Origin of the sequence: Desulfohalovibrio reitneri, assembly GCF_000711295.1 — a bacterium.
GTDB classification, from domain to species: domain Bacteria; phylum Desulfobacterota; class Desulfovibrionia; order Desulfovibrionales; family Desulfovibrionaceae; genus Desulfohalovibrio; species Desulfohalovibrio reitneri.
Genome location: NZ_JOMJ01000004.1, coordinates 563,227 through 618,938 on the forward strand (window position 1 = coordinate 563,227; position 55,712 = coordinate 618,938).

Here is a 55,712-nt window from a genome sequence, read left to right on the forward strand (position 1 = left end):
TGCAGGGCGTCGGTCAGGGCTGTGTTGCCGCCGCCCACCACCAGCGCCTTGCGGCCCTGGTACAGGTAGGCGTCGCAGGCCGCGCAGTGGGACACCCCGCGCCCGTAGAACTTCTGCTCGCCAGGAACGCCCAAAAAGCGCCAGGTGGCCCCGGTGGCCAGCAGCACCGCCCGGCAGCGGTACACCGTGCCCGGCGTGACCACTTCGATGTCCCGGCCCACCTTGATTTCCCCGACCTCCACGCCCTCCAGCACGTCCACGTATTGCCGGGCGTGCTGGGCCAGCACCTCCACCAGCTTGGAGCCGGGGGTGCTCAAAAAGCCGGGGTAGTTCTCCACCACCGGGGTCACGGCCACCTGACCGCCCACGTTCTTGCGTTCCAGGACCACGGTGCGCAGCCCGGCCCGCACGGCGTAGATGGCACCGGCCAGTCCGCCCGGGCCGCCGCCCACGATGACCAGGTCGCGGTCCACCACCTGGGGGCCGTGGTCGTGGTGGTGTTCGTGGTCATGGTCGTGTCCGCCGTACTTCTCGGCCAGCTCCTCGGCGGTCATCAGAAAGACCATTTCGGCGACGAACCGCTCCTGCTGCTCCATGCCCAGCAGGTCCAGTTGTTCGTTGATGGTGGTGTGCGGCACGCTGCCCACGTTGAAGCGCCGGGCCAATTCCTGGTTCTCGGCGATCTCCACAACCTGCACGGAGACAAGCTCCGGCTTGGCCATGTGGGCGGCCAGGGCGTTGGCCACCTGGCCGGGGCAGTAGGGGCAGGTGGGGGAGACGAAAACCCGCACCCGCCGCTCGTCGCGCAACTCGTCCAGCACGTGCCGGGAGGTATCGGAGAGGTCGTCCCGGCCTTGGCTCATGGCCGCAATGGCGTCCACGATTACACGCGCCTCCTCGCCCGCCGGAGTGCCGGTATAGGCCAACTTGTACGGCTCGCGGGAGAGGAGCAGGGTGGGCGACTCGGCGATGCCGGACTCCTTGCCGGCTTCGGAATCCAGGTCGATTTCCTCCAACCGTACCTTCTCCCCCAGCCGTGCCAGGTCGCGGCAGAATTTGCGGCAGAAATCGGCGTACTGCTGGTTGCCATCGGCGCGCAGGTACAATCGCAGATCGACCGGCTCCTCCATTTTCTCGAACAGCCCGGCCACGTAGTCGCGGCTGTCTTCTGGCAGCAGCCAGCCGTTGTCCTGGCCGCCGTCGTTCTTCTTCTTGCCGCTCAGCTTGTCCAGAATGCCCATGTCCGGCTCCTAGCGGGCCTGCGGCAGCCAGAGATGGTGGAAGCCGGTTTGCAGGTTCCGCGCCGCCTCGGCCGGGCCCAGGTCCAGAATGCGGGGGTCGCGGCCGCCGGGGCCGCTGGTCACGGGGTTGTAGGCGGTGTCGTCGGCGTAGACCGTGCGGCGGTAGGCCACCACCCGGGCGTCGTCCGGCAGTCCGGCCAGCGTCCTGGCTCCGTCCAGGGCGTCCTCAAGAAAGCCGATCTCGTCCACCAGCCCGATGGATTGGGCCTGCCGGGCGGTGAAGATGCGGGCGTCCGCCACCCTGGTCAGGTCATCCTTCTTCACCGGCCTGGAGGCGGCCACCAACTCCAGGAAGCGGCCGCTGTACTCGTCGATGAGGTCCTGGAAGATGCGTTGTTCCTCGGGAGAGGGGTGTCGGAAGGGGGAGCCCATGTCCTTGTGCTCGCCCGAGGTGTAGGCCCGGACCTCCACCCCCAGCTTGTCCAGCAGCCCGGCCACCTGCGGCTGGATGAAGATGGTGCCCACGCTGCCGGTGACGGTGGTGGGGTGGGCGTAGATGCGGTCCGCGGGCAGGGAGACGTAGTAGCCGCCGGACGCGGCCACGTCGAGCATGCAGACCACCAGCTTCTTGCCCGTTTCTTCCTTGAAGCGGGTGAGCTGGTGGTGAATGACGTCCGAGGCCGTGACCCCGCCGCCGGGCGAGTTGACGGTGAGCACCACGGCTTTGATTTCCGGGTCCTTGCGGGCTTTCTTGAGGTGGGCGGCCACCTCCTGAACCGTGCCGGGGCGGGTGGTGAACACGCCCCGGTCCGGCTCGTGGGTGATGACGCCCCGGATGGGCAGGAGCAGCACCTTCTCGTCCGCATCGCCCCGCAACACCACTTCCCGCAGGGGATCGGTGTAGTCGTCGAAGACCTTGACCTTTGTGGAGCAGGAGGCGGCCAGAAGGGACAGGGCCAGGACCAGCAGCAGAGGGAGGGGAGGACGGCGTTTCATGCTCCGCTTTCTATCACATCTTCGTCGCAAAGCCAGGGGGCTGGTGCTGGTTTCCAGGGCCGTTTTGCGGTAGTCGGGAAGAATGGAACAGCCAGACGTGACGCGGGCGGCCCTGGCCGCGCGCATCGACCACACCCTGCTGGACGAGGCCACCCCGGAAGAGGCCATCCGGCGGCTCTGCGAGGAAGCCGCGGATTTCGGCTGCGCCGGGGTCTGCGTCTACTCGGCCCAGGTGGGCCTGGCGGCGCGGCTCCTGGAGGGAACCGAAGTCATTCCGGTGGCCGTGGCCGGGTTTCCCTCCGGCCTGGACGAGACGCGCGGCAAGGCCGCCGAGGCCAGGCGAGCGGTGGCCATGGGCGCGCGGGAGGTGGACATGGTGGTCAACCGCGACCTGCTGGCCGCCCGCCGCCACCACGACTTCCTGGCGGACGTGGCCGCCGTGGTGCAGGCGGCCGCTCCCTGGCCGGTGAAGGCCATTCTGGAGACCGCCGCCCTGGACGCGGAGGACAAGGCCGCTGCCTCCGCACTGGCCCTGGCGGCCGGGGCGGCCTTCCTCAAGACCTCCACCGGATTCGGCCCGGGCGGAGCCACGGTGGAGGACGTGGCCCTTTTGCGGCGCATGGCCGGGGGCCGGGCGCGGGTCAAGGCCTCCGGGGGCATCAAGACCTTCGAACAGGCCGTGGCCATGGTCCGCGCCGGAGCGGACCGACTGGGCTGTTCGGCCACCGGAGATATACTCGCGGGGGCGGACTAGGCTTCTTCGCCGCCAACCCCTTGCAATTCGCGCTGTTTCGGGCATAGTTGGCAGCATGGAAAAGACCTCGTTCCGCGTTTGCGCTCTCGCTGCCCTTTTGTTTCTGCTCGCCGCCCTGCTGGTCTGGGCTCCCCCCGCGCACGCCCGGCAGGGGAACACGGACGACGCGCGGGGCGGGAACGGGAAGGCCGAATCCCCGCCGCCCGACACCCGGGCCGTCACCCGGCACGAAATCGAGATCGACGGCCGGGTCTACAGCTACAACGCCACCGCCGGGCTGACCACGGTCAGCCTGCCGGGCGATGACGGCCCCAAGGGCCGCATGTTCCACGTGGCCTATCAACTTGAAGCCGCGGAACCGGGAGAGCGGCCCGTGACCTTCGCCTTCAACGGCGGCCCGGGGTCCTCGTCCATCTGGCTGCACCTGGGGCTCATGGGCCCCAGGCGGGTAGTGCTCAACGAGGACGGCACCGCGCCGGCGCCGCCCGCCAGGCTGACGGACAACCCCTCCTCCTGGCTGCCCTTCACCGACCTTGTGTTCATTGACCCCGTGGGCACGGGCTTCTCCCGCGCCCAGCCGGACAAGACCGAAGCGGCCAGAAAGTTCTGGGGCGTGGAGAAGGACATCGACTCGGTGGCGGAGTTCGTGCGGCTGTGGCTCACTCGCAACGACCGCTGGACCTCGCCCAAGTTCGCCGCTGGCGAGTCCTACGGTACCCTGCGGGCGGCCGGGCTGGCGGACAAGCTGTACGACGCCTACGGGGCGCGCTTGAACGGGCTGGTGCTCATCTCGCCGGTGCTGGACTATGCCACCATTTTCTACACGCAGGGGCACGATCTGGCCTACGCCCTGGCCCTGCCCACCTACGCCGCCACCGCCCACCACCACGGCCGTCTGCAGGGCGAGCTCAAGGACGTGCTTGCCCGGGTCGAGGAATTCGCCTCCAGGGACTACCTGCGGGGGCTGTTCAAGGGGCAGGCCTTGGGCGGCGCCGAGCGGAAGGAGTTGGTGCGGCGCACGGCGGAACTTACCGGACTTTCCGAGGAGTACGTGGAGCGCATGGACCTGCGGGTGGACGCCGGTGCGTTCACCACCCGCTTCCTGCGCGGCGAGAACAAGGTGGTGGGCCGCATGGACACCACCGTGACCGCGCCAAACCCCCGCCCGGACGAGGCCCGCGCCTGGTTCGACCCGTCACTTGAGCCGCTGTTCGGCCCCTTCTCCGAGGCCATCAACCACTACCTGCGGGAAGAACTGCGGGTGAAGAACGACGAGGCGTACGAGCCGCTTTCATCCGAGGTCAACAGGTCATGGGATTTCGAGAGCGCCCTGGAGGGCGGTCAGGGATTCGCCGACACGGCCCGCGCGCTGCGCCAGGCCATGTTCGACAACCCCGGCCTGCGGGTATTCTGGGCCTGCGGGCGTTATGACTTGGCCACCCCGTACTTCGGCGCCAAGTACACCGTGAACCACCTTTTCCTGCCCGAAGGGCTGCGCGGGAACATCGACATGGCCTTCTTCCGGGGAGGCCACATGATGTACACCCGGCCGGCTCCGAGGGAGCGGCTGACGGGCGAGGCGGCCGCCTTCTACCGGCGGAGCCTCGACGCGGGGGAGGACTAGAGGGGTATGAGGCCCGAGATCCCGTCCATGCGTTGGTACACTTCGATGACGTCGTCGGCGCAGGCCATGCGGCCGACGGCGGTCACGCTGATGTACTTGCCGGTGCGGGATTCGCGGGTGGAAATGGAGAAACCCTCTTCCAGGGGGGAGAGCACCTGGTCCACGTTCTGGCAGGGAACGATGAACTTGAAGGTGTACTCGCAGGGCCAGTCTTCACATTGTTCCAGCGTGTCCCGAAGGCGGGACAGGGAGTCATCGGCCATACATTTCGTTCCTTCGGTTTTCGAGCGAATTGAAGGGACAAGCTAACGACGCGCTCCGCCACGTCAAGAGGAGGCTGCATGAGCAAGGATTTCATCGTTTCATTCATCAAGGAGCAGGCCGACCTGCCGACCCTGAAAAAGGCCGAGGACGCCTACGAGGCCATTCTGGACACCATGACCAGGTCCCTGGGCGAAGGGGAGGAAGTGCGCCTGCGCGGTTTCGGCACCTTCCACGTCAAGCACCGCGCGGCCCGCACCGGCCGCAACCCCTCCACAGGGCAGCCCATGACCATCCCGGCCCACGATACGGTGGTCTTTTCCACCGGCAAGGAGCTGGAGACCCTGGCCAAGAAAGCGCAGACCGGCGAAGCCCACGGCTGGCTGGAGAACAAGCAGTTCATGCGCCGGGCCCAGGAGCAGCTGGACCACTTCAGCCAGCGGCTGACCACCGCCCGCAAGAGCTGGGACGATGGCGTGGACAATCTGGGCGAGGCGTACGAGACCGCCCGCTACAAGCTGGACCTGCTGCGCCGGGGCGGCTCGGAGGCCTGGGGCGATGTGCGCAAGGGGCTGGAAAACGCCCTGGGCGAACTGCGCCGCGCCTTCGGCAAGGCTTCCGACAGGTTCTAAGGGGCTGTATGGACCCCGAGGAGATCAGCCGGCTTCCCGAGAGGGTGTTGGACGGCAAGGTTGCGGAGGCTTTCTTCTCCAGCCGCGTCGTCTGGACTGACGGGGACGAGCCTGTCCGCGTGGACAAGGACCTGGAAACGGGCATGGACATGCGGGTGGAGGTGTCTCCCTACTCCGTGAGCATCGACCATGCCTGGCGCATCGTGGACCTGGCCCGGGCCAAGGGCTGGACCGTGTCCATCCATCTGCGGCCCGAGGACGTGGAGGTTGTCATGACCAGCGGCGAGGACGCGGAGATGGGCCGGGCCACGGCCGCCTACACCCCGCGCGCCCTGGCCGAGGCGGCCCTGCAGGCCGGGCTGCGCGGCATGCGGTAGCCGTCAGCCCGCCAGGGCGAAGAGCAGGGATTGGAAGATGCCGATGGCCAGCCCCAGCAGGCCGCCCACCAGCTCAATGAAGCGGAACTCCCGCTTCATGATGGCGAAGAGGATGTCTTCCAGCTTCTCGATGCTGAAGGACTCCACCTTGTCCCGAACCACCTGGGAGACGTCGTAGCAGGTGGTCAGCTCCTGTCCGGCGCGGTCCAGCAGGTCGGGGATCATCTTCTCCATCTCGGGGACCAGCACGGCCTTGATGCGGTCCACCGTGGAGTCGCCCAGGAACATGGCCGCCATGGGCACGGCCTGGGTCAGCTTTTCCCGCAAAAGCCGGTCCACGTATTCGTCCAGGGTATCCCGCAGCCGGGGACCAAGGTCGGCGTCCTTGAGCGCCTCCACCATGTCCGAGGTGCTGACCAGCTCCCGGTCGATCATCTCTCCCAGCCTGGCGGCCAAGTCGCGCTGGCGCTTGGGAAAGACGCCCTGTACCGTCACCGGGCCCACCTTCACCGGTCGGCGGGGGTGGAAGAGCATCTTTACGGCCAGGTGGTTGGTGAACCAGCCGATGAGCGCCCCGGCCACCGGGGCGAGCAAATATTTCCAGAAATCCGGCGGCAGCCATTCCATGTCGCGCGTAACTCCCTGAATGAATTCGGTTGTCCGGGAGGCGGTCCCGGCAGGCGGGCACCATGGCCCAAATCGCGGACGGGGGCAAGGGCTACCAGCGGCGGCCCAGGCGGAGGAGCCAGTCCGGGTGAACCAGTCCGGTGTAAGGCTTACCCACTTGGGAAAGCTCCATGTCCCGGCCGTCCAGTTCAATGCCCTCGGCCCGCATGAGACGCAGGGGATAGCCGTCCGTCTCCGGGGCGAAGCGGTTGGCGGGCGTCAGGCGGACCCGTCCGCGCGGCCCGGCTTCGGCCGTCAGGGCGGCGGGGAAGAAGGCCGCTCCGCGCGTTTCGTCGGCCAGAGCCTGAAGGAGGGCGGCTGAGATGGCGGTGAAATCCTCCTTCCACAGCCGACGCCCCTGGCTGGGCAGGGTCTCGTTGCAGACGAAGGCGATGCGCCGCCCGGCCATGCCAGCGAATGTCTCCGGCAGCTTGGCGTCTCCTGCGACAATGCGTCCAAGCCCGAGGGAGCGGGTCAGGCGGTCGCCCCGCTCCCGAACGGCGGGGTCGCGTTCGATGCCAAGGCACTCGGGGTGCTCGAACCCGTTGCGCCGAGCCGCGCCGTGCATGGCCGCCATGAGGATGCCGCTGCCCGCGCCGATGTCCAGGCCCAGAAAGGGGGCGGGGCCGGAGACTGGCGTGTTCAGCACCTCCCGCAGCACGTGCGCCGTGCGGGGCAGATCCAGCAGCATGCACAGGGCGAAGCCGGAGTGCAGCAGGTCGCGCCGCAGTCCTTCTTTTCCGCGCAAACTCTCCGCCCCGCGTCTGCGGTTGGCGAAACGGTCCAGAAAGAGCGTCAGATCATCGTCGTCCACGGAGTCGAACTGGGAGCCGTGCGCGTAAGCGTGGCCGTATTTTGCCGCCAGGCGCAGCAGGAAGGGGCCATCCGGCTTGAAGTCGGGGGCGGCCAAGCGGTCCAGATCGTCCGTCAGCGAGGATGGCGGCGCGGCCGGTGCGCTCAGCAGGGGAACTCGCAGCCTGGGGCGTTCCAAAAGGCGGAGGGCCTGTTCCGTCAGCCGGGACAGGTCCGGGGACTGATGTTCCATGACGCCGGGTACCTAGCAGTTTTTATGCCAGAGGGGTTAAGTAAACGGGTCATGCCGCCGAAAGGAAACATACGAACCTGATATCCCATGGATTGGGAAAGGAGGTGCACCATGGATGTGAACCAAATCGGAGCGGGTCCCATGATGGATCTCGCGGTGCGCGCCCAGGAAAAGGATGTCCAAGCCCAGAAGGGTGAGTCCAACTCGGAGATGATGAAGGACATCCGCAAGGCCAGGTTGAACCGGCAGGTCCTCGCGGACCCGTCCCTGGCGGGTGAACTGGTGGCCACCGAGGCCTCCGCCACCTACAACGCCAGTGGCGAGGTCATCCAGGCCGTGTCCACGGACCTGGGCGACGTCTAGGCCACCTTCCGCCGAGAGAAGGTTCCGCGTGATGCGGATGAGAGGCCGCCCCCCGGCGTGGGGGGCGGCTTTTCATTTGGCGCGGGGGATGCCATGGAACGGACATGGACCTGACCGCCCGCCTGAACGAACTCCAACAGCTTCGCCACCGCCTGCTGCGTATCTCGGAGGAAGCCCCGCCGTCCGCCTGGCGGGGTGAGGGCGGCTGGCGGTTGGGCCAACTGCTGGAGCATCTTACCCTGGCCGAGCGCGACATGCTGGGCAGATTGCCTACCGTCCAGGAACTGCGGCGAAGGCCCAACCCGCCGCGCGGGCCGGTGAGTTGGCTGCGCCGCAAGGCCAGCCTGGCCGTACTGGAGTGGCCGCTTCCCATGCCCGTGACCGCGCCCCGGCTCCATCCCGGTGAAGGAATAGGGCTTGAAGAGGCGCACGCGGCCTGGGCGGAGGCCATGGGCTGGCTGCGGCGAATCGTGGATGGACTGGGGCCGGATGCGCACCGGCTGGCGGTGCTGCGCCACGTTTCCGCCGGGCGGATAACCTTGGCCGAAGCGGTGCGCATCGACATGGGGCACTTCCGCTTCCACGCCGGGCGCATCGAGCGGCTAGCCCTGGGGAGCGGCTAGGAAACGTCTTCCCGGTCCGAGGGAATCAGGCCTTCCCCTTCCAGGGCACCAGCTTCCGTTCCGCCACCCGCAGCAAAAGGTCCGTGGCGAAGGCTATCAGCCCGATGATCAGGATGCCCAGCACGACGACGTCCGTCACGAGGAATTCCGCGGCGTTGAGTATCATGAAGCCCAGCCCCTGGGATGCGGCCACCATTTCCGCGGCCACCAGGGTGGTCCAGGCGAAGCCCAGGCCGATGCGCATGCCGGTCAGGATTTCCGGCGTGGCCGCCTTGACGATGACGTGCCACAGCACCTGGGTGCGGGTGGCGCCCAGGCTGTAGGCGGCGTGGATCTGCTCCATGGTGGCCGAGCGCACCCCGGCGCGGGTGGAGATGACCATGGGCGCGAAGCAGGCCAGGTAGATGAGGATGACCTTGGAAACCTCGCCGATGCCGAACCAGATGATCATCAGCGGCAGGTAGGCCAGCGGGGGAATGGGGCGGTAGAACTCGATGGGCGGATCGGCCAGTCCCCGGGCCACGCGGGAGACGCCCATGGCCAGCCCCACGGGCACGGCCGTGAGGATGCACAGCAAGAACGCCCCGCCCACCCTGGAGATGGAGGCCAGCAGGTGGGTTGTCAGGGTCGCTCCGGCGAATCCGTCGGAGGAGGTCTCCTTGAAGCACTGCCAGACCTCGCCGGGGCTGGGCAGAAAGAGCGGCTCCACCAGCCCGGAGGCGGTGACCGTCCACCAAGCCAAAAGCAGCAGCGCGGCGGAGATGAAGCTGAGGGCCAGGCTGCGCCCCTGGCCGGGCATCCCGTAGACCTGGCTGGTGCGGCCGGGGCCGAAAAGGGCGCGCACCGGAAGCATCAGGCCGCTCCCGCCGTGAATGCGGCGGCGGACGCGCCGTTGGAGCCGAAGCCGCGCACCAGGGAGAGCACCTCCTCGCGGCGTTCGATGAAGTCCGGGCGGGACTTGATGGAGCGGGCGTCGCCCGTGCGCAGGTATTCGCTGCAGAAGGGCAGTTCCAGGGAGTGGACCACCCGCCCCGGCCTCGGCGAGAGCACCAGCAGCCGCGTGGCCAGGAAGAGGGCCTCCTCCACCGAGTGGGTGATGAAGAAGGCCATGGTCTCCTTCTCCGCCCAGATTTGCAGGATGAGCTCCTGCATGGACTCTCGGGTGAAGGCGTCCAGCGCGCCGAAGGGCTCGTCCATGAGCAGGATGCGCGGGTTGGCGGTCAGGGCGCGGGCCAGCCCGAGGCGCTGCTGCATGCCACCGGAGAGATGGTAAATCTGCTTGTGGGCGGCCTCGGCCAGCCCCAGCCGCTGGAGGTTGCGCATGGCCGCGGCCCGGCGCTCCTTTTTGCCCACGCCCTGCAGGCGCAGGCCGAAGGCGGCGTTGCCCAGCACGTTTTCCCAGGGCAGCAGGGCGTGCTGCTGAAAGACCACGCCGCGTTCGCGGCCCGGCCCGGTGATGGGCTCGCCGTCCAGGGTCAGGCGGCCGTGGGTGGGGCGGAGGAACCCGGCCATGAGGTTGAGCAGGGTGGTCTTGCCGCAGCCGGAAGGCCCAAGCGCCACAACGAACTCCCCGTCCCGGATGGTCAGGTCCACCTCGTCCAGGGCCAGGGTCTCTCCCTGGCCGTCCGGGTCGGAGTAGGCCAGGGAGACTTCCTCCAGAACCAGCTCGCTCATTTGGCGGCTACCGCTCCTGAAGGGCGCGCTCGGCCCACTCCGGGTTGACGAATTTGGCGTAGCTCTCGGCCACCTGGGGAATCTTTTTCTGGCTCTTGAGGAACTTGGCCGTGGCGGTCAGGGCGCGGGCCGCTCCGCCGTCCTCGCCGCAGCCAAGCCACTGGCAGGACACCTGCTCCTCAAGGCTGGGGAAGCCGTAGCGGGAAAGCACGGTGGGCACGTCCCCCGCGTTGCCGCCCACCATGGAAACGATGGCCTTGACCTCTTTGGAGTCCGGGGTGAAGGCCTCGGGATTATCGCGGTACAGGGCGCTGGTCCGGGCCAGAACCTTGACGAACTCCACCATGAACTCCGGGTTCTCGCGCGAGAAATCGGTGCGGGCCATGAGGCCGTCGAAGGTGGGCTTGCCCCAGTCGCCGAGCTGGCCGGAGGTGATGAGAACCTTGCCGTTTTCCATGATGCGGTCCAGGGCCGGGCTCCAGACGAAGGCGGCGTCGATGTCGCCGCGCTTCCAGGCCGCGGTGATGGCGTTGGGCTGCAGGTTCAGCAGCCTGACCTCGGACTCCGGGATGCCGAACTGTTCCAGGGCGAACAGGGTGTGGAAATGGGTGGTGGAGACGAAGGGCACGCCGATGGTCTTGCCGCGCAGATCCTGCGGGGCGACGATGCCGGAGCCGTCGCGCACCACCAGGGCCTCGGCCCCCTCAATGGCCTCGTTGATCCAGAACAGCTCCACGGGCAGGCCGGAGGACGTGGCCGTGGCCACCGGGGTGGAGCCGCCCAGAGCGATGTCCACGTCGCCTGAGGCCAGGGCGGGCAGCACCTTGCTGCCGGAGTCGAACTGGCGGAAGTCCAGCTCCCAGCCGGTTGCCTCCTCGAACCATCCCTCGGCCATGGCGATCTTCCAGGGATTGAAGATGAGCTGGTAGCCGATGGTGGCGGATTTCTCGGCGGCCGCGGCGGGCGCGGCCACAAGCAGTAAAAGCGCGCAGAGTACCAAGAGGCGGCGCATGGATAGCATCTCCCGAACTGGTGGTTAGAAGCGGTGCGAACCGAATCCGATGCTCTCTCTCCTGCCATGTTTTCCGCCTGATTTCCACCGGCGGAAAGGGGGAACATGGTGATTCCGCCTCAGGCTTCCTGGAAATGCGAACGACCCTTGCCGTGGCTACCTCCTCGGAATTTGACCTTCCACTCCTCTTGGCGCATATCTTGAACATGGATATTTCCGCTACAGCAAGCAGGCAAGGGGCGGCATGAGCGCGGTGTTCAGCGGGAAAGGGAGGATTTCCGGCCGATGGAAGTCCCTGCGACGGGAATGGAAGATAGCGGGCGTGCTCCTGGCCCTGTTCCTGGCCTACGCGGCCTTCGGCTTTCTGGTCGCGCCCTCCATCATCCGCTCCAACCTTGACTCCTCCCTGGAAAAGGCGCTCGGCCGCCAAGTGGAAGTGGGGGCGGTTTCCTTCAACCCCCTCACCCTGGAACTCGGTGCGGACGGTGTCAGCGTCTTGCAAAAGGAGGGCGACGGGGCGCTCTTGTCCCTGGACGGCCTGCGCATTGACCTGGACTCTTTTTCGCTCATCGAGTGGGCCGTGGTCATCGGCGAGTTGCGTTTGGTCCGGCCCGTTGTCCATTTTGTTTATTACGAGGACGGCAGCCACAACCTTTCTGATCTGATAGCCGAAGAGAGCGGAGACGATCGGGATGCGGGCGGCGGTGATGGCGGAATCTTCCCCGTGGTTCTGCGTCGCTTCGCCATCGAGGGCGGCGACATCACCGTGGAGGACCGCGCCCTGGGCAAGACGCATCGCGTGGAGAGGCTCAACCTCACCATCCCCTTCGCCTCCACCCTGGCTGAGCACGTGCAGCGGGAAATCCAGCCAACTCTGGACGCCGTGGTCAACGGCACGCCGGTCTCGCTGACGGGCCGTGCTCTGCCATTGGCCGACCCCCTGCGCGCCGAGTTCGACATCAAGATTAAAGGCTCCGACCTGACCCACTATTGGGCCTACTCTCCGCTGCCCGACACGGTGAACCTTGAAACAGGAACCCTCTCCTGCGATGCCAAGCTGATCTTCGAGCAGGGCGGGGACATCCTGCCCAGCCTGCTGGTGGGCGGCGACTACACCCTGCGCGACGTGGCCCTCACCGGCCTGGAAGGCGAGCGGATTCTGGCCTTCGATCGTCTTGCCCTGCGGCTCAAGGAGATCGGCGTGTTCGACCGGATAATCCGGGCCAGCAGCCTGGAACTCAGCGCTCCGTACCTCTCCGTGACGCGCCTGGAGGACGGCGGGCTGGACTGGAGCCGCTACCTGCCGGTTGTCCCGCCGGACACGGAAGCGGAGGAAATCGCGGAGGAGGCGGTGGACACGGTGGAAGAGGAAACCGAAGCCGCCATCCATTTGGAGACGGATCGGCTGACCGTCAGCGACGGGCGCGTGCGTTTCCGGGACAGGGTGGTGCCCGGCGGCTACGAGTACACCCTGGCCCCGCTGTCGGTGACGGCCGAGGGCGTGAACACCGGCGACGAGGAGCCCGCCCGCCTGTCCGTTTCCATGGGAGCGGCGGAGGGAGGCCTCGTATCCGTCAACGCCACCTTCGGCGTGCTGCCGCTGCAAGCCCGTGGCACTGTGGGGCTGCGGGGAATACGGCCCACGGATTTCAAGGCCTACTTCCGCGACGCCCTGCCTCTGGAGCTGCGCTCCAGTATGCTGGACGGAAGCCTCGATTTCCTGGTGCCCAAGGGCCGGGCCGGGGAGTTCCGCGTCGAGTCCTTCGACCTGACGCTTGGCGGGGTGGCCCTGGCGACGAAGGGGGCGGAACAGCCGCAGGTTGAAGTCCCCGAACTGCGGTTGACGGGGGGGACCGTGGACCCCACGGACCGCGTCGTGGAGGTGGATTCCGTCTCCCTGGAGAAAGCCAGGGTTGCCATGACCAGGGAAAAGAACGGGTCCATCGATCTGCTGGCCCCCTTCACCGGAGAGGGGAGTGAGGAGCGGGATGAAACCAAGGTTGCTTCCGAAGGCGACGGGGGGGTGTGGAAGGTCTCGGTCAAGAAGGCCGCCATCTCGGAGGCCGCAGTGAGCCTGGACGACCGCGCCGCTCCCCGGCCCGGCGAGATCAAGCTGGAAAACATCGAGGCCGGGTTTTCTGACTTCCGCCTGGGTGAAAACGGTCCCATGCCCCTGCGGCTGGCGGCGCGGCTGGCCAAGGGCGGGGACATCTCCTTCCAGGGCAATGCCAATGCCGGGGGAGAGATCTCGGGCCGACTGGACCTGAATGGAATCGCCGTGAAGCAGGCGTCGATGTATCTGCCGCCCGAGTCCCCGTTGACCATTGCGGGAGGCGCGCTGAACGCCTCGGGCGATCTGCGTACCGGGAGCGGCGAAACGGCGGTGCGCTACACCGGCGGCCTGCGCTTGGCCGATCTGCTGCTGACCGAGGGAGAGGGCGGCGGGGAACTGCTCTCGCTCCCAAGCCTGGACGTCTCGGGTGTGGAGGTTGAAGGCGCGCCCTTCAACGTGCGCGTTCAGAACGTGGATTTTTCCGGGCTTGACGCGCTCTACGCCGTGGGACCGGACGGACGGACCAACGTGGACCGCGTGCTGGCCGGTTTCGGCGGGGACGGCGAAGAGGTGGATAAGGAGGGCGAAAGCGCCCTTGCCTCCCTGTCCATCGAAAGAATCTTATTGGCCGACGGTCGCGTGCGGTTCACCGACCGCAGCGTTGACCCGGCCTTCGATACGGAACTGGCCGACCTTCGCGCCAGCCTGACCGGTTTGGCCCTTTCGCCGGAGCAGCGGTCGCGCGTGGAGGTGGCGGGGATTGTGGGCGGAAGCGCGCCCTTGGCGGTGGAAGGCACGCTGAATCTCATGCGCGCGGGCGCGGAGACCGATTTCCTGGCCAAGCTGGAAAACCTGGCCCTGCCTCCCCTCACGCCGTACAGCGTGAAGTACATCGCCTACCCCCTGACCAAGGGCAAGCTCTACGCGGACATGGATTTCACGGTGCGCGACCTGGTCATAACCGGGCAGAACCGCTTCCGCTTCGAGCAGCTCGAGGTTGGCGACAAGGTGGAGTCGGAAACGGCCGCGGACGTGCCCATCAAGACGGCCATGTCCCTGCTCACGGACAGTTCGGGCACCCTGGCCCTGAACGTGCCGGTGGAAGGCCGCCTGGACGACCCCCAGTTCCGGCTTGGCAAGATCATCTTCCGGGCCGTGGGCAGCATGTTCGGCAAGATCGTCACCTCGCCGTTCGCTTTCCTGGGAGCCATCTTCGGCGGCGATGGCGCGCCGGATAACATGGGTATACTGGAGTTCGACCCCGGAACGGTGGAGATGGACGATACCGACCGCCGCAAGCTGGACATCGTGGCCCAGGCCATGGACGACCGCCCCAATATCCACGTGGAACTGGCCGCCTACGTCGATCCCGAGGAGGACACGCGGGCGCTCAAGGACAGGGTGGTGGACAGGCTGGTCCGGAAGGCGAAGATGGAGGACATGGGGCTGCTCGCGCCAAGAGACCCGTCCAGAGTGGCGGTTACACAGCACGAGTACCCCGAATACCTGGCCGACGCCTACGAAAAGGCCACCGGAGACAAGGCCCGGGGCCGTCCGCCGGAAGTGCTTCGCGAGCTTATCCGGCAGCACATCACCCTGGAGCCGGGCGAACTGACCGACCTGGCCAAGTCCAGAAGCGCCGCCGCCCGCGATTACCTGACCAAGACCAAGGGTATCGACCCAGGCCGCGTCTTCGTCCGCGAGGAAAACCACCTCGCCGAACCCGAAGAGGACGGCGTGTCCAAGCCCCGGGTGGAATTGGGGGTGACGCGATAGCGGAGATGAGAAAATTGGACCGAATTACTGGTAAACAAGAGTTGGCATTGGATTTGGCTAGCACACACCTAACTAGTTGGTACAATTAACACAGCCACACTGAGCAGGCCGCAACATGGCCTGACCTGTCAGGATGTCTTGATCTCTATTTTTCCCTGGGCTGTCGACCCTGGCCGTTGCTCCTTCCTGGCACGGACAACTTGCCCTTGATAAGGGAGTTGTTTAATCAGTCGGTCCTGAAAAAGGCCTTTCAGATTGAATCAGGCGTACTTTAGTCTGCCCCGACTCCAGGTTCCGAAGCAGAGCCAAGGGGCGAAAAGAGACAAAAAGTGCTTCAGTCCCCGCATCCACTTCTTGAAGTTGAACGCGGCTGCGGCCATCAGCAGGTTGATCGCATCACCGAGGGCCCCTTTCAGGAAGTTTTTGGCCATGCGGAAGTCGTGTTTGAGATGTCCGATCACCGGCTCGATGCCAGCGCGTCTGCGAAAACGTTGCCTGGCCTTTCGTCTCTGGTAGGGCGTGTCGCTTTTCTTCGGCCGGCCCGGAATCAGAATGCTCGTGTCACCGACTTTTTTGCGCCCCCTGTAACCCCGGTCACAGATGGCCGCCTCGGGGCAGGATTCCGTGATTTGCGAAACTTGCTCCAGAACATCCGGCAGGGTGTGACCGTCGAAAACGTTCTCCTTGAAGGACATGGCTCCTACGATCACACCGGTGGTCTTGGTCCAGGCGATGGAGGCCTTGCGTCCGAACTCGTACTTTTTGTGCTCTTTGCCCTTGCCGATGCAAAGCACGTCCGGTTCGTGCAGGCTGTAGATCTTGTTCTTGTCGGTACGTTTCTGGTCATGGACCCGGCGGAAGAGCTGCATAGCTTCCCTGTGCCTGGCCAACGAATCCCTGGGCAGTTTGCGCTCAAGTTCGCGGATCAGGACGCCAGCCATGGTCCGAATGCGTTTGATGATCTTGCGACTCTTGAATCGCTGGCGCAGGAGGCCTGGCAATTCACGGCGGAAACTGCGGCGCAAGCTGATTCCTTCGAACTCGGCGATGGCCCTGCATCGCTTGATGACCTTGGTCAGAAGCTTCACGTCAGTGGGGAAGGTGATGTTCTTCTCCTGGACCGTGGTGTCCACGGCGATCTCCCGCTCCATGGCGTCGTCGCCGTGCAGACCCACCGAGACCTCGAAGATCAAACGCGCCCCACCCTCGCCGATGCGTTTGCGGAAATAAACCAAGTCCGTGGGGTCACAAGGAAGCCTCCACCGGAAATGCGTCTCACCGCAGAAGGCCTGATAGTAGGGGTTCCGGACCCAAGCCTCAATGACACGCTCGTCGCTCAGATTTTCAAGCTGCTTGAGGATCATGAGCCCGACCATGAGTCTGATGGGCTTTGCTGGACGACCATACTCACTATAGAGGCTAGAAAACTCCTGCTCGAACCTTTCCCAGGGGATGTTCGCTGCAAGCTTGAGCAGCGGGTCCTTGGGATTGAGCTGATCGATGAGGTCCTCGTAGAGGAAATTGCCCTGATCGCTTTTGGCTGGCTTGGCCTTCATCATCACTCCCGAACCGGTGACGGCGCGACCGGTTTCTTGCAGAATCACTACAGTTCCTGGTCGAGAATGATACATTGAATGCTACACTTTGTTAATTCTTTTCAGTGTCATAGATGTTTTTCAGGGCCGACTAATCAAATCTATGTTCCCATCACCACGCCTCTTCCGCTGCGGCGGCATTCGCCCCTGTAACAACGCGGAAGTCTCTTGGTGGGAACGAATCTCTCCTGGGAGCCCCTCCTTTAGAAAAGGCGGACAAGACCAGGAGGATTACTAAGACGGACTTGGTGTCCGTCCACTTGGAATGTGAAGCCGGCTTCATCACGTTTTTTCAGAGAGAATCGATGCTTGTTATTCTGGTCAGTTTCGCTTTCGGGTTCGGTCTTGCTTTGGCGCGAATCGGGTTGCCTCCCATGGTGGGCTTCTTGATCGCCGGTTTCGCCTACAATATGGCCGGGCTTGCGCCGCCGGCTGGCCTGGACACCATAGCGAATTTGGGCATTACGCTGCTGCTTTTTTCAATTGGACTAAAGCTGGACGTGCGCGGGTTGTTGAAAGCGGAAATATGGTCCGGCGCAACAACCCAGATGCTCTTTTCCATCGCTTTTATGTGCGGTGCTTTTTTGCTTGTGCGGGAAGCCTTCGGCGCTTCGTTGCTGGACGTTTCAATGGGGACGATTCTTCTTCTGTCGTTCGCGTTTTCTTTCTCCAGCACGGTATTCGCGGTGAAGGTTTTGGAGGACAAAGGCGATATGTCCGCCCTGTATGGACGGATAGCCATCGGCCTTCTGATTATGCAGGATCTATTCGCGGTCTTGTTCCTCAGCCTTACTGCGGGGAAGATTCCCAGTATCTGGGCCCTCGGACTGATCGGCCTGCCGCTCGTCAGGCCGGTGCTGTATCGCTTGCTGGACTTGGCCGGCCACGGCGAACTATTTGTCTTGAGCGGACTGTTTATCGCTTTGGGATTGGGCGCGGAACTCTTTTCGCTTGTTGGGATGAAAGCGGACCTGGGCGCGTTGGTGGTTGGAGTGCTACTGGCGGGGTATCATCGCGCCTCTGAGCTTTCCTACGCCCTCTTCAGTTTCAAGGAATTAATGCTGGTTGGCTTTTTCCTTTCCATCGGCATGACCGGCCTCCCCACAATGGAAATGCTGCTGGCCGCGTTCCTGTTGTGCTTGCTGCTGCCCTTCAAGACGGGAATCTATTATTTTGTGATTTCACTGTTTGGGCTGCGAGCGCGCACCAATCTTTTTGCCTCCCTGACGCTCACTAATTATTCGGAATTCGGCCTTATCGTGGCTGCCATAGCAGTGGGGCAGGGATTGCTTTCTAGCGAATGGCTGATGATCGCCGCCATGGCGGTAAGCATTAGCTTCGCGCTCTCCGCCCCGTTAAGCATGCATGCCGAGCATGTTTACAGGTTGATGCAAGGCTGGCTGTGCAAGTTCGAGCGCAAAACCTGTCATCCGCTTGATGCCCCCATCGATCCTGGTTCAGTGAGGGCGATGGTAATCGGAATGGGGCGTATCGGCATGGGCGCTTACGACGAATTGCTTAAAACATACAGTGAAGACGACATTTGCGGCGTGGAGCATAATCCCAGCCGCGTTGACTCGAACCGCGCCCAAGGCCGCAACGTCTTGCTGGGAGACGCCTGTGATACTGATTTCTGGTTGAAGCTGCGGAAAGACTTGAATCTCGAAATTGTGATACTGGCCATGCCCAAACATCAAGGCAACATGTTCGCCGCGCGCCAACTTCTAAACTATGAGATAGAGTGCCGCATAGCGGCCATAGCGCATTACCAGGAGGAGGTGGAGGAGCTCTCGAGAATTGGCGTTTGCTCCGCCTTCAACATGTACGAACGGGCCGGAGCAGGGCTGGTCCGCATCGCCTTTGAAAGCTGCAAACTCCCGGAGTATCCGTCCCGCCAGGGCGGGGAAAGCGAAGGATTCGCTGAGGACGAGACGAAACCAGTCCTTTCCTGACACCGTCAGGAATTGTGCAATGAAATCGAAGCCCATGCATCCAACGAACAAGAAAAGGGGGGAGGGGCCGTTTATCTTTTTTGAGAAGTAATTCGTATGAATTACCGGAGATGTGATGATCTTCCGGCGATGGTTACGGGATTTGATAACGTGCCGATGGAAGCGATTGGAGAGCTTCTGCCGTCATAGCGGGGAGAACATGAAGCAAGAAAAAGGGGCCAAGCCAATATGGCCTAACCCCTTGAAATTCGTGGCGCGCCCGGGAGGATTCGAACCTCCGACCAACGGATTCGTAGTCCGGTACTCTATCCAGCTGAGCTACGGGCGCGTAGCGAGGAGTGGAGAACTACAGCTTCACCCCCTGGCCGTCAAGGGCTTTTTGCGGATTTTTCATCGCAGCCGTTCGAAACGGGAGTCTGTGGCCCCGCGCAAAAGCTGGGCGGTATGCACCTCCATTTCCAGCACGTCCGAGTCGGGATGGGAGGCCAGCTTTTCAAGTTGCGGGTGGCGGGCCAGAATCTCCTGTTTCAGTTGTTCGCACCTTTCTCGGGACACCGGGCGGCAATCGCCTTCCAGGGTCAGGGCCATGGTCTCCTCGCGGGGAAGGCCGTCCTCGCGGTTGTCCACCAGCAGGCTGACGTGGGCGTTGCGGCGACAATTGCGGTATTTCTTGGTGCTGCGTGAGGTGAGCATGTAGATGCGCCCGCCGTCCTCCGAGGCGGCGTAGGCCATGAGCGAGCAGTGGGGTGCGTTCTCCGAGGCCGTGGCCAGGACCCCGATGTCCTTGGCCCGAAGCAGGCGGAGCATGTCCTCGTGCATGGTTACTCCATGGGATTGCGGGGAATCGGGCATTCGGCAACGCGTAGCATACTCCGAACGCCGCGCCAAGATGGACGGCAGCATTTCCGCACTTGTGCAAGGGAAGCCCCTCCGGGATGGGGCCCCGCGCCAACCGGTCCGCCGCCTCCGGCCTCGGGCGAGTACCCACAGGGCTTGGCTTGCGGCCGGTTTTGGACTAGTCTGCCTCTTTTCCATTCGAGAGGTGTGAGAATCCATGGCATCCCGCGCTGCAAGCCAAGCGCCCGAACGGCGGGCCACTCGTCCGGTGCGCCTGGGACCCTACGTCATAGGCGGCGGACAGCCCATCCGCGTGCAGTCCATGTGCACCACGGACACCCGTGACACCGAGGCCACCCTGGCCCAGGTGCGCGATCTGGCCGCGGCCGGGTGCGAGATAGTGCGCTTGGCCGTGCCGGACGACCGCGCGGCGCGGGCTCTGCCGGCCATCGTGGCCGAGTCGCCAGTGCCCCTGGTGGCGGACATCCACTTTGACCACCGCCTTGCCCTGGCCTCTGCCGAGGCGGGCATGGCCGGCCTGCGCATCAACCCCGGCAACATCGGCGGAGCGGACAAGGTGGACGCCGTGGTGGACGCGGCCAAGAAGCGCGGCCTGCCCATCCGCATCGGGGTCAACTCCGGCTCGGTGGAAAAGGATCTGCTGGCCCGCTTCGGCGGCCCCACGCCCGAGGCCATGGTGGAGAGCGCCCTCAGCCACGTGGCCATGCTGGAACGGCGCGGCTTCGACCAGATCAAAATTTCCCTGAAGTCCTCCTCCGTGACGGACACCATCCAGGCTTACCGACGCATGGCCGACCGGGCCGACTACCCCCTGCACATCGGCGTCACCGAGGCGGGCACACTGGTGCGCGGCGCGGTCAAGTCGTCGGTGGGGCTGGGGGTGCTGCTGGCCGAGGGCATCGGCGACACCCTGCGCGTCTCCCTGACCCATGAACCCACCGCGGAGATGGTGGTGGCCTGGGAGATTCTGCGCTCCCTGGACATCCGCGCCCGCGGCCCGGAAATCGTCTCCTGCCCCACCTGCGGCCGCACCGAGATCGACCTCATCGGCCTGGCCGAGGAGGTGGAGCGGCGGCTCAAGGACGTGGAGGAGATTTTCACCGTGGCCGTCATGGGCTGCGTGGTCAACGGACCCGGCGAGGCCCGCGAAGCGGACATCGGCGTGGCCGGGGGCCGCGACAAGGCCGTTGTCTTCCGCAAGGGCGAGGTGACACGCACCCTGCGCGGCGACGTGGTGTCCGGTTTCATGGAGGAGCTCGACCGCTATCTGAACGAACTGCGAGGAACCTGAATGCGCTTTTCCCGACTCTACGCCCCCACCCTCAAGGAGGCGCCCCGCGACGCCGAGGTGGTCAGCCACAAGCTGCTCTCCCGGGCGGGCTACATCCGCCAGCTGACCAGCGGCATCTACACCTTCCTGCCCCTGGGCCTGCGCGCCCTGAACAACGTGGCCGACGTGGTGCGCGAGGAGATGAACCGCGCCGGGGCGCAGGAGTTGCTGCTGCCCATGGTGCAGCCCGGCGACCTGTGGAAGGAGACCGGCCGCTGGACCCTTTACGGCCGCGAACTGCTCCGCTTCACCGACCGCAAGGACGCCGACTTCTGCCTGGGCCCCACCCACGAGGAGGTCATCACCGATCTGGTGCGCGGCGAGGTGCGCTCCTACCGGCAGCTGCCGCTGAACCTCTACCAGATCCAGACCAAGTTCCGCGACGAGATCCGGCCCCGCTTCGGCCTCATGCGCTGCCGGGAGTTCGTCATGAAGGACGCCTACTCCTTCGACCGCGACGACGAGGGGGCGCAGGAGTCCTACCAGACCATGTTCGACGCCTACGTGCGCATTTTCCGCCGGCTGGGTCTGCGCTTCAAGTCGGTGGAAGCGGACTCCGGCGCCATCGGCGGCAGCCACTCCCACGAGTTCATGGTCACAGCGGCCACGGGTGAGGACGTGGTGGCGGCCTGCACGGCCTGCGAGTACGCCGCCAACCTGGAGAAGGCCCAGGCGGTCTGCTCCCTGTCCCAGTGCGACGAGACCTGCGCCGAGCCCGAGCGGGTGGAGACCCCCGGGGCGCACACCGTGGCCGAGGTGGCCAGGATGATGGACGTGCCGCCCTCCAAGGTGGTCAAGACGCTGCTTTTCGAGGTAGACGGCGCCAGCGTGGCCGCGCTGGTGCGCGGCGACCGCGACCTGGAGGAGATCAAGCTGAAGAACGCCCTCAACGCCCAGGACGCGCGCATGGCCGACGCGGACAAGGTGAAGGCCTGGTCCGGCGCGCCGGTGGGATTCGCCGGACCGGTGGGCCTGAAGGTGGACCGCATCGTGGCCGATGTGGAGCTGTGCGGCGACACCGGCTGGGTTGTCGGGGCCAACGAGGCCGACGCCCACCTCAAGAACGTGGACCTGCCGCGCGACGTGGGCGTTACCGAGTGGCTTGACCTGCGCCAGGTGGTGGAGGGCGACGCCTGCCCCCGCTGCCGGACAAAGATGACCCTGGCCAGGGGCATCGAGGTGGGCCACGTCTTCAAGCTGGGCGAGAAATACTCCAAGGCCATGGAGGCCACCTACCTGGACGAAAACGGCAAGGAGAAACTCCTGGTCATGGGCTGCTACGGCATCGGCGTGTCGCGCATCGTGGCCTCGGCCATCGAGCAGAACCACGACGACGCTGGCATCATCTTCCCCCCGGCCATCGCACCGTTCGAAGCGGCGGTCATCTCCCTGGGCGGCAAGGACCCGGCCGTGGACGAAAAAGCGGCCGAGCTGCACGACCAGCTTGAAAGCCTGGGCATCGAGACCCTGTGGGACGACCGCGACGAGCGGCCCGGGGTGAAGTTCAAGGACGCCGACCTCATGGGCATGCCTTTCCAGCTCATTGTGGGCGGCAAGGGGCTGGCCCGTGGCGTGGTGGAGGCCAAGGACCGCCGAACAGGCGAGAAGTCCGAACTGCCGCTGGACGGTTTCGCCGAGGCCCTTCACGCCTACCGCCGCGAGGTCTGGACGGGCTGGGGCCTTTCGCCGGACGGAGAGCTTGGATGACCGACCCCCAGGGCCCGCTGCCGGAACCCGCCTTCTTCGACCAGGCTCCCACCCCGCTGGCGGCCATGGACGCCTCCGGCGCGCTGCGTCGGGTCAACGCCAAGGCGGCGGGGTTGCTGGGCCTGGTGGATGTTCCCGGTGGAGCCTGCTGTCTGGTGTCAGCCACGGGGTTTGCCCGGCGGCTGCGGGACTTCGTGGCAAAGGTGCTGGAGGAGGGCGGCAGGCGCGAGACGAGGTTGGAGATGGACGGCGGCGGCATCCGGGTTGTCGGCGCGGCCATGGCGGGAGACGGCTCCCCCGAATCGCTGTGCCTGCTGCATTTCGAAGGCGGAGGCATGGACTCCCCGGAGCCGGACTGTTTTTCCGCCCGCTTTCGCCGTGCTCAGGAGTTGGCGGGCGAAGGCTTCTGGGAGTGCGACGGACAGGGCTCCATGGATTACCTGTCCGAGGGATTGATGAACCTGCTGGGCATCCGGGGGCCGCTGTTCGGCCGGGAAGCGGGCGAGGCCTTTCAGAAGCGTATTCACCCCCAGGACCGCCAGGCCCTCATGGACGATCTCTCCAGGGCCATGTTTGACGACGCGCCTTTGGAGCGCGAGGTGCGTTTCTACCGGGGCGGCGAGGAGGAGCGCGTTGGGCTGGCCATGGGACGGCGTGTGTTGGCCTGTACCGGCGAGCCCGGCGTGTTCGGCGTGCTACGCGACATCACCGAGCGCAAGGAGCTGGAGCGCGAACTGAACGAGGCCAGGAGGATGGCCGAGGACGCCTCCAAGTCCAAGAGCCGGTTCTTGGCCAACATGAGCCACGAGATGCGCACCCCCCTCAACGGCATCCTCGGACTCATCGGGCTGACCCTGGGGCAGGACCTTCCCAAGGAGGCGCGGGAGAACCTGCGCATGAGCCGCGACTCCGGCCAGAACCTCCTGTCCATCATCAACGACATCCTCGACATCACCAAGATCGAGGCCGGGCGGCTGGAGCTGGTCAAGGAACGGTTCGACCTGGACCAGGTGCTCAACTCCACGGTGCGGCTTTTCTCCATCGAGGCCAAGTCCAAGGGAGTGGCCCTGCGCTACGTCAAGTCCATGGAGGCCCCGCAGTTCCTGTACGGGGACCCGGTGCGGCTGCGGCAGGTGCTCATCAACCTGGTGGGCAACGCGGTTAAGTTCACCGAGGCGGGGGAGGTGGAGCTTTCCGTGCGTCCGGTGAACGATCCCATGGACGGCGGCGGGGACACGCTGCTGGAATGGACCGTGCGAGACACCGGCTGCGGCCTGGACGAATCCCTGCGCGCGGACATTTTCGACATTTTCACCCAGGCCGAGCCGGCCCGAACCCGCACCCATCAGGGCACAGGCCTGGGGCTGGCCATCAGCAAGCGGCTGGTGGAGATGATGGACGGGGAGATCACCGTTTCCAGCGAGCCGGACTGCGGCTCGACCTTTACCTTCACCGCCCGGTTCGAGTGCGCCCCGGAGGAGTCGACCGCCAGGGACAGGGGGGAGAACCGGGGCATCGTTCTGCCCACGCTGCGCATCCTCCTGGCTGAGGACAACCGGGTCAACCAGGCCTACGCGCGCCGCGCCCTGGAAATGGAGGGACACCAGGTCGTCTGCGTGGAGAACGGCCACGAGGCCCTTGAGGCCCTGTCCGGGGAGTCCTTCGACCTGGCCCTCATGGATATCCAGATGCCGCACATGGACGGCGTCACCGCCACCCGCGCTATTCGAAGCGGCGAGGCCGGCGTGCCGAGCGATTTTCCGGTGGTTGCCCTGACGGCCTACGCCATGAAGGGCGACCGCGAGGAATTCATGGAAGCGGGCATGAACGACTACGTCTCCAAACCCTTCGACTCCAAAGACCTCATTCGGGTCATCGCCCGGGTCATGCTCCGTCCCTGAGGCCATGCCGCACGTATTCGGCGTCAGCGAACTCACCGAGGCCCTGCGCGACAACGTGGAGGCCGCCTTCCCCTTCGTCTGGGTGCGAGGTGAGGTGTCCAACCTGGCGCGCCCGGCCTCGGGCCACGTCTATTTTTCCCTTGGCGACGGCCGCGGCGTGCTGCCGGTTGCCTGGTTCCGTGCCAACCAATGCGGCCCCGGCGAGGCGCATCCCCTCACCGGCGAGGTGGCCGAAGAGGGCTGCCCGGACCTGGCCGACGGCATGGAGGTGCTCTGCGCCGGGCGGCTGACCGTCTACTCCGCGCGCGGCAGCTATCAACTGGTGGCCGAACTGGTGCAGCCGCACGGCGCGGGCGAACTGGCCGCGGCCTTCGAAGCCCTGAAGCGGGAACTGGCGGCGGAGGGGTATTTCGAGGAGTCGCGCAAGATGCGGCCGCCACCCGACCCCGCGCGGGTGGCCGTGGTCACGTCCCTGGGCGGGGCGGCCCTGCGCGATTTTCTCAAGCTGGCCTCGGTCCGGGGCACGGGCGCGGAGATACGCATCCACCCCGCCCTGGTGCAGGGGGACTCCTCTCCAGCCTCCGTGGCCCGTGCCCTGCGCGAGGTGGTGGAGCAGGACTGGGCCCAGGTGGTGGTTGTGACGCGCGGCGGCGGATCCCTGGAGGACCTGTGGGCCTTCAACACGCGCGAGGTGGCCGACGCGGTATTCGCCTGTCCCCTGCCCGTGGTCAGCGGGGTGGGGCACGAGATAGACCTGACCATAGCCGACCTCACCGCGGACGTGCGCGCCTCCACCCCGTCCCACGCGGCCCAGCTTCTGTGGCCCGAGCGGCGGGAGCTGGCCCAACGGCTGGACGAACGGGAGACTGCCCTGGTCACGACCTGGAACCGGCTGGAGCGCGCCAAGGCGGAGCGGTTGGAAACGCTGATCCGGGGCCTGCGCTGGCTTTCCCCGGCGCAGGGCGTGGAGCGCTCCCTGGAGCGGCTGGCCGCTCTGGAGCGAGGTCTGCGGGCGGCCTGGGACCGCCGGACCGAACGGGCCGGGGGGCGGCTTGAGGCCGCGTCGGAGAGACTGGCGCGCGCTTTCGGCCCGCCCGCGCTGCGAGCCAGGAATGAGCGGCTGGACACCCTGGCGCGTCGGCTGGAGTCCGCCGGGGAGGCGCACCTGCGGCGCGGGGAGCGGCGGCTGGAGAACTTGGCTGTGCGACTGCGGGCGGCCAGTCCAGAGGCCCCGCTGCAACGCGGCTTCGCCCTGGTGCGCAGGGAGGACACCGGCGCGTTTCTGCGTTCGCCGGACGAGGTGGCCCAGGGGGACGGCCTGGACATCCGGGTTCGTGACGGGCATGTTCGGGCAATTGTTACGCGAGGTGAGGAATGAATTGCGCCATGTCGCGGGCCTTGGCCTGCTTGGTTTTTCTGCTGGTCTGCCTCGTCCCCCACGCGGCCTGGTCCGGTGCTCTGCGGCTGGAGGTCCCCGGAGAGGTGGGACACGGCGAGCCGTTCGCCGTCCGCGCCGTATCGGCCGAGCGCATGGAGGCGGTGCGGTTTTTCTGGCTGGACAAGGACGTGCCCGCCGAGGCTGATCGGAAGGGGGGCGGTTGGTCCGCTTTCGCTTTACTTGGTACGGATGTGAAGTGCAGCGAGCCCGGTGACAAGACCCTGGCCGTGGAGGCCCTGGTGGACGGTCGGCGTGTGCGAGCCGAGGCGGCGGTGGCTGTTCGGGGCAAACATTACCCGGAACAGCGGCTGACGGTGAAGAAATCCATGGTTACGCCTCCAGAGGAGACGCTGGCGCGCATCCGAAGCGAATCACGGCAAGTGAAGAAGGCGCTGAACACGATCAGCCCCACCCGCATGTGGCGCTTGCCCCTGGTGCGGCCGGTGGACGGCTCGGTGTCCAGCGTTTACGGACTACGCCGCTTCTTCAACGACCAGCCCCGCTCCCCCCACCGGGGGCTGGACCTGCGGGGCGCGCGCGGCACGCCTGTCAAAGCCGCGGCCTCTGGCAAGGTCATCCTCGCGGGCGACCATTATTTCGCCGGGCGCAGCGTCTACCTGGACCACGGCCAGGGTGTGGTCAGCATGTATTTCCACCTCTCGCAGATCGGCGTGCGCGAAGGGCAGCTCGTCTCCGCCGGTGAGCCGGTGGGCGAGATTGGCTCCAGCGGCCGGGTTACGGGGCCGCATCTGCACTTCGGCCTGAGCCTGGCAGGACAGAGCGTGGACCCATCGTCCCTGTTCAAGAAGGATTTCGCCGCCCTGGCCTCGGAGGAGGAATCTTGAGCGACAACGTGAACGGCAAGGAAGCGCCGCGATCCTTCGAGGAAGGGCTGGAGCGGCTGGAAAAGATCGTGGAAGCCCTGGAGAAGGGCGAGACCAGCCTGGAGGAGGGGGTGGCCCTGTACAAGGAGGGGCTGTCCCTGGCCACGGATTGCCGCGCCCGGCTGGAGAAGGCGCGGCACGAGGTGCGCGTCTTCCAGGACGGCAAGCTGCGGGAAGCGGAACAGGAGGAGCTTGATGCCGGTCAAGGATGAACTGTTGGCCCGGGCCGGCCGGGTGCACGACTATCTGTCGGGCAGCCTGGACGGCAGGGACGTGCCGCCCAAGCTGCGGCGGGCCATGGAATACAGCCTGCTGGCCGGGGGCAAGCGGCTGCGGCCGGTGCTCTGCCTCTGCTGGTCCGGAATTTTCGGCGAGCCCGAGGAGCGGGTCATGCCCTTTGCCTCCTCCCTGGAGTACATCCACACCTATTCCCTGGTGCACGACGACCTGCCCGCCATGGACGACGACGACCTGCGGCGCGGCAAGCCCTCCAACCACAAGGCGCACGGCGAGGCCCTGGCCATCCTGGCCGGTGACGGCCTGCTCACCGAGGCCTTCACCCTGGCTTCCTCCGTGCCCCTGCCAGCCGAGCGGGTGCTGCCCGCGGTGAGCCTGCTGGCCCTGGCCGCCGGGGCCGAGGGCATGGTGGGCGGACAGGCCCTGGACATGGAGTACACCGGCAAACCCAAGGTGGATCTGGCCGAACTCAAGGGCATGCACGCCCGCAAGACCGGGGCGCTCATCCGCGTGGCCTGCGAGGCCGGGGCGGTGCTGGGCGGGGCGGACGCGCAGGGCCGGGCCAAGGCCCGCGAGTATGGCGTGCTCATGGGCGCGGCCTTCCAGATCGTTGACGACGTGCTGGACGTGGTGGGCGACGAGGCCGAGCTGGGCAAACCCGTGGGCAGCGACGAGGGCAAGGACAAGCACACCTATCCGCGCTTGCTGGGTCTGGAGGAAAGCCGCAAGCTGGCCCAGACCTACGTGGACAAGGCGGCCGGGATATGCGAGGGCTTCCCGGGCGACGATGCCGCCTTCCTGGGCCGCTTGGCCCGGTACATGACCCAGCGCGTGAACTAACGAGGGGAAAATGGCCCATACCGAGGACCTCGCGCCTCTGTTGCCGAACATATCCGCTCCCGACCAGGTCCGGGAGCTTTCCATCGGGGAACTGGAGCAGTTGGCAGGTGAAGTCCGCCAGCTGATGATCGACACCGTGTCCAAGAGCGGCGGCCATTTGGCCCCGGGGCTGGGCGTGGTCGAACTGACCCTGGCCCTGCTCAAGGTGTTCGATCCGTCCAACGACCGCCTGGTCTGGGACGTGGGCCATCAGGCCTACGCCTACAAGATCCTCACCGGCCGCCGCGACCGCTTCTCCACCCTGCGCACCCTGGGCGGGCTGTCCGGCTTCCCGCGTCCGGAGGAAAGCCCGGAATACGACCATTTCGGAGTGGGGCACTCCTCCACCTCCATTTCCGCCGCCCTGGGCATGGCCACGGCCCGCGACCTGGCCGGTGAGGACCGCAAGGTGCTGGCCGTCATCGGCGACGGCTCCATGACCGCCGGGCTGGCCTACGAAGGGCTGAACCAGGCGGGAGGCATGGAGCGCGACCTCATCGTGGTCCTCAACGACAACGAAATGTCCATCGCCCCCAACGTGGGCGCGCTGTCCAGCTTCCTTTCCCGCAACCTCTCCAAGCCCTGGCTCATGCGGCTGAAGAAGGACTTCGAGAACCGCCTGCGCTCCATGGGCCGCATCGGCGAGGAACTGGCCACCTACGCCCGGCGCGGCGAGGATACCTTCAAGACCTTCTTCACTCCCGGCATGCTCTTCCAGTCCTTCGGCTTCACCTACGTGGGGCCGGTGGACGGCCACGACATCCGTGGCCTGGTGGACGTGCTCAAGCAGGTGCGGAACACCTCCGGTCCCATCCTGCTGCATACCATGACCAAGAAGGGGAAGGGGTACGAACCGGCCGAGACCAACCCCACCTACTTCCACGGCGTAGGCTGCTTCGAACCCGAAACCGGCGAGGCGGTCAAGTTCTCCGGCTGCAGCCTGCCGTCCTACACCGAGGTTTTCGGCCACACCCTGTGTGAGCTGGCCGAGTGCGACGAGAAGATCACGGCCATTACCGCGGCCATGCCCGAGGGCACCGGCTTGGCCAGGTTCGCCGAACAGTTCCAGCATCGGTTCGTGGACGTGGGCATCTGCGAGCAGCACGCCGTGACCTTCGCCGCGGGCATGGCCAAGCAGGGCATGAAGCCGGTGGTGGCCATCTACTCCACCTTTCTGCAACGCTCCTACGACCAGATCGTGCACGACGTCTGCCTGCAGAACCTGCCCGTGGTCTTCTGCCTGGACCGGGGCGGGCTTGTGGGCGAGGACGGGGCCACCCACCACGGGGCTTTCGACCTCTCCTACCTGCGCCACATTCCCGGCATCACGGTCATGGCTCCGCGCGACGAGGGCGAACTGCGGAACATGGTGGCCACCGCCCTGAGCCTGAACAAGCCCGTGGCCGTGCGTTATCCGCGCGGCGTGGGCGTGGGTGCGGAGTGTACCGGCGAGCCGGTCATCCTGACCGAAGGGGAAGGGGAGATGCTGCGCGAGGGCGAGGGAGCCCTGGTCATCGCCCTGGGCAGCCGCGTGCACCCCTCGCGCGTGGCCGCCGAAGAAGTTGCCGCCGAGGGCGGGCCGGACGCGGCCGTGTTCAACGCCCGCTTCGTCAAGCCCCTGCCCGAGAAACAGCTCCGGGAGCTGGCCGAACGCTTCGACCACTGGCTTGTTGTGGAGGAGAACGCCATGGCCGGTGGCTTTGGTTCGGCCGTGGCCGAATTCCTGGCCGACACCGGCCTCGGCGCCAAGGTGCGGCTGCGCCGCCTGGGCCTGCCGGACCGCTTCATCGAGCACGGCAAGCAGAAGGAACTGCGCGCCCAGGTCGGCCTCGACAAGGACGGCATCAAGCGGGCCGTCAAGGAACTGGCGGAGGGCTAACCCTTCCGTTTGGCCAGCTCCTCGTCGCGCAGGGCGCGGCGCAGTACCTTGCCCACCAGGTTTTTTGGCAGTTCGTCGCGGATTTCCACCTGCCGGGGCACCTTGTAGGAGGCCAGCTTCTCCCGGCAGTAGTGCACCACCTCCTGGCGGTGCAGCTCCTCGCCCTCCAACGGCACCACGAAGGCCTTGATGGTCTCCCCGCGCAGCTTGTGCGGGATGCCGATGACCACCGCCTCCTTGATCTTGGGGTGGCCGTGGAGCACCTCGTCGATCTCCCGGGGATAGATGTTGAAGCCCCCGGAAATGATGAGGTCTTTCTTGCGGTCCACGATGGTGAAGTAACCGTCCTCGTCCATGCGGGCGATGTCGCCGGTGTACAGCCAGCCGTTGCGCAGGGCTGTGGCGGTCTCGTCCGGGCGGTTCCAGTAGCCTTTCATGACCTGCGGCCCCTTGATGATCAACTCACCGTCCTTGCCCGGCGGCAGCGGGTCCGGGCCGCCCGCGTCCATGTCCACCACCCGCGAGTCGGTGTCCGGCAGGGGAATGCCGATGGTGCCCGGCTTGCGCATTCCGTTGAGCGGGTTGAGATGGGTCACGGGCGAGGCCTCGGTGAGGCCGTAGCCTTCCAGGATCTCAGCCCCGGTGGCCTCCTTGAAGCGGCGCATGTGCTCGCGCGGCATGGGGGCGGAGCCGGAGACGCAGTAGCGCAGGGCCTTGAAGTCGGTTTCCGCGAACTCCTTTTGTCGCATGAGCGCTTGGTAGACGCTGGGCGCGCCGGGAAAGACCGTGGGCTTGACCTTGTCTATGGTGGCCAGCACCTCCCCCGGGTCGAAGCGGGGGAAGGGCACCATGGTGGCCGCGATGGAGGTGGGGAAGGTGAGGCAGACTGTCAGGCCGTAGACGTGGAAGTAGGGCAGCACGCCCAGGAACACCTCGGCCCCGCCCCGGGCGGCGTGCAGGATGGCCCGGATCTGGGTCAGGTTGGCCCCGAGGTTGGCGTGGGTCAGCTCGCAGCCTTTGGCTTTCCCGGTGGTGCCGCCGGTGTACTGCAGCAGCGCCGGATCGGAGTGGGGCAGGATGTTGGCCTGGCTGTGCCTTCCGTGGCCGAAAAGAGTTTTCCACGGCCGCAGAACGTGGTCGTAGCCCAGACGGGGGCGCTTGCCCGCCCGCCACAACCTGTAGCGTGCCACCCAGGAGGAGATGCCGGGCAGGGCGTCGGACACGCGGGTGACGTAGGCCCGTTCCAGCTCCAGGCGATCCAGCAAGAGGGCGATCTTCTCCCAGAGCATGTCCAGGGTGATGAGCCGCCGCGCCCCGGAATCATGGAAAAGGTGGGTCAGTTCGTGCTCCATATAGAGCGGATTGGCCATGACGCAGACGCAGCCAGCCTTGAGCACGCCCCAGTAGGCGATGATGGCCTGGGGGAGGTTGGGCAGCATGATGACCACCCGGTCCCCGGCCTGGCAGCCGTCGGCACGCAGCCCGGCGGCCACTTCCTCGGCCAGTCGATGCAGGTCGCGGTAGCTGACCGAGGCGGTCTTGAAGGATATGGCGGTCTTGTCCGGGTGCTCGGCCGCGGCGCGGTCCAAGTGCTCGAACAGGGGGATGTTCTCGTAGTCCAGGCGCGGCGGCACCTCGGGATCGAGGTGCGTGTACCAGGGGCGGTCTTCGATCATATGCGGACTCGTCGTCCCCGGCGGCCGCTCCCCGGGGGGAGTCCGCCAGGGCCTAGCGGGGCTTTTTGGATTTGAGGATGACCCGGTCGATGCCCAGGGTGGCCAGTTTGGATTTCATGGCCTCGGTCTCGTCGGGTGTGCCCCGGAAATAAACCATCACCCGCTGCCAAGTGCTTCCCTTGACCTGGGCCGTGCGCAGCCCCGCCTTGAGGCCCACTCCTTCGATTCGCTTGATGAGGGCCACGGCCGAAGCGTCCTTCTGGAAGGAGGCCACCTGGTAGATGTAGTCGAACCGCTGGCCCTCTGGCTCGGCAGCGGTTGTTTCCGCCTTGGCGGCGGGATCTTGCGGAGCGACTTCGGTTCGGCGTTTCTCGGGTTCGGGACCGGGTGTGGGGCCGGGCTCCGGCTCCGGTTTTGGAGCGGGCTCGGGCCTGGTTTCGGCGGTCTGGACCTCTTCAGCGCCGCCGGTCTCGTTCTCAACCGGTTCCTTGCGCAGGGAGTCCATGTAGTCCAGTTCTTCCGGCTTGAGAACCCGCTCCGGCTGTTCAGGGGCCTTGGCCTTCTCCGCGGAGGGCTCGGGCATGATGCGGGCGATCTCGGGCACGGCCTTTTCCGGCTGGTAGCCCCGGCCGAGCACGATGCCCAGGAAGAAGGCCCAGCCCAGGACCAGCAGGGCCAGAAAACCCAGGCCCACGGCCTTGCCCGTGGTCAGGCGGATGGTGAAGACGCGCTTTTCGCCGTCTCCGCCACTGCCGCCGTTGTTGCGGCCGCCCTTGCCGGGGCGGTTGTTGCGGGCGTTCTCCCTGGCCATGTGCAGCCCCTCGCGGCTTCTACATCTTTTCCGGCGCTTCGACCCCGAGCAGCCCCAGGCCGTTGGCCAGCACCCGCCGCACCGCGGCCAGCAGGGCCAGGCGGGAGCGGGTCAGGTCGGGGTCGTCCGGCGTGAGCACCTTGTTCACGGTATAGTAGCGGTGCAGCAGTCCGGCAAGCTCCAGCAGATAGGTGGCCACGTGGTGGGCGGAGAAGGTGCGGGCCGCGGCCTCCACGTAGCCGGGGTAGCGCTCCAGAAAGCGCAGCAGGTCCATGTCCGCCTCGGTGTCCAGGCGGGAGAGGTCGGCCCCGCCCGCGCCGGGCAGGTCAAGCCCCTGGTCCGAGGCCTTGCGGAACACAGAGCTGATGCGGGCCGAGGCGTACTGCACATAGTACACCGGGTTGTCCATGGACTGCTGCTTGAGCAGCTCCAGGTCCACGTCCAGCTTGCTGTCCGCCTTGCGGGAAAGGAAGATGAAGCGGGCCGCGTCCACGCCCACCTCGTCCACCACGTCGCCCAGGGTCTCGAAGGTCCCGGCGCGGGTGGACATGGCCACCTGCTCGCCGCCGCGCAGCAGATTGACCAGCTGCACCAGCACCACATGGAGCTGGTCGCGCTCCTTGCCCAGGGCCTCCACGGCGGCCTTCATGCGCGGCACGTAGCCGTGGTGGTCGGCGCCCCAGACGTCGATGACCAGGTCGAAGCCCCGGCGGTACTTGTCGTCGTGGTAGGCGATGTCCGAGGCGAAGTAGGTCAGTTCGCCGGTGGACTTGCGCAGCACCCGGTCCTTGTCGTCGCCAAAGGCGGTGGAGCGGAACCACAGCGCGCCGTCTTCTTCATAGGCCAGGTCGCGCTCCTTGAGCAGGGCGAAGGTTTCCTCGACCTTGCCCGCCTCGGTGAGGGATCGCTCGGAGAACCAGACGTCGTGGTCCACCTTGAAGTCTTGCAGGTCCTTCTGGATGCCCTCCAGGATGACCTTCATGCCGTGCTCGCGGCAAATGGCCAGGGCCTCCATCTCGTCCATGTCCAGCAGGCGTCCGTCGTGCTCCTCGATGACCTCGCGGGCGTGGTCCTTGATGTACTCGCCCTGGTAGCCGTCCTCCACCATGGGCACGTCGCGGCCCTGAAACTGGTAGTAGCGGGCCAGGATGGAGGCGCCCAGCAGGTTCATCTGCCGCCCGGCGTCGTTGATGTAGTACTCGGTCTCCACCTCGTACCCGGCGGCGCGCAGCACCCGGGCGATGGAGTCGCCCACCGCCGCGCCACGGCCGTGGCCGATGTGCAGCGGGCCGGTGGGGTTGGCGGAGACGAACTCCACCTGCACCTTCTTGCCCGCGCCCAGGTCGGACAGGCCGTAGCCGCCGCCCTTGGCCAGGATGTCGTCCACCGTGGCCCGCCAGAAGGCCGGGGAGAGAAAGACGTTGATGAAGCCGGGCCCCGCGACTTCCACGGAGTCGATTTCCGCCTCCTGCTCCAGAACGTCCTTGATGGCTCCGGCCAGCTCGCGCGGGGGCTTGCCCGCCTGCTTGGCCAGCAGCATGGCCGCGTTGCAGGCCAGGTCGCCGAACTTCTTGTCCTTGGGCGGCTCAATGACCGTCTTTTCCGGCAGGGCCATGTCCAGGGAGGAAACGGCCCGCTCCATGGCCTGGCGCAGGTAGGTCTGGGCGCGCATGCTATCCCTCCCCGCCGGTCAGGGAGGCGGCGTCCTCGGCCGAGGCGATGGTGACGGACTCGAAGTCCGCGTCCTTGCCAAGGATGGCGGGGAGCATCTTGGCCAGCACGGCCTTGGGGCCGAACTCAAGGAAGCGGCGCGCGCCCTGCCCGTGCATGGCCTCCACCGAGGCCTGCCACAGCACCCCGGCGGTCATCTGGGCGCGCAGGCCGGTGCGGGCCTCGTCGGCCTGGGAGGCCGGGGAGGCGGTGGCGTTCATGACCACGGGGAAGACGGGGTCGCGGAAATCGGTCTTGTCCAGAATGGACCGGAACTCCTTGGCGGCCTCCTCCATGAGGGGGGAGTGGAAGGCCCCGGACACGGCCAGGGGAATGGCCCTGGCCTTCAGCTCCTTGGCCAGGCCGGAGGCGGCCTCCACAGCCTCGGGGTGGCCGGAGATGACGAACTGGGCCGGGGTGTTGCGGTTGGCCAGCACTAGTTCCTTGCCGGTGGCCTCTTTGGCCTTTGCCACGATGTCCTCGGCCTTGGCCTCGTCCACCTTGACCAGGGCGGTCATGGCTCCGCCGCCAGCCTCGTCCATGAGCCGTCCGCGCAGGGCGGCCAGCTCCACGGCCTTCTCGAAGGAAAAGACGCGGGCCGCGGCCAGGGCCATCAGCTCGCCCGCGCTGTGCCCGGCGGCGAAGGCGGGCTCCAGGAAATCGGCGCAGGCGCGGTAGAGGTTCAGCTCCACCACGGCCAGGGCGGGCTGCAGCCAGCGCGTGCGTGCGGTTTCCTCACCGCCGTCCCAGTATATTTCGCGCAGCCGTTCACCGGCCGCGTTCTCGGCGAATTTCCACAGGTCCATGGCCCAGGTGTTGGCCTCGGCCAGATCGCGGCCCATGCCGGGCTCCTGCGCTCCCTGTCCGGGGAAAAGAAGGGCGGTGCTCACTTTGCTTCGCTCCTTGTCTTTGCTATCGGCTTCGGTTCAGCGGGAATAGTGGATTGTCAACGCGCTTGCAAGGGGGAGCCATGCAGCCCGATTCCGAAGAGGTCCGCGCCCTGGCCGCGGCGTGCGGCAGGGAACTGGACCAGGAGCAGGCCGGGCGGCTGGCTTCCTACCTGGGGCTTCTGGCCTCCTGGAACCGCCGCATGAACCTCGTGGGTCCGGCGGACTGGCGTGAGGTCCTGCGCACCCTCATCCCCGACGGCTGGGTGCTGGCCGACTTCCTGGAGCGCGAAGCACCGGAAGCCGGACTGACCCTGGATCTCGGCGCGGGCGCGGGCCTGCCCGGCATCCCCCTGCGCATGTTCTATCATTCTGGCCGCCACATCCTGGTGGAGCCCAGGCAAAAGCGCACCATCTTCCTGACCTACGTATTGGGCGCGCTGGAGCTGCCGGGCGTCGCGGTCCGCCGCTGCCGGGCCGAGGACCTGCCGGACGACCTGCGCCGGGCGGACGTCGTTCTTTCCAAGGCCTTCATGCCCTGGCGGGAATACCTGGAGGTGGCCCGGCCGCTGCTGGCGGAGGACGGACTGTGCCTGGTGCTCTCCTCGGAGAAGCCTCCGGAGGAGCCGCCCGGGGGATGGCGCGCGGGAAGGTCGGTGGAGTACGAGGTCGCCGGGCGTTACCGCTCGGTGTGGTCCTTCACACCGGCCATTTGCTCCAGGAAAGACCCTTTGTAGATGACCTTGGTGGCGGTCTCATCCGCCAACTCGGCCACGTCCATGAGTTTTTCCAGGAATTCCAGCATGCCGTGCTTGTTGGCTTCGGTGGCGTTCTCGAATTCCTTGGAGAACTGCCCCGAGGCCAGGTATTCTTCCAACCGTTCCAGGTAATCGATGTCTATGAGCGGGTTGTTCATGGGGGTTCCAATGCCACACCCGGGGTGCGGGCGCAACGGTCAGTCGTTGTGGTACGGGAATCCGCGCCAGATGGACACGGCCCGGTAGATCTGCTCCAGCAGCACCACTCGGGCCAGTTCGTGCGGCAGCGTCATGGAGCCCAGGGAAAGAACACGGTCCGCCCGCTCGCGCACTTGAGAGGCCAGTCCCAGCGGACCGCCGAGAATCAGGCAGGGGGTTCGTCCCGTTTCCCAATAGTCCACCAGCGTCAAGGAGAAGGCGCGCGAGTCCAGGGCCTTGCCCCGCTCGTCCATGGCCAGCAAGGGGGAGCGGGGGTCGCGCTTATCCAGCAGGGTGGCCGCCTCGCGCTGCTTGCGCTGGTCGTCCGGCAGCTTGGCCGGAGCGTCCCTGACCTCGGTTTCCGTAAGGCGCAGGTGGCGGGTCAGCAGGGAGCGGTAGTGGTCCGCGGCCTGGGCGTAGAAGGATTGCTTCAACTTGCCCACGGCCAGAAGGGTAAGTCGGGACACGGGGTATCCAGTGATGCGAGTTGTCAACCAGGCGGGCCTGCGTTACTTTTCCCTTTCGGCCGTTTGTGGTCAAGCCTCTGCACCTGGGAGGGCATTCATTCCCGCTCGACTGCTCCGCGTTTTCGCGGCGACACTTCTTTTCCTCACTGCGGCCTTGCCCGTGGCGGCTCAGAATCTGGTGCTGGACAATCTGGTGCTGGACAACCAGGCCGACATGGTCACGGTCCGCTTTGCCGTGCACGTGGACGAGGTGGACGAGGTGCGCCGGGAGCTTGCCTCGGGGTCCGAACTGGGTCTGACCTGCGTTGCCGAGCTTATCTCCCGCGGCGGCTTCATCCTGGACGAGACCGTGGCCGAGCGGGAGTACGTCAGTGTCATCCGCTACGACTCCCTGGCCGAGGAATACGTGCTGGACGTCCCCGGACGGGATCCCATGCGCTCCGCCGACCTTGGCAAGCTGCTGGCCCGGGGGTGGGGCGGCCTGTCCATGGACCTGGGGCCGTGGAATCTGCTCAAGCGGGGGCGGGAGTACAGCCTGGACTTCGAGGTGCGTCTGGCCCGGCGCGACGTGCCAAGATGGCTGAAAACGGCGCTCTTCTTCTGGTCCTGGGACGTCATCGGGGCGACAACCTACCGCCTGGACTTCAGCTTCTAACCTCCCGCGGGGGAGGCGGAACCGGCTGCCGTGACCCAGCGCGAACCCATCAAGGTCAGCGGGGACACCACCCGCGAGCGCAAGCGCCGCCAGCGCGAACTGTGGCTGGCCATGGGCGGGGCCGTGCTCATCGTGCTCCTGACCTGGGTGGAGCTGCAGTACATCGGCCTGGATTCCTACCTGTTCCTGGGCCTGTTCAACTTCAACTTCATCCTGCTGGCCGTCATTCTTTTCGTGGTCATCAGGAACATGGTCAAGCTGGTGCTGGAGCGTCGGCGCAAGGTGCTTGGCTCGCGATTGCGGACACGGCTGGTGCTGGCCTTCATGTCGCTGTCCCTCATCCCCACCCTGATCATGTTCTTCATTTCCGTGCAGTTCGTGCAGACGGGCATCGACTATTGGTTCCAGACCCAGGTGGAGTCCTCCATGGACAAGGCCCTGGAGGTGGGGCAGACGGCCTACTCACTGGCGCGCAAGCGCCCTGAGCGGGTGGGCAACTCCATGGTCTGGGACATTCGCGAGCGCCGCTTCGCCTGGGGCGGCAAGGGCATGGATTCCTACATCGCGGAGAAGAAGAAGCAGTTCGACCTGGGCATCGCGGGCGTGCTCACCCCGGAGCGGGACCAGCAGAACTGGCACATGGACGAGGATTTCCAGGCCGCCTGGCAAGAGTTCCGCTCCAAGACGGACTGGGCCTCCCTGCGCGAGGAGCCACGCTACCATTCCATGATCGTTCCGGGAGTGGGCATGGACGTGGTCGTCGGCGCGCTGCCCGTGGACCAGGCCAAGACAGGTTTTCTGGTGCTGGGCGAAAGCCTGGGGCAGGGGCTTCTCTTCAAGATGGACCGCATCGTGCGCGGGGTGGAGGAGTACAAAAAACTCCAGAACCTCAAGGCACCGCTCAAGGTGGCTCTTTATTTGACCATGGGGCTGATGACTTTTTCCATCATCCTTGGCTCCATCTGGTTCGGCTTCCGCTTGGCCAAGGAGCTGTCCCAGCCGGTGCAGGCACTGGCCATGGGCACCCAGCGCATCGCCAGGGGCGACCTTGGGGTGCGCCTGGAGGACAAGTCATCTGACGAGCTGGGTTTTCTGGTGCAGTCCTTCAACCGCATGGCCGAGGACCTGCAAGAGAGCCAGGAGCGGCTGAAGCAGGCCAACCAGCGCCTGGGTTCCCAGAATCAGGAGTTGGAGGCCAGGGGCAGCTATATCGAGGCCCTGCTGGACAACATCACCGCGGGGGTTGTCTCCCTGGACAGCCGGGGCCGGGTGAACACCGTGAACAAGGCCGCCGAAACCATGCTCGGCCTGGACGCCTCGGACATCATCGGCCGCACCCCCGTTGAACTGTTGGAGGGCGAGTACCGGGAGCGGGTGGAGGAGGTGCTGGCCCAACTGGAAAAGAGCCCCGGCCAGCAGTGGCAGCAGCAGGTCAACGTGGGCCTGGGCTCGCGCGAGGCCAAGTTCCTGGTCAACGTGGTGGGCCTGCGCACGCCGGAGGGGCGCGACGCCGGGCTGGTGGCCGTGTTCGAGGACATCACCGAGCTGGAGAAGATGCAGCGGGTGGCCGCCTGGCGCGAGGTGGCCCGGCGCATCGCCCACGAGATCAAGAATCCCCTCACCCCCATCAAACTCTCCGCCCAGCGCCTGGAGCGCCGCTTCGCGGGCGAGGTCGAGGACCCGGTTTTCACCGAGTCCACCCGGCTTATCGTTCGCCAAGTGGAGAACATGCAGCAGATGGTGCAGGAGTTCTCCGCCTTCGCCAAGATGCCGGAGGTGGTGCTCAAGCCGGATGACCTGCCCTCGCTGGTCTCCGAGGTCGTGGACCTTTTCCGCCACTCCCACGCGTCCATCGACTGGGAGTTGTCCGTACACGGCGAGTTCCCCCAGGTTCGCTTCGACCGCGAGGGCGTCCGCCGTGTGCTCATCAACATCCTGACAAACGCGGCCGAAGCCATGGGCGAAGTGCGGGACAGCCGGGTGGAGGTGGACTGCTCCTACGACTCCATCCTCAAGCTGGCCGTGGTGGAAGTGCGCGACAACGGTCCCGGCCTCTCCGACGAAGACCGCACCCGGCTGTTCGAACCCTACTTTTCTCGTAAGAAGGGCGGCACCGGCCTGGGCCTGACCATCGCCCGCTCCATCGTCTCAGACCACCACGGTTACTTGCGCGTGCGCCCCAACCATCCCCGGGGAACCATCTTCGTGGTGGAACTCCCCCTGCAGGGTTGATTTCCGGGCCCTCCGCCCATGACAGGGCGAAGCGGTTGCGCTACATTGGCCCCAAAAGCCTGGAGTTGCCATGCGCGTCATCATCACCGGCGGAACCGGATACATTGGAAGGCACCTCGTGGAGGCCCTGCTCGAACGGGGCGACGAGGCGGTCGTTCTTTCCCGCAGCCAGGGCAAGGTGCGAGAGGCCTTCGGAGGCCGGGCCAGCGCCGCCACCTGGGACGGCCGCACGGCCGAAGGCTGGGGGCAGTTGGCGGACGGCGCGGACGCCATCGTTAATCTGGCCGGGGAGAGCATTTTCGGCGGTCGCTGGCTGCCGGTCAAAAAGAAGCGGATCATGGAGTCGCGGACAAATGCCGGGCGGGCTGTGACCGAGGCGGTCCGCCAGGCGGAGAAGAAGCCTTCCGTGGTGGTTCAGGGAGCGGCCGTGGGGTGCTACGGCGACAGGCCCCCGCCGCCCGCCACGGAGGACGCGCCCTTGGGCGAGGGCTTCTTGGCGGATGTCTGTCGCGAATGGGAAGCGTCCACCAGCGAGGTGGAGGACATGGGCGTGCGAAGGGCCGTGGCCCGCACGGGGCTGGTGTGCAGCCGCGACGGCGGGGCCCTGGCGGCAATGCTTTCTCCCTTCAAACTGGGGCTGGGGGGACCCATCGGCGACGGCAAGCAAGGCTTTCCATGGATAGCCCTGGAGGACGAGGTGGGGGCCATCCTGCATCTGTTGGATACCCCTGAATGCCATGGTCCCTTCAACCTGACTGCGCCGGACGTGGTGGACAACCGCGCCTTCTCGAAAGAGCTGGCCCGGGCGCTGCGCCGTCCCTCGTTTTTCCGCGCCCCGGCCTGCGTGCTGCGCGCCCTGCTGGGCGAAATGGCCGAGGAGATGCTGCTGCAGGGGCAGTTCGTGGATTCCTCCAAGCTGCGGAACAGCGGCTACGTTTTTCGGGAACCCGCACTACGGGATTTCCTTGAACGCTTATTCAGATAAGCCTTTACAGAGCGGGGAAGCGTGCCCTATTCTTTTGAACATGGTGGGAGGAACGGGAACCGCGTTGCGACGGGTCGCTCAGGCCCCGGACCGGCGGGAGGCCGGCATGGCTGAGGAAGGCGCCCTTCGCGTTCTGGTTGTGGAGGACGAGGGGGTCGTTTCCCTGGACATCCGCAACCGGCTCAAACGCATGGGCATGCAGGTGGTCGGGCAGGCGGACTCCGGCGAGGAGGCGGTGCGGCTGGCTGTGGAGCAGACGCCGGACCTGGTGCTCATGGACATCATGCTGGCCGGCGAGATGGACGGCATCGAGGCGGCCTCACGCATCCGCGACTCCGTTGGGACCCCGGTCATCTTTCTTACCGCCTACGCGGACGAGGCCACTCTTGACCGGGCCAAGATTTCCACGCCGTTCGGCTACATCGTCAAGCCCTTCGAGGATCGCGAACTGGCCATCAACATCGAGATGGCCCTCTACAAATACAAGATGGACCGCCGCCTGCGCGACAACGAGCGCTGGTTGGACACCACCCTGCGTTCCATTGGCGATGGGGTCATCACCACTGACCAGGACGGCCGCGTGACTTTCGTCAACCCCGAGGCCTTGCGCATATTGGGGCAGGACGGGGAGGAATGGCTGGGACAGAAGCTGGACGGGGTGCTGCGTCTGACCAGCGAGGAGACCGGAGAGCCTGTGCGGGACATGGCGGGCCGCGTCCTGCGGGGTGAGGAGGCCTGCTGCTCCTCGGACAATATGCTGCTTTTCCCGCCGGTTGGAGAGCCCGCTCCGGTGAACATCACCATCTCCCCCATCCGGCGCGGGCGCGAGGGGGACGTCATGGGCGCGGTGCTGGTCATCCGCGACATCTCCGAGCGCAAGCACTCCGAGCAGGAGCTGCGCGCCTACGTGCGGCGGCTGAAAACCACCCTGGAGCAGACGGTCAACGCCCTGGCCATCACCTCGGAGAAGCGCGACCCGTACACGGCTGGGCACCAGCAGCGTGTGGCCCAGTTGGCCTGCGCCATGGCAAAGGAATTGGGGCTGGACGAGGACAAGGTGGAGGGCATCCGGGTGGCCGCCCTGTTGCACGACATCGGCAAGATCTACGTCCCGGCGGAAATCCTTTCCAAGCCCGCCCGGCTGACCAATATGGAGATGGGCATTGTCAAGACCCACCCCGAGGTGGGCTACGACATTCTCAAGGAGGTGCCCTTCCCATGGCCTGTGGCGGAGATCGTGCTGCAGCACCATGAACGGGTGGACGGCTCCGGCTACCCTTCCGGCCTCAGGCGGCAGGACATCCTGCCAGAGGCGCGCATCCTCTGCGTGGCCGACGTGGTGGAGGCCATGTCCTCCCACCGCCCCTACCGAGCCGCCCTCGGCCCGGACCTGGCCCTCAAGGAGATCACCAAGAACCGTGGCCATCTGTACGACTCCGAGCTCGTGGATGTCTGTATCAGCCTGTTCAACGACGGCTTCAACTTCAAACAGTTCGACTAGCCTGACGCCCGGTGGCGAATGGGCTTCGCTGGTCCGCTTCCCATCCCAAAGACGAGTCCGCCATGAACACCATCCTGGTCGTTGACGACGAAGAGGGCATCCGCTTTTCCCTGCGCGGCATACTGGAGGACGAGGGCTACGAGGTGCGCGAGGCGGCCAGCGGCGAGGAAGCCCTGGAGGACGTGGCCGAGCGCCGCCCCGACCTGGTCTTTCTGGACATCTGGCTTCCCGGCGTGGATGGCCTCAGTGTTTTGGGAACCCTGCAGAAGGACCTGGCCGATGTGCCGGTCATCATGATTTCCGGGCACGGGAACATCGAAACGGCCGTGTCCGCCATCAAGAACGGGGCCTTCGACTTCATCGAGAAGCCCCTCTCCCTGGAAAAGGTGGTCATCGCCGCCAGCAAGGCGCTGGAGTTCAAGGAGCTCAAGCGCGAAAACCTCAGCCTGCGCGCCCGCATCAACACCGACCAGGTGCAGCGGCTCACCGGCGAATCCTCCTCCATCAAGCAGCTTCGGGAACAGATCGGCCGGGTGGCCCCCACCGACGCCTGGGTGCTCATCACCGGGGAGAACGGCACCGGCAAGGAGATCGTGGCCCGCATGACCCACGCCGAGAGCAAGCGGGCGGAGAAACCCATGATAGCGGTGAACTGCGCGGCCATCCCCGAGGAGCTCATCGAGGCGGAGCTCTTCGGCCACGAGAAGGGGGCTTTCACCGGCGCGGAGCGCTCCAGCGAGGGCAAGTTCGAGCTTGCCGACGGCGGCACCCTGTTCCTGGACGAGATCGGGGACATGAGCCTCAAGACCCAGGCCAAGATTCTGCGCATCCTCCAGGAACAACGGTTCGAGCGCGTGGGCGGGCGCAAGACCATTTCCGTGGACGTGCGCGTGATCGCCGCCACCAACAAGGATCTGACCGCGGAAATCGAAGCGGGCAATTTCCGCGAGGACCTCTACTACCGCCTGAAGGTGTTTCCCCTGCACGTGCCGCCCCTGCGCGAGCGCAGCAAAGACGTCCCCCTGCTCATGAAGGAGTTCACCGCCGCCATGAGCCGGGAACACGGCTTCAAGCCCATCGGGTTCTCGGACGAGGCCCTGCGGGTGGTAGAGGATTATTCCTGGCCGGGCAACGTGCGGGAGTTGAAGAACTTCGTGGAGCGAATGCTCATCATGTGCGGCGGCCGCACCGTGGGGGTGGACGATTTGCCGCCGGAGTTGGCCCGGGGCGCGCCGACCTGTGCCCGCGGGGAAAGCGGGGAAGGGGACTTGGCAGGCCTGCTGCGTGAGGACGTGGACCTCAAGACGGCCAGGCAGCGGTTCGAGGCGCAATACCTCGCCTCGCGCCTGGCGGAGTGCGATGGCAACGTAAGCCGCTTGGCGGAAGTTGCCGGCGTGGAGCGTTCCACGCTCTACCGCAAGCTCAAGGCGCTGGGCGTGCAGGTTTCGGAGTAGGGGAGAGGCCGTCCGCCGTTAGTCCAGCCAGTCGCGGAATGGGTCGTGGCCGCCGGCCAGGATCTCGAAGACCTCGGCGTATGCCCCGCCGGTGCGGCTCATGCGGCCCCGGTATCGGGCCAACCCTTCCATGGCCTGATCCACCTTGCGTCCCAGCAGCCCCTCATAGCAGGCGATGGCCCGCATCTTTCGTTCTATGGACTGGCCGATGGCCATGGTCAGGTCGAAGGTCTGCAATGGCGGCTTGATCTCGTAGCCCAGCACCGTCTCAACCCGCCAGGGGGCACCCTCGAGGTCGGGATTGCCCGGGTCGGCCGCGGCTGTCACCGCGGTCTTGACCAGGCAGCTCAGTCCGTAGCGGTCGGGCGCCGGGTCCTGGGAGGAGAAGGTGAATACCCGCTCAGGCTGGTGTTTTCTGATCTTGCGGGCCGCCTTGAGCATGGCCTCGCGGGAGAACATGTCCGGCCCGCCCTCCACCAGCAGGAAGGAGACGTCGGCCACGCCCAGAATCCCGGCGGCCTCCCGCGCCTCGCGGGCCAGGGTGGTCAGGTTTTCGCCGGAGTAGGCGGAAAAGACGTTGACGCACTTATACCCCTGGTTCGCAAGCAGGGCCAGGGAGCCCCCACATCCCATGGCGATGTCGCCCGGAGTCAATCCGAAAGAAAGGACGGTTTTGCTCATGGTTCCCATCACGTGTGCGAGAATGTCCGCCTGTCTTTAGACCCATTTACGCCATGTTGCAAGGGCGGCACCCCCAAGGGCCGGGTTGGGTCAGGCGTTGACGAGCTTCTTGAACTGCCTGGCGTTGGGCACCATGGCCTGGTTGTTGAAGTAGACCCGGTTGGGCCACTGTCCGGCGCAGACGCGCAGCACGTCGTACAACTCGTCCTCGGAGTATTCATGGCGCGTGTTGTATGCGGGGCGGCCATGCAGGCGGAAGTATCGCAGTCCCCGGCCGGTTGGCTGGCGGATGAAGGGGTCGGCCGCGTGGACCAGGTCCAGCTCCATGACCAGGCTGGAGACCAGCTCGTCGGTCCACCCCTCGCCCCGGGGCTCGAATACCATCTGCATCCCCTCGCGGGGGGCCTCGCTGAAAAAGCGCCGCATCCGGTCCAGTTCCCGCTTGCCCGGATGGAAGCTGGACGGGCATTGAAAGACAATGGTCTCCGCCCGCAGGGACTTTGCTATCGCCAGTGTGCGGTTCCAGGCCATGCGGGTGGTGTCGTTCCACTTGAAGCCGCCGCACTGGTCGATCTGCCGCTGGCTGAGGTCTTCGGACAGCTTGCGGTAGGTGGGCGAGGAGGAGGCGTGGGTAATGAGCTGCCACGCCTTGAGGGAGAACACGAAATCCTCCCCGGCCTTGTCCCGCCATTTGGCAGCGGTCTTGGCCATGGGAGGCTGGTAGAAGGAGCGCTGCACCTCAAGGCAGTCGAACTCGCCGAACAGGTCGTCCTGGGCTTCGGCGAAGCCGCAGGTTCCGGTCAATATCTCGGACATAGGCTTCCCCCGTCGGAAACGAATACCTACCGCTACCAGGGAAGCGCGCCTTTGGGCAAATGCGCCAGGGTTACTCCCCGATGACCTTGACCAGCACCCGCTTCTTGCGGCGGCCGTCGAATTCGCCGTAGAAGATGCGCTCCCAGGTACCGAAGTCCAGGCGGCCTTCGGTGATGGCGCAGACCACCTCGCGGCCCATGATCTGGCGTTTCATGTGGGCGTCGGCGTTGTCCTCGCCCACGTTGTGGCGGTAGCCGTCCACCGGTTCGTGAGGGGCCAGGCGCTCCAGCCATTCGTCGTAGTCCTGGTGCAGGCCGGGTTCGTCGTCGTTGATGAAGACGCTGGCTGTAATGTGCATGGCGTTGACCAGCACCAGCCCTTCCTTTACTCCGGACTCGTCGATGGTCCGCTGCACGTCGGAAGTGATGTTGATGAAGCCGCGCCGGGTGGGGACCTCGAACCAGAGTTCCTTGCGATGTGATTTCATGCCTCGTCTCCTTCACTTGGGCCGTGGAGCGAAAAAAGCCAGGCGGCCCGGCGTCTCCGCTTCAGCAGGCAGGGGCCTCTCCGGAGGTCAGCCCCGGGGCTCCCGGTCGTCGATGGCCACGTAGTCCCGCTGGACGGGGCCGGTATAGACCTGCCTGGGACGGTGGATTTTGGTCGGGCCGTGGTTTTCCTCGGCCCAGTGGGCGATCCAGCCGGGCATGCGGCCGATGGCGAACATGACCGGGTACATGTTCACCGGGATGCCCAGGGTGCGCAGGATGATGCCGGAATAGAAGTCCACGTTGGGGTAGAGGCTGCGCTCGATGAAGAAATCGTCGGACAGGGCCGCGTTCTCCAGTTCCTTGGCGATCTCGAGCAGGGGGTCGTTGTGCTTGTCCTGCTCCAGGAGCAGGTCGTGGGCGGCCTGCTTGAGGATGCGGGCTCGGGGGTCGAAGCTTTTGTAGACCCTGTGGCCGAAGCCCATGAGCCGCATTTCCTTGTTTTTCACCTTTTCCAGGTATTCGGTGACTGTCAGGTCGCCCTGGCGGATGGACTCCAGCATGTCGATGACGGCGGCGTTGGCCCCGCCGTGAAGCCGCCCCCACAGGGCGCAGATGCCCGCGGAGATGGAGGCGAAGAGGTTGGCCTGCGTGGAGCCCACCATGCGCACGGTTGAGGTGGAGCAGTTCTGCTCGTGGTCGGCGTGCACCAGAAGGAAGAGGGAGAGCGCCCGCACCTGCGCCCGCGTGGGCTCGAACTCCTTGTAAGGGATGGAGAACATCATGTGCAGGAAATTGGCGCAGTAGGAGCGGTTGGGGTCGGGGTAGACCAGGGGCTTGCCCAGGGACTTGCGGTAGGCGAAGGCCGCGATGGTGCGCACCTTGGAAATGATTTTGCCCACGGCCAGCCGAAATTCCTCCGGCGTCTGGATGTCCAGCAGGTCCGGGTGGTAGCTGGCGAAGGAGTTGATGACCGCCGAAAGGATGGACATGGGCTGCCCATAGGGAGGGAAGCCCTCGAAGTGGTGCAGCAGGTCCTCGTGCAGCAACTCCTGGTTGATGAGCATCTCGCGGAAGGTGTCGCGCTCCCGCTGGGTGGGCAGCTCGCCGAAGATGAGGAGCATGACCGTCTCGATGAAGGAGCTGTGTTCGGCCAACTGCTCGACGGGATAGCCCCGGTGGCGCAGGATGCCCCTTTCGCCGTCCACGAAGGTGATGTCCGAGGTGCATGAGCCGGTGTTGGCGTAGCCGGGGTCGAAGGTGATGCAGCCGGAGTCGTTGCGCAGGTTGCGCACGTCAATGGCCCGCTCTCCCTCGGACCCCACGATGACGGGCAGTTCGTACCGCTCGTCGCCAATGGTCAGAATGGCGTTTTGCGTGTTTTTGGACATGGTATTCCCCCTGAAGCTCGAATGTGGCGTCAGCTTGTCGTATCGAGAGAGCGACCGGCCTGATCCGGCCGGACAGCTGGAAAACGATCAAAATCGGACGCAATGTAGGCCAAAGGAGGGGCTTTTGTCGAGTCCGCCCGTCTTGCCGCTGCCCGTGAAAGACGGTAGGTGGAGAGGTGCCCATGCCTGCCAACCGTTTCGACGCCCCGCCCGAGGCCGACCTGTTCCGGGAGATTCTGGACGAACAGGCCGGCATGGTCCTCCGGCTCGACGAGGAGGGGCGCATCGTCTACGCCAACACCGCCTGCCACGAGTTTTTCGGGCAGGACCTGCCCGAGCGTTTCGTCGAACTGTTCTCCCCTGTCTTGCGCCGTGACCTGGAAGACGCCCTGAACAAGCTGGGCGGCGAGAGGCAGCGCGCCTCCCGCGAGTTGCGCCTGGCCTCGGGAGGGGGGGAGCGGTGGCTCGAAATGACCCTGCGGGTGCTGCTGGACGCCAACGGGGCGCGGCGCGGCGTGCTGGTCGAAGGGCGCGACATCACCACCCGCAAGATCGCCCAGGAAGCCCTGCTGCAGGTCACGGGGGAGAAGGAGCACTTCCGGCTCAATCTGGAAGCCATCTTCCAGTCCATCCCCGACGGCATCGTCACCGTGGACCGCGACATGCGCGTTATCCGGGCCAACAAGAACCTTGCCGCCATCCTCGACCTCGACGAGGCCGGACTGGCCCCGGGCGAGGTCCTGAATGCCGACCAGGACCGCCCTTGCCGAGCGGGTTTGCGGCAGGTGGTGGAGCAGACGCTGGAAAACCGGCGCGGCGTGCGGGAGTACCGCGTCGACTGTCGCCAGGACCCACGCCCACGCGAGCTGGTTCTCAATTCCTCGCCCCTCATGGACCACCACGGAACATTCGCGGGCGCGGTGGTGGCCGTGCGCGACATCACCCGGCTGGCGGACCTGGAGCGCAAGCTCTCGGAGCGGCACAGTTTCCAGAACATCGTGGGCAAAAGCCAGGCCATGCGGCGGGTCTACGACCTGCTGGAGCAGCTGGCAGGAGTGGACACCACCGTGCTGGTGCTTGGTGAGTCCGGCACCGGCAAGGAGCTGGTGGTGGACGCCCTGCACTATTCCGGCCCCAGGGCGCGCGGCCCCCTGGTCAAGGTCAACTGTTCGGCGCTCACCGAGAACCTGCTGGAGAGCGAGTTGTTCGGCCACGTCAAGGGCGCCTTCACCGGGGCCACCCAGGACAAGGTGGGGCGCTTTCAGGCGGCCGAGGGGGGAACCATCTTTCTGGACGAGATCGGCGACATCAGCCCCCGCATCCAGCTCAAGCTGCTGCGCGGCCTGGAGCGCAAGGAGTTCGAGCGGGTGGGCGACTCCCGCACCTACCGGGTGGACACCCGCGTGGTGGCGGCCACCAACGTTGACCTGCTGCAAAAGGTCAAGTCCGGAGAGTTCCGCGAGGACCTGTACTACCGACTGAAGGTGGTCACGGTCCGTCTGCCGCCCCTGCGGGAGCGCAAGGAGGACATCCCCCCGCTGGTGGAGCACTTTCTCGAGGAGTTCCGGGGCGCCTTCGGCAAGGAGCTGGAAGGGGTGGACGAAAACGCCATGGCCCAGTTCATGCGCTACTCCTGGCCGGGCAACGTGCGGGAGTTGAAGCACGCCATGGAGCACGCCTGCATTTTGAGCCGTGACAGCCGCATCGCGGTGGCCGATCTTCCCCAGGAACTCCAGGAGCAGGTGAGCGGCCAGCCGGAAGCCGGACCCGCGCCGTCCACCAGCCGCAAGCCTGCGGGCCTGGAGCGCGAGGACATTCTGCGCGCCCTGCGCGAGACGGGCGGCAACAAGGCCAAGGCCGCTCGGGTCCTTGGCATCAGCCGCCGCACTCTCTACCGCAAGATGGACGAACTCCGCGTCGCGCCCTGACCGTGCGGGCGTGTGCCACTACCCTGCGTGGCACACATGTGTGACATTACACACCTGTGTCATGGCACACTCGGGGCAAAACGCTTCGCACTGGCATCTTTCTACATATCATACCAATATTACAGTAAAAAAATCAACTTTGGGAGACTTGGCATCCTCCTTGCTCATATCCAGGCAACAGGACGTGAGGGGGGGAATCGACATGACGCCCACAGTACGGGGCGCGACAGAGTTCGAAGCGGAAGTTCTGGGCCAGGCCGATCCGGTCTTGGTGGCCTGCCTGGACGAGCGGGGGGAGATGGACGGCCTCGCCGAGGCCGTCCATACCGCCGCGAAAAGCTTCGAAGGGGAAATCAGGGTCCGCCTGGTGGACAGTGATCTCCTCCCCATGCTGCGGAACAGGCTGGGCGTCACCGGAACGCCCACCATCCTCCTCTTCAAGGAGGGGAGGGAATGCAGCAGGCTTCTGGGGCGGTTTGAAGACGAGCACATTCTGGCCTTCCTGCGCCGCCACCTGGACGCCACGGCTCATTGAACAGACAGGTATTTCGCTGCCGGAAACGCCGCGTTAGCATATCCGTCCGCTTCCCGAACACCGAAGCGGAGCGCGACCGAACAGTGTTCGGGCGCCTGGCATATGACAGCGAGGGGGGAAAAGGGCGATCCGGCAGCGTTCTTTCAGCAGCCGATAGCGTGCCTTCACTCGGGGTGAACAACCGGCGCGAAATATTCGGCGAATCGGGCGGAACCGCAACCAAGCGGGTTCCGGGGCGCACCTGGGGGGAGCGTCCCGGCCGCCCATTTTTTTGGTCCTTCCGGGATTTCAGTGGGTGGCTCCGGTTTTGCAGGCCGGATAGAGGTCCAATCCACCACAGAAGAAGTAGATCGCCGTCTTGAAGTGCTCTTTGTTCCTGTAGCCGCAAGCTCGGCGTTTGATTGCCATGATCTTGCTGTTCAGTCCCTCGGCCACGGCGTTGGTGATTCGATGCCGGCAAAAGGTCACCACGTTGTCCATGTGAGCTCTCAAGGTCTGGGCCACCTTCTTCATCGGCGTGATCCGGGATCGCGTGGCCCAACCGCACCATTTCTCCAGGAACCTCTTTGCCCAGCCAGGGCTCATGTAGCCCCACAGATCCTGCAGGCTTTCCTTCATGGCCCAGGCTTTGGCCGTCTTCAGGTTGGCCTGCTTGAGGTCATCGAACCGAGGTCTGTGCTTATCCGGCAGACGGCTTTCGCCGTAAAGCCACAGGTATCTGGTGCCCTTGAGGATTGACTCCCCTTCGGCCATCAGGGCCTTGTGTTCCTGACGCCGGACAGTGTCCACCGCTTTCCCCACGTGTTGCATGACGTGGAAACGGTCAAAGACGATTTTCCGGCTTGCCTCAGGGATCCACTTCATAGTGGCCGAAAAATACGGCTGCCACATGTCCATGCTCACGGCCCGCACTGCTTCCAGCTGCTCGCTACTCAGGCTTTGATAATACGCCTCGAGGCTCGCCGTTCGGCGATCTTCAGCAACATGCTCAACTGTGCCCCTCATCAGATCGCAGACGACGGTCATGTACTTGTGTCCCTTGCGGAAAGCCTTCTCGTCCACCCCGAGGTAGTGGATATTGCGCTGTTCCTTGCGGCTCAAGCCTCTTTTGACGGCTCGTTCCATGATCCCCCAGGTCTCGTCCCAGGAAATACGCAACAGCCTGCGTGCACCTTCGATGGTCGAACAGGCCGTAATCACGTCAATGGCCATGCGCTCCATGAGCAGGGTGAAACGAGAATGGGGAGCGGCCCAGGGGACCTGTGCTTGGCGTACGCCGTGATCAGGACAGTTAACTCGTGGAATACGTGCATGAAGAAATGTCTTGAACTGGCAGGTATCTAGATGTCTCCATGTCCGTTCTTCGGCATGATCCCGGCAAGCCAACTCTCGCCCGCACTCTGGGCAAGACCAAAGAGCGCCAGGCTCATGATCGATCCACACATCCACTCGCCCAGCCCCAGTCTGGAGCTTCACGTCATCCACATGCCAGGGGTGGTCAATGCCAAGAATCTGAGCATAGAAATCGATGTCCCTCATGAGCAATGTCTCCTCTAGAACAGAGGACTACCTCAGGCTGCTACCCACGACAATTCCGGAAGAACCATTTTTTTTTGCCTGTGGCCTTCATTTCCTATGGATTTTTATCTTCGCGGGGGGTACAAAGAAATCACCCCCTCCTGTCATGCGCCAGTCCTAACGGCGCATCACAGCCCCTTCGTCCGGTCGGACCGCCAGGTCCGGCCGGGCGAAGTTTATTTCGGCACCCGGCTGGAAGGGACCTCTTCCCATTATTGTTTGGTCACGGTCACGTCGAGGGTGCGGTAGACGCCCAGCTTTCTTCCCGTCTTGTCGTCCAGGAGAATGAAGTCCACCGTGGTATCGCCCGGCTCCTGGGCGATGAAGGAATAGATGTACGCGCCGCCGGACTTCTCGCCGGATGTGGAGGTGGTGGGCGGTTCGTAGCGGAAGCCAGAATACATCAGCACCAGGGGCTTGTACTCCGGCCGCTCGGCCAAAAAGCCCTCAGCGGGCTGCTCGATGGTCACGCTGAGATAATCCCCGGCGGGCAGGCTGGCTTCCTGGTCGGCGTCCTCGGCCTTGGGGAAGACCACGTGGTGGTCCTCCGGCTCCCACAATGGGCCGCCGCGTTCGGTGATGCCGCAGCCCGTCAGCGTGAACGATACGGTCAGCAGCAGGACGAGCAGTGCTGGGCGAAGGTTCATTCGGTCTCCTCCGGATCGATCTTGCGCAGGTTCTCGCACTCGTTGAACAACACCAGTTCCACCCAATCCATGGCGAATTCCAGGGCGGCCTCCTCGTCGTCGAGAATGGCCTGTTGCCTCTCCTCGTCCACGTCCAGGCGGGAGAAGATGTTCATGTCGCGGATGAAGCGCTGGAAGTTGTCCAACTGGTACAGGGCCATCAGGGCCATGGTGGCCTTGCGGCCGTCGATGGCGGCCCCGGCGCGTTTCTGCCGCGCCAGCAGCTTCACGTAGCGGTCGTTGCTGGCGTTGTAGTCCTCCAGCCCCTGGTCGGCCACCCAGGTCTCCGGAGTCCACTCCACGTCCTGCTCGAAACCCCGGCAGTGCGGCTCTTGCACCAGGAAGAACTGTTCGATGATCTCGTCCTCTCCGCCCAGCTTGGATGCCCGGCCAACGGGGTAGCCCCGGCAGGCGCTGGGGCGGTTGAGGTACACCTTGCAGCCCTCCTTGGAGACGAAGGGGCAGGGCTTGCCCTCCCCGTCCATCATTTTCAGCCGCAGGGTGGGGAAACCGGTGTCCGGGGCCGTGGAGACCTCGGCCCGGCCCTGGATGAACTCCTTGCTGCCCTCGTTCAGCTCGCGGCGCAGCCGCAGGGCGTCGTAGGGGGTCAGCATCAGGGTCAGGTCGCCGCAACAGGCGTTGAAGCAGGGCACGTCCGGGTGGCAGGCGAAACGGAAGGTCTCGCCGGGCTTCACCTCGGGCAGGCTGTCGAGAAAGGCTTGGGAGTCGTCCATGGGTATCCTTGCGCCGTTGGCGCGGGCTTTGTCGGGTTTCGTTTCGGCCGCAAATAAACCCTGGCGGGCGCGGAGGCAACCCCGCACTCCGGTTGCCTACACCGCCAGGCTTGTCAAACGTAGCGTGTCGGTGAGGCGCAACGGGGCGTCGTTGACCTTGCTTTCGAGGAATCGCCGCATTTCACTCAGCTTCGCCTCGTCCTGAGGGTGATCGTAGTAGCTGAAGGCATACTCCACCACTTCGTGGAAATCACGGAACACCCACTCGGTCGAGAACAAGCCGCTGGACAGGACGGACAGCCCGCATGCCTCCAATGCGCGCTGGGTGTTCTGAAGCTCGCTATCCTCATTGCTGAAGATGTTGCACAGCCTTTGGACCTCTCCCTCCGGGGCCGGCTCCAGCGCAAGGATTCGTCCGCCGGGGGCCGTGACCCTGGCCGCTTCCTTCAAGGCGCGTTCGGGCCCGGGGTGGTGGTGCAGGGAGAGCGTGAAAAGGACGATGTCGAAGCCGCCTGAAAGTACGGGCAAATTTTCGCCGGAAGCTTGGGCGAACCGGGACTTCGGAACATGGCGGACAGCCTGGAGCGCGGCCGCGTGGTCGGGCTCCAGTCCGACGGTCGTTGCGGTGTCATCGGCGTACATGGCGGTCACGCGGCCATTGCCGCAGCCCACCTCCAGGACCCGGGCCCCGTGGAAGTCGGCCCGCATGTAGAGTTCGCGCTGAGTGGCCAGTTCTTCGTCCTGTTTCATGTTCCGCTCTACAATCTGCTCAGGCCCCGGGCCAGGTCGTCGAGCGCGTCAGGGTCGACCACCCGCACCTTGCGACCATCCAGGCGGATGTACCCGGCCTCGTCCATCTTGCGCAGCATGCGTGACAACGTCTCCGGCTGGGCCCCCAGCAGGGCGGCGAGCTGGCCCTTGGGCAGGTCCAGCTCGAAAGCGTCCGCTCCGGTTTCGGCCCGCAACAGCAGGATGTGGGCGGCCAGCCGCTGAGGGGCCTCCCGCAGGCTGAGCGCTTCCACCTTCTGTGTGAACTCGCGCAGTCGTCCGGCCAGCAGCCCAAGCATGGCCATGGACAGGTCCGGCTCACGGGCCAGCAGGGAGCGGAAGGCGTCGCGCCCGAAAAAGAGCATCCGCGACGGCTCCAGGGTCATGGCCGAGGCGGGGTAGTCGCCCCCGGAAAAGACCGCGGCCTCGGCCAGCACGCCGCCGGGACCGAAGACATGCAGAATTTGCTCCTTGCCCGAAGGGGAGAGCTTGTAAACCTTCACCCGGCCTTCCACCACGGCGTAGAAGCCCTCGGCCCGCTGGCCTTCGTTGAAGAGCACACGATCCGCCGGGCGGGAAACTTCCGTGGCCGTTGCCATGACCTTGTCCAGCTGCTCAGCCGAAAGGCCCTGGAAGAGGGGCAGAGAGGCGGCGGCGCGGGCGCTGTCCGTTTCCTGCAAAATTTTTTCCTCGCTTTTGACGTGGGTCAAACCGCAGGCGTCGGAAATACCCCATGGTGGCCCCAACGACAAGGCAACCGAAACCCACGGAGGACATCATGTTTTGTTACCAGTGCGAACAGACCGCCAGAGGCGAGGCCTGCACCAAGCAGGGCGTATGCGGAAAGAAAGGCGACGTGGCCGCCATGCAGGACCTGCTGGTCCACGTCGCCAAGGGGCTGTCCCGGGTGGCCCTGGCCGCCCGCGAGCAGGGCGTTTATGAACAGGACCTGGGCCATCTGACCGCCCGCGCCATGTTCGCCACCCTGACCAACGTGGACTTCGACCCCGAGCGGCTGGCCGAACTCGTGCGCCAGGTGGCCTCCCGCCGCGATGCCCTGGCCGAGAAGGTCCGCGCCAAGGGCGGAACCGTTCCCGAGAACGACGCCGTCACCCTCCAGCCCGCGGCCGACGTGCAAGGCATGGTGGCCCAGGGCGAACAGCGCGGCATCGAGGAAGACCCCGAGATGGACGCGGACATCAAGTCCCTCAAGCAGACCGTCATCTACGGCGTGAAGGGCCTGTGCGCCTACGCCGACCACGCGGCCATCCTGGGCCAGGAGGACGAGGACCTCTACCGCCAAGTGCACCAGCTGCTGGCCGACACCATGCGCATGGACCTGGAATTGGGCGCCTGGGTAGAGCGCGCCATGCAGACCGGCCAGGTGAACCTGCGCGCCATGGAGCTGTTGGACGCGGGCAACACCGGCACCTACGGCCATCCCACCCCCACCGAGGTGCCCCTGGGCCACAAGGCGGGCCCGGCCATCGTGGTCTCCGGCCACGACCTGCCCGACCTGGAGATGCTTTTGGAGCAGACCGAGGGCAAGGGCATCACCGTCTACACCCACGGCGAAATGCTGCCCTGCCACGGCTACCCCAAGCTCAAGGAGCGCTTCCCCCACCTGTGGGGCCACTTCGGCACGGCCTGGCAGAACCAGCAGAAGGAGTTCGCCGAGCTGCCCGGCGCGGTGCTCATGACCACCAACTGCCTCATGCCCCCGCGCGACACCTACATGGACAACCTCTACACCACCGGGCTGGTGGCCTGGCCGGGCGTGCCGCACATTGATGGCGGCGTCGACGGCAAGAAGGACTTCACCCCCGTCATCGAGAAGGCCCTGGCCCTTGGCGGCTTCGAGAGCGACGAGGACAAGGGCAAGGTGCTCACGGGCTTCGCCCGCGAGGCCGTGCTCGGCGTGGCCGACAAGGTCATCGACGCGGTCAAGTCCGGCGCGGTACGCCACTTCTTCCTGGTGGCGGGCTGCGACGGCGCCAAGCCGGGCCGCAACTACTACACCGAGTTCGTGGAGCAGGCCCCCGAGGACACCATCATCCTCACTCTGGCCTGCGGCAAGTTCCGCTTCTTCGACAAGCAGCTGGGCGACATCGGCGGTATCCCGCGCCTGCTGGACATCGGCCAGTGCAACGATTCCTACTCGGCAATCAAGATCGCCAGCGCCCTGGCCGAGGCCTTCGACTGCGGCATCAACGACCTGCCGCTGTCCATGGTCCTTTCCTGGTACGAGCAGAAGGCCGTGGCCATCCTGCTGACCCTGCTGGCCCTGGGCATCAAGGACATCCGCCTCGGACCCAGCCTGCCCGCCTTCCTGAGCGAGAACGTGCTCAACTACCTGGTGGAGAACTACGGCATCAAGCCCATCACCACCCCCGAGGAAGACTTGGCCGACCTGCTGCCGGCGGCCTAGACACCGGGAAAACCCGGGCCTTTTGACCCAGGTCAAGGGGCCCGGCCCTTTTCAACCGCCGCAGCCGCCTTACATTGGTCGTCAGGAAAGACGAAGCCAACCAACGGAGAAAATACAATGCCTGTCCGCAAGATCATCGAAATCGACGAAGAGCGCTGCGACGGCTGCGGCGCCTGCATTCCCTCCTGCGCCGAGGGCGCGCTGGAGATCATCGACGGCAAGGCCAAGGTCGTCCGCGACATGTACTGCGACGGCCTGGGCGCCTGCCTCGGGGCCTGCCCCCAGGACGCCCTGCGCATCATCGAGCGGGAGGCCGAGGAGTTCGACGAGGAGGCGGCCATGGAGTACGTGCGCCAGAAGCAGGAAGCGCGGGAGCCGCAAAAGCCCTTGGGCTGCGGCTGCCCCGGCAGTGCCGCGGCCAGCTTTGAGCCCGCCGCCGCGCCCAAGGGCGAGGCTGTCGAGGGGGGGGCGTCGCCCTCGGCCCTGAGCCACTGGCCGGTGAAGCTGAAGCTGGTGCCGCCCGAGGCTCCCTTCATCCAGGGGCGCGACCTGGTGCTGGCCGCGGACTGCGCCCCGGTGGCCCTGGCCGGG

At 65.6% G+C, this 55,712-nt stretch carries 51 protein-coding genes and 1 tRNA gene (2 of these 52 only partly in view); 26 read left to right on the top strand and 26 right to left on the bottom strand.

Annotated elements, in window-relative coordinates; genetic code table 11:
• Positions 1 to 1,241 carry the 5' portion of an FAD-dependent oxidoreductase gene (locus N911_RS0115200; RefSeq protein WP_051694481.1) on the bottom strand. Its footprint begins 466 nt before the window's first position, so 1,241 of the gene's 1,707 nt are visible here — the first part of the coding sequence; its start codon is at positions 1,239 to 1,241; its stop codon lies off the left edge, out of view.
• Between the two features lie 9 nt (positions 1,242 to 1,250).
• Positions 1,251 to 2,237 (bottom strand): signal peptide peptidase SppA, encoded by a 987-nt coding sequence (gene sppA / locus N911_RS0115205; RefSeq protein WP_029898626.1) that lies wholly within the window; start codon positions 2,235 to 2,237, stop codon positions 1,251 to 1,253.
• Between the two features lie 82 nt (positions 2,238 to 2,319).
• On the opposite strand from sppA, the gene deoC reads away from it, so the two are divergent.
• Positions 2,320 to 2,991: a deoxyribose-phosphate aldolase gene (gene deoC / locus N911_RS0115210; protein WP_035105602.1), complete on the top strand. Its 672-nt coding sequence runs from the start codon at positions 2,320 to 2,322 to the stop codon at positions 2,989 to 2,991.
• 55 nt (positions 2,992 to 3,046) lie between these two features.
• Complete coding sequence (locus tag N911_RS0115215; protein ID WP_051694483.1) at positions 3,047 to 4,615, top strand: S10 family peptidase; 1,569 nt, start codon at positions 3,047 to 3,049, stop codon at positions 4,613 to 4,615.
• On the opposite strand, the gene N911_RS0115220 is transcribed toward N911_RS0115215, so the two are convergent.
• Entirely contained in the window at positions 4,612 to 4,878 is a 267-nt protein-coding gene (locus N911_RS0115220) for a DUF493 family protein (protein WP_029898633.1), read from the bottom strand. The two genes, N911_RS0115215 and N911_RS0115220, sit on opposite strands and share 4 nt — an antisense overlap.
• A gap of 78 nt (positions 4,879 to 4,956) precedes the next feature.
• Here N911_RS0115220 and N911_RS18145 point away from each other — a divergent pair, with 78 nt between their 5' ends.
• Together N911_RS18145 and N911_RS0115230 are read left to right on the top strand one after the other, a co-directional pair.
• Positions 4,957 to 5,508: an HU family DNA-binding protein gene (locus tag N911_RS18145; protein WP_035105604.1), complete on the top strand. Its 552-nt coding sequence runs from the start codon at positions 4,957 to 4,959 to the stop codon at positions 5,506 to 5,508.
• Between the two features lie 8 nt (positions 5,509 to 5,516).
• Positions 5,517 to 5,885: a hypothetical protein gene (locus N911_RS0115230; RefSeq protein WP_029898636.1), complete on the top strand. Its 369-nt coding sequence runs from the start codon at positions 5,517 to 5,519 to the stop codon at positions 5,883 to 5,885.
• A 3-nt stretch (positions 5,886 to 5,888) separates the two neighbouring features.
• Here N911_RS0115230 and N911_RS0115235 read toward each other — a convergent pair whose 3' ends face one another.
• Positions 5,889 to 6,512, bottom strand: coding sequence for a DUF445 domain-containing protein (locus tag N911_RS0115235; protein WP_029898638.1), 624 nt, complete (start codon positions 6,510 to 6,512; stop codon positions 5,889 to 5,891).
• 91 nt (positions 6,513 to 6,603) lie between these two features.
• Positions 6,604 to 7,596, bottom strand: coding sequence for a hypothetical protein (locus N911_RS0115240; RefSeq protein WP_051694485.1), 993 nt, complete (start codon positions 7,594 to 7,596; stop codon positions 6,604 to 6,606).
• A gap of 111 nt (positions 7,597 to 7,707) precedes the next feature.
• Here N911_RS0115240 and N911_RS0115245 point away from each other — a divergent pair, with 111 nt between their 5' ends.
• The gene (locus tag N911_RS0115245) at positions 7,708 to 7,959 is read left to right on the top strand and encodes a hypothetical protein (RefSeq protein WP_237559990.1); all 252 of its coding nucleotides are present in this window, start codon (positions 7,708 to 7,710) and stop codon (positions 7,957 to 7,959) included.
• A gap of 104 nt (positions 7,960 to 8,063) precedes the next feature.
• On the top strand, positions 8,064 to 8,582 hold the full coding sequence (locus N911_RS0115250; protein ID WP_029898642.1) for a DinB family protein: 519 nt from the start codon (positions 8,064 to 8,066) through the stop codon (positions 8,580 to 8,582).
• 25 nt (positions 8,583 to 8,607) lie between these two features.
• Here the strand turns inward: N911_RS0115250 and N911_RS0115255 are convergent, their stop codons facing one another.
• The 3 genes from N911_RS0115255 to tauA are packed head-to-tail and all read right to left on the bottom strand — an operon-like array spanning position 8,608 to position 11,268.
• Positions 8,608 to 9,435, bottom strand: a complete 828-nt coding sequence (locus N911_RS0115255) for an ABC transporter permease subunit (RefSeq protein ID WP_029898650.1) — start codon at positions 9,433 to 9,435, stop codon at positions 8,608 to 8,610.
• On the bottom strand, positions 9,435 to 10,256 hold the full coding sequence (locus tag N911_RS0115260) for a taurine ABC transporter ATP-binding protein (protein ID WP_029898651.1): 822 nt from the start codon (positions 10,254 to 10,256) through the stop codon (positions 9,435 to 9,437). The genes N911_RS0115255 and N911_RS0115260 overlap by 1 nt, the downstream gene beginning before the upstream one ends.
• Before the next feature lie 7 nt (positions 10,257 to 10,263).
• Entirely contained in the window at positions 10,264 to 11,268 is a 1,005-nt protein-coding gene (tauA, locus tag N911_RS0115265; protein ID WP_202593883.1) for a taurine ABC transporter substrate-binding protein, read from the bottom strand.
• Positions 11,269 to 11,512: 244 nt separating this feature from the next.
• Between tauA and N911_RS0115270 the strand changes: the two genes are divergently transcribed.
• On the top strand, positions 11,513 to 15,097 hold the full coding sequence (locus N911_RS0115270) for a DUF748 domain-containing protein (RefSeq protein WP_081859280.1): 3,585 nt from the start codon (positions 11,513 to 11,515) through the stop codon (positions 15,095 to 15,097).
• Between the two features lie 260 nt (positions 15,098 to 15,357).
• Here the strand turns inward: N911_RS0115270 and N911_RS0115275 are convergent, their stop codons facing one another.
• On the bottom strand, positions 15,358 to 16,653 hold the full coding sequence (locus N911_RS0115275; protein ID WP_237559856.1) for an IS5 family transposase: 1,296 nt from the start codon (positions 16,651 to 16,653) through the stop codon (positions 15,358 to 15,360).
• Positions 16,654 to 16,997: 344 nt separating this feature from the next.
• Here N911_RS0115275 and N911_RS0115280 point away from each other — a divergent pair, with 344 nt between their 5' ends.
• Positions 16,998 to 18,644 (top strand): cation:proton antiporter family protein, encoded by a 1,647-nt coding sequence (locus N911_RS0115280; protein ID WP_051694546.1) that lies wholly within the window; start codon positions 16,998 to 17,000, stop codon positions 18,642 to 18,644.
• Positions 18,645 to 18,895: 251 nt separating this feature from the next.
• Here the strand turns inward: N911_RS0115280 and N911_RS0115285 are convergent.
• Positions 18,896 to 18,972, bottom strand: a tRNA-Arg gene (locus N911_RS0115285).
• Between the two features lie 62 nt (positions 18,973 to 19,034).
• On the bottom strand, positions 19,035 to 19,463 hold the full coding sequence (locus tag N911_RS0115290; protein ID WP_029898659.1) for a pyridoxamine 5'-phosphate oxidase family protein: 429 nt from the start codon (positions 19,461 to 19,463) through the stop codon (positions 19,035 to 19,037).
• Positions 19,464 to 19,698: 235 nt separating this feature from the next.
• Here N911_RS0115290 and ispG point away from each other — a divergent pair, with 235 nt between their 5' ends.
• Genes ispG through dxs form a run of 8 tightly spaced genes read left to right on the top strand, consistent with a single transcriptional unit; the run spans position 19,699 to position 29,757 of the window.
• Positions 19,699 to 20,793, top strand: a complete 1,095-nt coding sequence (gene ispG, locus N911_RS0115295) for a flavodoxin-dependent (E)-4-hydroxy-3-methylbut-2-enyl-diphosphate synthase (RefSeq protein ID WP_029898661.1) — start codon at positions 19,699 to 19,701, stop codon at positions 20,791 to 20,793.
• Complete coding sequence (locus N911_RS0115300) at positions 20,794 to 22,539, top strand: proline--tRNA ligase (protein WP_029898662.1); 1,746 nt, start codon at positions 20,794 to 20,796, stop codon at positions 22,537 to 22,539.
• Complete coding sequence (locus N911_RS17775; protein WP_051694487.1) at positions 22,536 to 24,440, top strand: ATP-binding protein; 1,905 nt, start codon at positions 22,536 to 22,538, stop codon at positions 24,438 to 24,440. The genes N911_RS0115300 and N911_RS17775 overlap by 4 nt, the downstream gene beginning before the upstream one ends.
• Before the next feature lie 4 nt (positions 24,441 to 24,444).
• Positions 24,445 to 25,818, top strand: a complete 1,374-nt coding sequence (gene xseA / locus N911_RS0115310; protein WP_029898666.1) for an exodeoxyribonuclease VII large subunit — start codon at positions 24,445 to 24,447, stop codon at positions 25,816 to 25,818.
• 8 nt (positions 25,819 to 25,826) lie between these two features.
• Entirely contained in the window at positions 25,827 to 26,723 is an 897-nt protein-coding gene (locus tag N911_RS0115315; protein WP_051694488.1) for a M23 family metallopeptidase, read from the top strand.
• Positions 26,720 to 26,974 carry an exodeoxyribonuclease VII small subunit gene (gene xseB, locus N911_RS0115320; RefSeq protein ID WP_237559991.1) on the top strand — a complete coding sequence of 85 codons (255 nt, stop codon included), beginning with the start codon at positions 26,720 to 26,722 and terminating at the stop codon, positions 26,972 to 26,974. The genes N911_RS0115315 and xseB overlap by 4 nt, the downstream gene beginning before the upstream one ends.
• The gene (locus N911_RS0115325) at positions 26,958 to 27,839 is read left to right on the top strand and encodes a polyprenyl synthetase family protein (RefSeq protein WP_029898671.1); all 882 of its coding nucleotides are present in this window, start codon (positions 26,958 to 26,960) and stop codon (positions 27,837 to 27,839) included. Before xseB ends, N911_RS0115325 begins: the two co-directional genes overlap by 17 nt.
• A gap of 10 nt (positions 27,840 to 27,849) precedes the next feature.
• Entirely contained in the window at positions 27,850 to 29,757 is a 1,908-nt protein-coding gene (gene dxs / locus N911_RS0115330; RefSeq protein WP_029898673.1) for a 1-deoxy-D-xylulose-5-phosphate synthase, read from the top strand.
• Here dxs and N911_RS0115335 read toward each other — a convergent pair.
• The 4 genes from N911_RS0115335 to N911_RS0115350 are packed head-to-tail and all read right to left on the bottom strand — an operon-like array spanning position 29,754 to position 34,844.
• Entirely contained in the window at positions 29,754 to 31,433 is a 1,680-nt protein-coding gene (locus tag N911_RS0115335; RefSeq protein WP_029898675.1) for a long-chain-fatty-acid--CoA ligase, read from the bottom strand. The genes dxs and N911_RS0115335 overlap by 4 nt on opposite strands.
• A gap of 52 nt (positions 31,434 to 31,485) precedes the next feature.
• A complete protein-coding gene (locus N911_RS0115340) occupies positions 31,486 to 32,244 on the bottom strand; it encodes an SPOR domain-containing protein (RefSeq protein ID WP_051694489.1) in 759 nt (252 codons plus the stop codon).
• Between the two features lie 19 nt (positions 32,245 to 32,263).
• A complete protein-coding gene (gene argS / locus N911_RS0115345) occupies positions 32,264 to 33,916 on the bottom strand; it encodes an arginine--tRNA ligase (RefSeq protein WP_029898683.1) in 1,653 nt (550 codons plus the stop codon).
• Position 33,917: 1 nt separating this feature from the next.
• Positions 33,918 to 34,844 (bottom strand): ACP S-malonyltransferase, encoded by a 927-nt coding sequence (locus N911_RS0115350; protein WP_029898685.1) that lies wholly within the window; start codon positions 34,842 to 34,844, stop codon positions 33,918 to 33,920.
• Between the two features lie 80 nt (positions 34,845 to 34,924).
• Between N911_RS0115350 and N911_RS0115355 the strand changes: the two genes are divergently transcribed.
• Positions 34,925 to 35,578: a 16S rRNA (guanine(527)-N(7))-methyltransferase RsmG gene (locus N911_RS0115355; protein WP_029898687.1), complete on the top strand. Its 654-nt coding sequence runs from the start codon at positions 34,925 to 34,927 to the stop codon at positions 35,576 to 35,578.
• Here the strand turns inward: N911_RS0115355 and N911_RS0115360 are convergent.
• Positions 35,521 to 35,757 carry a hypothetical protein gene (locus tag N911_RS0115360; RefSeq protein WP_029898689.1) on the bottom strand — a complete coding sequence of 79 codons (237 nt, stop codon included), beginning with the start codon at positions 35,755 to 35,757 and terminating at the stop codon, positions 35,521 to 35,523. The two genes, N911_RS0115355 and N911_RS0115360, sit on opposite strands and share 58 nt — an antisense overlap.
• 39 nt (positions 35,758 to 35,796) lie before the next feature.
• Positions 35,797 to 36,264 carry a 23S rRNA (pseudouridine(1915)-N(3))-methyltransferase RlmH gene (locus N911_RS0115365; RefSeq protein WP_029898691.1) on the bottom strand — a complete coding sequence of 156 codons (468 nt, stop codon included), beginning with the start codon at positions 36,262 to 36,264 and terminating at the stop codon, positions 35,797 to 35,799.
• 160 nt (positions 36,265 to 36,424) lie between these two features.
• Here N911_RS0115365 and N911_RS0115370 point away from each other — a divergent pair, with 160 nt between their 5' ends.
• From N911_RS0115370 to N911_RS0115390, 5 genes are all read left to right on the top strand, one after another.
• Positions 36,425 to 36,919 carry a DUF4390 domain-containing protein gene (locus N911_RS0115370; RefSeq protein WP_161781643.1) on the top strand — a complete coding sequence of 165 codons (495 nt, stop codon included), beginning with the start codon at positions 36,425 to 36,427 and terminating at the stop codon, positions 36,917 to 36,919.
• Positions 36,920 to 36,949: 30 nt separating this feature from the next.
• Positions 36,950 to 39,151 carry a sensor histidine kinase gene (locus tag N911_RS0115375; RefSeq protein WP_029898694.1) on the top strand — a complete coding sequence of 734 codons (2,202 nt, stop codon included), beginning with the start codon at positions 36,950 to 36,952 and terminating at the stop codon, positions 39,149 to 39,151.
• Positions 39,152 to 39,221: 70 nt separating this feature from the next.
• Entirely contained in the window at positions 39,222 to 40,136 is a 915-nt protein-coding gene (locus N911_RS0115380; protein WP_029898695.1) for a TIGR01777 family oxidoreductase, read from the top strand.
• A gap of 106 nt (positions 40,137 to 40,242) precedes the next feature.
• Positions 40,243 to 41,637, top strand: a complete 1,395-nt coding sequence (locus tag N911_RS0115385; protein WP_029898696.1) for an HD domain-containing phosphohydrolase — start codon at positions 40,243 to 40,245, stop codon at positions 41,635 to 41,637.
• A gap of 62 nt (positions 41,638 to 41,699) precedes the next feature.
• Entirely contained in the window at positions 41,700 to 43,091 is a 1,392-nt protein-coding gene (locus tag N911_RS0115390) for a sigma-54-dependent transcriptional regulator (protein WP_029898697.1), read from the top strand.
• Positions 43,092 to 43,109: 18 nt separating this feature from the next.
• On the opposite strand, the gene N911_RS0115395 is transcribed toward N911_RS0115390, so the two are convergent.
• The 4 genes from N911_RS0115395 to N911_RS0115410 all read right to left on the bottom strand — a co-directional run bounded on the left by N911_RS0115395 (position 43,110) and on the right by N911_RS0115410 (position 46,464).
• Entirely contained in the window at positions 43,110 to 43,772 is a 663-nt protein-coding gene (locus N911_RS0115395; RefSeq protein ID WP_035105805.1) for a PIG-L deacetylase family protein, read from the bottom strand.
• Positions 43,773 to 43,862: 90 nt separating this feature from the next.
• On the bottom strand, positions 43,863 to 44,588 hold the full coding sequence (locus tag N911_RS0115400; protein ID WP_029898701.1) for a DUF72 domain-containing protein: 726 nt from the start codon (positions 44,586 to 44,588) through the stop codon (positions 43,863 to 43,865).
• Between the two features lie 70 nt (positions 44,589 to 44,658).
• Positions 44,659 to 45,075, bottom strand: coding sequence for a secondary thiamine-phosphate synthase enzyme YjbQ (locus tag N911_RS0115405; RefSeq protein WP_029898702.1), 417 nt, complete (start codon positions 45,073 to 45,075; stop codon positions 44,659 to 44,661).
• An 87-nt stretch (positions 45,076 to 45,162) separates the two neighbouring features.
• On the bottom strand, positions 45,163 to 46,464 hold the full coding sequence (locus N911_RS0115410) for a citrate synthase (protein ID WP_029898703.1): 1,302 nt from the start codon (positions 46,462 to 46,464) through the stop codon (positions 45,163 to 45,165).
• A 182-nt stretch (positions 46,465 to 46,646) separates the two neighbouring features.
• Between N911_RS0115410 and N911_RS0115415 the strand changes: the two genes are divergently transcribed.
• Positions 46,647 to 48,392 carry a sigma-54-dependent Fis family transcriptional regulator gene (locus N911_RS0115415; RefSeq protein ID WP_035105613.1) on the top strand — a complete coding sequence of 582 codons (1,746 nt, stop codon included), beginning with the start codon at positions 46,647 to 46,649 and terminating at the stop codon, positions 48,390 to 48,392.
• Positions 48,393 to 48,594: 202 nt separating this feature from the next.
• Positions 48,595 to 48,927 (top strand): thioredoxin family protein, encoded by a 333-nt coding sequence (locus N911_RS0115420; RefSeq protein ID WP_051694491.1) that lies wholly within the window; start codon positions 48,595 to 48,597, stop codon positions 48,925 to 48,927.
• Positions 48,928 to 49,215: 288 nt separating this feature from the next.
• Here N911_RS0115420 and N911_RS0115425 read toward each other — a convergent pair whose 3' ends face one another.
• The 5 genes from N911_RS0115425 to N911_RS0115445 all read right to left on the bottom strand — a co-directional run bounded on the left by N911_RS0115425 (position 49,216) and on the right by N911_RS0115445 (position 53,373).
• Positions 49,216 to 50,466 (bottom strand): ISL3 family transposase, encoded by a 1,251-nt coding sequence (locus N911_RS0115425; RefSeq protein ID WP_029893407.1) that lies wholly within the window; start codon positions 50,464 to 50,466, stop codon positions 49,216 to 49,218.
• Positions 50,467 to 50,717: 251 nt separating this feature from the next.
• The gene (locus N911_RS0115430) at positions 50,718 to 51,152 is read right to left on the bottom strand and encodes a hypothetical protein (RefSeq protein WP_029898712.1); all 435 of its coding nucleotides are present in this window, start codon (positions 51,150 to 51,152) and stop codon (positions 50,718 to 50,720) included.
• Positions 51,149 to 51,925 carry a YkgJ family cysteine cluster protein gene (locus N911_RS0115435; protein WP_029898713.1) on the bottom strand — a complete coding sequence of 259 codons (777 nt, stop codon included), beginning with the start codon at positions 51,923 to 51,925 and terminating at the stop codon, positions 51,149 to 51,151. Before N911_RS0115435 ends, N911_RS0115430 begins: the two co-directional genes overlap by 4 nt.
• A 96-nt stretch (positions 51,926 to 52,021) precedes the next feature.
• Positions 52,022 to 52,675, bottom strand: coding sequence for a class I SAM-dependent methyltransferase (locus N911_RS17780; protein ID WP_051694492.1), 654 nt, complete (start codon positions 52,673 to 52,675; stop codon positions 52,022 to 52,024).
• A gap of 8 nt (positions 52,676 to 52,683) precedes the next feature.
• Positions 52,684 to 53,373 carry a Crp/Fnr family transcriptional regulator gene (locus tag N911_RS0115445; RefSeq protein ID WP_029898717.1) on the bottom strand — a complete coding sequence of 230 codons (690 nt, stop codon included), beginning with the start codon at positions 53,371 to 53,373 and terminating at the stop codon, positions 52,684 to 52,686.
• A 98-nt stretch (positions 53,374 to 53,471) separates the two neighbouring features.
• Between N911_RS0115445 and hcp the strand changes: the two genes are divergently transcribed.
• The gene (gene hcp, locus N911_RS0115450; protein WP_029898723.1) at positions 53,472 to 55,121 is read left to right on the top strand and encodes a hydroxylamine reductase; all 1,650 of its coding nucleotides are present in this window, start codon (positions 53,472 to 53,474) and stop codon (positions 55,119 to 55,121) included.
• 117 nt (positions 55,122 to 55,238) lie between these two features.
• Positions 55,239 to 55,712: the 5' portion of an ATP-binding protein gene (locus N911_RS0115455; protein ID WP_029898725.1), read on the top strand. 273 nt of this gene lie beyond the right edge of the window; only the first 474 of its 747 coding nucleotides appear in the window; it begins with the start codon at positions 55,239 to 55,241; the stop codon falls past the right edge of the window.

What these genes read in the sequence shown, in the direction of transcription:
- sppA (WP_029898626.1), bottom strand. Translation starts at nt 2,237, where the DNA reads ATGAAACGCCGTCCTCCCCTCCCTCTGCTGCTGGTCCTGGCCCTGTCC.
- deoC (WP_035105602.1), top strand. Translation starts at nt 2,320, where the DNA reads ATGGAACAGCCAGACGTGACGCGGGCGGCCCTGGCCGCGCGCATCGAC.
- N911_RS0115215 (WP_051694483.1), top strand. Translation starts at nt 3,047, where the DNA reads ATGGAAAAGACCTCGTTCCGCGTTTGCGCTCTCGCTGCCCTTTTGTTT.
- N911_RS0115220 (WP_029898633.1), bottom strand. Translation starts at nt 4,878, where the DNA reads ATGGCCGATGACTCCCTGTCCCGCCTTCGGGACACGCTGGAACAATGT.
- N911_RS18145 (WP_035105604.1), top strand. Translation starts at nt 4,957, where the DNA reads ATGAGCAAGGATTTCATCGTTTCATTCATCAAGGAGCAGGCCGACCTG.
- N911_RS0115230 (WP_029898636.1), top strand. Translation starts at nt 5,517, where the DNA reads ATGGACCCCGAGGAGATCAGCCGGCTTCCCGAGAGGGTGTTGGACGGC.
- N911_RS0115235 (WP_029898638.1), bottom strand. Translation starts at nt 6,512, where the DNA reads ATGGAATGGCTGCCGCCGGATTTCTGGAAATATTTGCTCGCCCCGGTG.
- N911_RS0115240 (WP_051694485.1), bottom strand. Translation starts at nt 7,596, where the DNA reads ATGGAACATCAGTCCCCGGACCTGTCCCGGCTGACGGAACAGGCCCTC.
- N911_RS0115245 (WP_237559990.1), top strand. Translation starts at nt 7,708, where the DNA reads ATGGATGTGAACCAAATCGGAGCGGGTCCCATGATGGATCTCGCGGTG.
- N911_RS0115250 (WP_029898642.1), top strand. Translation starts at nt 8,064, where the DNA reads ATGGACCTGACCGCCCGCCTGAACGAACTCCAACAGCTTCGCCACCGC.
- N911_RS0115255 (WP_029898650.1), bottom strand. Translation starts at nt 9,435, where the DNA reads ATGCTTCCGGTGCGCGCCCTTTTCGGCCCCGGCCGCACCAGCCAGGTC.
- N911_RS0115260 (WP_029898651.1), bottom strand. Translation starts at nt 10,256, where the DNA reads ATGAGCGAGCTGGTTCTGGAGGAAGTCTCCCTGGCCTACTCCGACCCG.
- tauA (WP_202593883.1), bottom strand. Translation starts at nt 11,268, where the DNA reads ATGCGCCGCCTCTTGGTACTCTGCGCGCTTTTACTGCTTGTGGCCGCG.
- N911_RS0115270 (WP_081859280.1), top strand. Translation starts at nt 11,513, where the DNA reads ATGAGCGCGGTGTTCAGCGGGAAAGGGAGGATTTCCGGCCGATGGAAG.
- N911_RS0115275 (WP_237559856.1), bottom strand. Translation starts at nt 16,653, where the DNA reads ATGAAGGCCAAGCCAGCCAAAAGCGATCAGGGCAATTTCCTCTACGAG.
- N911_RS0115280 (WP_051694546.1), top strand. Translation starts at nt 16,998, where the DNA reads ATGCTTGTTATTCTGGTCAGTTTCGCTTTCGGGTTCGGTCTTGCTTTG.
- N911_RS0115290 (WP_029898659.1), bottom strand. Translation starts at nt 19,463, where the DNA reads ATGCACGAGGACATGCTCCGCCTGCTTCGGGCCAAGGACATCGGGGTC.
- ispG (WP_029898661.1), top strand. Translation starts at nt 19,699, where the DNA reads ATGGCATCCCGCGCTGCAAGCCAAGCGCCCGAACGGCGGGCCACTCGT.
- N911_RS0115300 (WP_029898662.1), top strand. Translation starts at nt 20,794, where the DNA reads ATGCGCTTTTCCCGACTCTACGCCCCCACCCTCAAGGAGGCGCCCCGC.
- N911_RS17775 (WP_051694487.1), top strand. Translation starts at nt 22,536, where the DNA reads ATGACCGACCCCCAGGGCCCGCTGCCGGAACCCGCCTTCTTCGACCAG.
- xseA (WP_029898666.1), top strand. Translation starts at nt 24,445, where the DNA reads ATGCCGCACGTATTCGGCGTCAGCGAACTCACCGAGGCCCTGCGCGAC.
- N911_RS0115315 (WP_051694488.1), top strand. Translation starts at nt 25,827, where the DNA reads ATGTCGCGGGCCTTGGCCTGCTTGGTTTTTCTGCTGGTCTGCCTCGTC.
- N911_RS0115325 (WP_029898671.1), top strand. Translation starts at nt 26,958, where the DNA reads ATGCCGGTCAAGGATGAACTGTTGGCCCGGGCCGGCCGGGTGCACGAC.
- dxs (WP_029898673.1), top strand. Translation starts at nt 27,850, where the DNA reads ATGGCCCATACCGAGGACCTCGCGCCTCTGTTGCCGAACATATCCGCT.
- N911_RS0115335 (WP_029898675.1), bottom strand. Translation starts at nt 31,433, where the DNA reads ATGATCGAAGACCGCCCCTGGTACACGCACCTCGATCCCGAGGTGCCG.
- N911_RS0115340 (WP_051694489.1), bottom strand. Translation starts at nt 32,244, where the DNA reads ATGGCCAGGGAGAACGCCCGCAACAACCGCCCCGGCAAGGGCGGCCGC.
- argS (WP_029898683.1), bottom strand. Translation starts at nt 33,916, where the DNA reads ATGCGCGCCCAGACCTACCTGCGCCAGGCCATGGAGCGGGCCGTTTCC.
- N911_RS0115355 (WP_029898687.1), top strand. Translation starts at nt 34,925, where the DNA reads ATGCAGCCCGATTCCGAAGAGGTCCGCGCCCTGGCCGCGGCGTGCGGC.
- N911_RS0115360 (WP_029898689.1), bottom strand. Translation starts at nt 35,757, where the DNA reads ATGAACAACCCGCTCATAGACATCGATTACCTGGAACGGTTGGAAGAA.
- N911_RS0115380 (WP_029898695.1), top strand. Translation starts at nt 39,222, where the DNA reads ATGCGCGTCATCATCACCGGCGGAACCGGATACATTGGAAGGCACCTC.
- N911_RS0115385 (WP_029898696.1), top strand. Translation starts at nt 40,243, where the DNA reads ATGGCTGAGGAAGGCGCCCTTCGCGTTCTGGTTGTGGAGGACGAGGGG.
- N911_RS0115390 (WP_029898697.1), top strand. Translation starts at nt 41,700, where the DNA reads ATGAACACCATCCTGGTCGTTGACGACGAAGAGGGCATCCGCTTTTCC.
- N911_RS0115395 (WP_035105805.1), bottom strand. Translation starts at nt 43,772, where the DNA reads ATGAGCAAAACCGTCCTTTCTTTCGGATTGACTCCGGGCGACATCGCC.
- N911_RS0115400 (WP_029898701.1), bottom strand. Translation starts at nt 44,588, where the DNA reads ATGTCCGAGATATTGACCGGAACCTGCGGCTTCGCCGAAGCCCAGGAC.
- N911_RS0115405 (WP_029898702.1), bottom strand. Translation starts at nt 45,075, where the DNA reads ATGAAATCACATCGCAAGGAACTCTGGTTCGAGGTCCCCACCCGGCGC.
- N911_RS0115410 (WP_029898703.1), bottom strand. Translation starts at nt 46,464, where the DNA reads ATGTCCAAAAACACGCAAAACGCCATTCTGACCATTGGCGACGAGCGG.
- N911_RS0115415 (WP_035105613.1), top strand. Translation starts at nt 46,647, where the DNA reads ATGCCTGCCAACCGTTTCGACGCCCCGCCCGAGGCCGACCTGTTCCGG.
- N911_RS0115420 (WP_051694491.1), top strand. Translation starts at nt 48,595, where the DNA reads ATGACGCCCACAGTACGGGGCGCGACAGAGTTCGAAGCGGAAGTTCTG.
- N911_RS0115425 (WP_029893407.1), bottom strand. Translation starts at nt 50,466, where the DNA reads ATGAGGGACATCGATTTCTATGCTCAGATTCTTGGCATTGACCACCCC.
- N911_RS0115430 (WP_029898712.1), bottom strand. Translation starts at nt 51,152, where the DNA reads ATGAACCTTCGCCCAGCACTGCTCGTCCTGCTGCTGACCGTATCGTTC.
- N911_RS0115435 (WP_029898713.1), bottom strand. Translation starts at nt 51,925, where the DNA reads ATGGACGACTCCCAAGCCTTTCTCGACAGCCTGCCCGAGGTGAAGCCC.
- N911_RS17780 (WP_051694492.1), bottom strand. Translation starts at nt 52,675, where the DNA reads ATGAAACAGGACGAAGAACTGGCCACTCAGCGCGAACTCTACATGCGG.
- hcp (WP_029898723.1), top strand. Translation starts at nt 53,472, where the DNA reads ATGTTTTGTTACCAGTGCGAACAGACCGCCAGAGGCGAGGCCTGCACC.